Annotated in this window: 47 protein-coding genes, 1 tRNA gene and 4 pseudogenes; 24 read left to right on the top strand and 28 right to left on the bottom strand. The window is 36.1% G+C overall.

Translation table 11 applies throughout. The features are described 5' to 3' along the window. The first annotated feature begins 80 nt into the window (after positions 1-80). From ACO1D1_RS03870 to ACO1D1_RS03850, 5 genes and pseudogenes are all read left to right on the top strand, one after another. Positions 81-275, top strand: a complete 195-nt coding sequence (locus ACO1D1_RS03870) for a hypothetical protein (protein ID WP_149872886.1) — start codon at positions 81-83, stop codon at positions 273-275. Beyond that, positions 272-625: an IS66 family insertion sequence element accessory protein TnpB gene (gene tnpB, locus ACO1D1_RS03865; protein ID WP_223821044.1), complete on the top strand. Its 354-nt coding sequence runs from the start codon at positions 272-274 to the stop codon at positions 623-625. The genes ACO1D1_RS03870 and tnpB overlap by 4 nt, the downstream gene beginning before the upstream one ends. A 90-nt stretch (positions 626-715) precedes the next feature. Next, entirely contained in the window at positions 716-2,317 is a 1,602-nt protein-coding gene (tnpC, locus tag ACO1D1_RS03860) for an IS66 family transposase (RefSeq protein ID WP_423335020.1), read from the top strand. 1,207 nt (positions 2,318-3,524) lie between these two features. Further along, entirely contained in the window at positions 3,525-3,713 is a 189-nt protein-coding gene (locus ACO1D1_RS03855) for a helix-turn-helix transcriptional regulator (protein WP_423335017.1), read from the top strand. Between the two features lie 150 nt (positions 3,714-3,863). Continuing rightward, positions 3,864-4,997: pseudogene (locus tag ACO1D1_RS03850) on the top strand (tyrosine-type recombinase/integrase). A gap of 130 nt (positions 4,998-5,127) precedes the next feature. Here the strand turns inward: ACO1D1_RS03850 and ACO1D1_RS03845 are convergent. Continuing rightward, positions 5,128-5,224: transfer RNA gene (locus ACO1D1_RS03845), tRNA-Sec, on the bottom strand. 422 nt (positions 5,225-5,646) lie between these two features. On the opposite strand from ACO1D1_RS03845, the gene ACO1D1_RS03840 reads away from it, so the two are divergent. The 4 genes from ACO1D1_RS03840 (at position 5,647) to ACO1D1_RS03825 (ending at position 7,777) form a co-directional block, all read left to right on the top strand. Continuing rightward, entirely contained in the window at positions 5,647-5,874 is a 228-nt protein-coding gene (locus ACO1D1_RS03840; protein WP_423335016.1) for a hypothetical protein, read from the top strand. Between the two features lie 624 nt (positions 5,875-6,498). After that, positions 6,499-6,912 carry a replication/maintenance protein RepL gene (locus ACO1D1_RS03835; protein WP_423335015.1) on the top strand — a complete coding sequence of 138 codons (414 nt, stop codon included), beginning with the start codon at positions 6,499-6,501 and terminating at the stop codon, positions 6,910-6,912. Positions 6,913-7,046: 134 nt separating this feature from the next. Then, entirely contained in the window at positions 7,047-7,187 is a 141-nt protein-coding gene (locus ACO1D1_RS03830; protein WP_423335014.1) for a hypothetical protein, read from the top strand. 5 nt (positions 7,188-7,192) lie between these two features. Beyond that, entirely contained in the window at positions 7,193-7,777 is a 585-nt protein-coding gene (locus ACO1D1_RS03825; protein ID WP_423335019.1) for a M48 family metallopeptidase, read from the top strand. On the opposite strand, the gene ACO1D1_RS03820 is transcribed toward ACO1D1_RS03825, so the two are convergent. The 5 genes from ACO1D1_RS03820 to ACO1D1_RS03800 form a co-directional block, all read right to left on the bottom strand. Continuing rightward, entirely contained in the window at positions 7,769-8,476 is a 708-nt protein-coding gene (locus ACO1D1_RS03820) for a hypothetical protein (protein ID WP_423335013.1), read from the bottom strand. The genes ACO1D1_RS03825 and ACO1D1_RS03820 overlap by 9 nt on opposite strands. Positions 8,477-8,558: 82 nt before the next feature. Then, the gene (locus tag ACO1D1_RS03815) at positions 8,559-11,495 is read right to left on the bottom strand and encodes a type I restriction endonuclease subunit R (protein WP_423335012.1); all 2,937 of its coding nucleotides are present in this window, start codon (positions 11,493-11,495) and stop codon (positions 8,559-8,561) included. Beyond that, positions 11,492-12,724: a restriction endonuclease subunit S gene (locus ACO1D1_RS03810; RefSeq protein WP_423335011.1), complete on the bottom strand. Its 1,233-nt coding sequence runs from the start codon at positions 12,722-12,724 to the stop codon at positions 11,492-11,494. The genes ACO1D1_RS03815 and ACO1D1_RS03810 overlap by 4 nt, the downstream gene beginning before the upstream one ends. After that, entirely contained in the window at positions 12,717-14,198 is a 1,482-nt protein-coding gene (locus ACO1D1_RS03805; protein ID WP_423335010.1) for a type I restriction-modification system subunit M, read from the bottom strand. The genes ACO1D1_RS03810 and ACO1D1_RS03805 overlap by 8 nt, the downstream gene beginning before the upstream one ends. A gap of 146 nt (positions 14,199-14,344) precedes the next feature. After that, the gene (locus tag ACO1D1_RS03800) at positions 14,345-15,871 is read right to left on the bottom strand and encodes a KAP family P-loop NTPase fold protein (RefSeq protein WP_423335009.1); all 1,527 of its coding nucleotides are present in this window, start codon (positions 15,869-15,871) and stop codon (positions 14,345-14,347) included. Between the two features lie 241 nt (positions 15,872-16,112). On the opposite strand from ACO1D1_RS03800, the pseudogene ACO1D1_RS03795 reads away from it, so the two are divergent. After that, positions 16,113-16,676 (top strand): annotated as a pseudogene (locus ACO1D1_RS03795) (recombinase family protein). A 44-nt stretch (positions 16,677-16,720) separates the two neighbouring features. On the opposite strand, the gene ACO1D1_RS03790 reads toward ACO1D1_RS03795, so the two are convergent. Further along, positions 16,721-16,960 (bottom strand): hypothetical protein, encoded by a 240-nt coding sequence (locus tag ACO1D1_RS03790; protein WP_423335008.1) that lies wholly within the window; start codon positions 16,958-16,960, stop codon positions 16,721-16,723. 131 nt (positions 16,961-17,091) lie between these two features. On the opposite strand from ACO1D1_RS03790, the pseudogene ACO1D1_RS03785 reads away from it, so the two are divergent. Beyond that, positions 17,092-17,369 (top strand): annotated as a pseudogene (locus tag ACO1D1_RS03785) (recombinase family protein); the annotation flags it as partial. Between the two features lie 74 nt (positions 17,370-17,443). On the opposite strand, the gene ACO1D1_RS03780 reads toward ACO1D1_RS03785, so the two are convergent. The 6 genes from ACO1D1_RS03780 to ACO1D1_RS03755 form a co-directional block, all read right to left on the bottom strand. Continuing rightward, the gene (locus ACO1D1_RS03780; RefSeq protein ID WP_423335007.1) at positions 17,444-17,641 is read right to left on the bottom strand and encodes a hypothetical protein; all 198 of its coding nucleotides are present in this window, start codon (positions 17,639-17,641) and stop codon (positions 17,444-17,446) included. A gap of 59 nt (positions 17,642-17,700) precedes the next feature. Beyond that, positions 17,701-17,865 (bottom strand): hypothetical protein, encoded by a 165-nt coding sequence (locus ACO1D1_RS03775; RefSeq protein WP_423335006.1) that lies wholly within the window; start codon positions 17,863-17,865, stop codon positions 17,701-17,703. Positions 17,866-17,930: 65 nt separating this feature from the next. Further along, positions 17,931-18,572 carry a uracil-DNA glycosylase gene (locus ACO1D1_RS03770; RefSeq protein WP_423335005.1) on the bottom strand — a complete coding sequence of 214 codons (642 nt, stop codon included), beginning with the start codon at positions 18,570-18,572 and terminating at the stop codon, positions 17,931-17,933. 199 nt (positions 18,573-18,771) lie between these two features. Continuing rightward, positions 18,772-19,446 carry a nuclease-related domain-containing protein gene (locus tag ACO1D1_RS03765; RefSeq protein ID WP_423335004.1) on the bottom strand — a complete coding sequence of 225 codons (675 nt, stop codon included), beginning with the start codon at positions 19,444-19,446 and terminating at the stop codon, positions 18,772-18,774. A gap of 445 nt (positions 19,447-19,891) precedes the next feature. Then, positions 19,892-20,092 carry a hypothetical protein gene (locus ACO1D1_RS03760; protein ID WP_423335003.1) on the bottom strand — a complete coding sequence of 67 codons (201 nt, stop codon included), beginning with the start codon at positions 20,090-20,092 and terminating at the stop codon, positions 19,892-19,894. Then, positions 20,059-20,217, bottom strand: a complete 159-nt coding sequence (locus ACO1D1_RS03755) for a hypothetical protein (protein ID WP_423335018.1) — start codon at positions 20,215-20,217, stop codon at positions 20,059-20,061. Before ACO1D1_RS03755 ends, ACO1D1_RS03760 begins: the two co-directional genes overlap by 34 nt. Positions 20,218-20,493: 276 nt before the next feature. Between ACO1D1_RS03755 and ACO1D1_RS03750 the strand changes: the two genes are divergently transcribed. The 3 genes from ACO1D1_RS03750 to ACO1D1_RS03740 are packed head-to-tail and all read left to right on the top strand — an operon-like array spanning position 20,494 to position 24,122. Continuing rightward, a complete protein-coding gene (locus ACO1D1_RS03750) occupies positions 20,494-21,621 on the top strand; it encodes a tyrosine-type recombinase/integrase (protein WP_144463744.1) in 1,128 nt (375 codons plus the stop codon). A 10-nt stretch (positions 21,622-21,631) separates the two neighbouring features. Next, positions 21,632-23,740: a tyrosine-type recombinase/integrase gene (locus ACO1D1_RS03745; protein WP_423335002.1), complete on the top strand. Its 2,109-nt coding sequence runs from the start codon at positions 21,632-21,634 to the stop codon at positions 23,738-23,740. 1 nt (position 23,741) lies between these two features. Next, positions 23,742-24,122: a DUF6262 family protein gene (locus ACO1D1_RS03740; protein WP_144462697.1), complete on the top strand. Its 381-nt coding sequence runs from the start codon at positions 23,742-23,744 to the stop codon at positions 24,120-24,122. A gap of 44 nt (positions 24,123-24,166) precedes the next feature. Here ACO1D1_RS03740 and ACO1D1_RS03735 read toward each other — a convergent pair whose 3' ends face one another. Further along, positions 24,167-25,027, bottom strand: a complete 861-nt coding sequence (locus ACO1D1_RS03735) for an RNA ligase family protein (RefSeq protein WP_144462695.1) — start codon at positions 25,025-25,027, stop codon at positions 24,167-24,169. Between the two features lie 239 nt (positions 25,028-25,266). Between ACO1D1_RS03735 and ACO1D1_RS03730 the strand changes: the two genes are divergently transcribed. From ACO1D1_RS03730 to merA, 6 genes are all read left to right on the top strand, one after another. Further along, the gene (locus ACO1D1_RS03730; protein ID WP_144462693.1) at positions 25,267-25,995 is read left to right on the top strand and encodes an alkylmercury lyase family protein; all 729 of its coding nucleotides are present in this window, start codon (positions 25,267-25,269) and stop codon (positions 25,993-25,995) included. Between the two features lie 78 nt (positions 25,996-26,073). Further along, positions 26,074-26,472, top strand: coding sequence for a mercury resistance transcriptional regulator MerR1 (gene merR1 / locus ACO1D1_RS03725; RefSeq protein ID WP_144462691.1), 399 nt, complete (start codon positions 26,074-26,076; stop codon positions 26,470-26,472). Between the two features lie 14 nt (positions 26,473-26,486). Continuing rightward, positions 26,487-26,756, top strand: coding sequence for a hypothetical protein (locus ACO1D1_RS03720; protein ID WP_144462689.1), 270 nt, complete (start codon positions 26,487-26,489; stop codon positions 26,754-26,756). Next, entirely contained in the window at positions 26,753-27,043 is a 291-nt protein-coding gene (gene merT / locus ACO1D1_RS03715) for a mercuric transport protein MerT (protein ID WP_423335001.1), read from the top strand. The genes ACO1D1_RS03720 and merT overlap by 4 nt, the downstream gene beginning before the upstream one ends. Before the next feature lie 15 nt (positions 27,044-27,058). After that, complete coding sequence (gene merP / locus ACO1D1_RS03710; protein ID WP_144462685.1) at positions 27,059-27,406, top strand: mercury resistance system substrate-binding protein MerP; 348 nt, start codon at positions 27,059-27,061, stop codon at positions 27,404-27,406. A gap of 14 nt (positions 27,407-27,420) precedes the next feature. Then, positions 27,421-29,319, top strand: a complete 1,899-nt coding sequence (gene merA, locus ACO1D1_RS03705) for a mercury(II) reductase (RefSeq protein WP_423335000.1) — start codon at positions 27,421-27,423, stop codon at positions 29,317-29,319. A gap of 132 nt (positions 29,320-29,451) precedes the next feature. Here merA and ACO1D1_RS03700 read toward each other — a convergent pair. The 7 genes and pseudogenes from ACO1D1_RS03700 to ACO1D1_RS03670 all read right to left on the bottom strand — a co-directional run. After that, positions 29,452-29,658: pseudogene (locus tag ACO1D1_RS03700) on the bottom strand (ATP-dependent DNA ligase); the annotation flags it as partial. A gap of 211 nt (positions 29,659-29,869) precedes the next feature. Beyond that, positions 29,870-30,241, bottom strand: a complete 372-nt coding sequence (locus ACO1D1_RS03695; protein WP_423334999.1) for a hypothetical protein — start codon at positions 30,239-30,241, stop codon at positions 29,870-29,872. A 304-nt stretch (positions 30,242-30,545) separates the two neighbouring features. Then, positions 30,546-30,878, bottom strand: coding sequence for a hypothetical protein (locus ACO1D1_RS03690; protein ID WP_423334998.1), 333 nt, complete (start codon positions 30,876-30,878; stop codon positions 30,546-30,548). A 101-nt stretch (positions 30,879-30,979) separates the two neighbouring features. Continuing rightward, on the bottom strand, positions 30,980-31,366 hold the full coding sequence (locus ACO1D1_RS03685) for a hypothetical protein (protein ID WP_423334997.1): 387 nt from the start codon (positions 31,364-31,366) through the stop codon (positions 30,980-30,982). 18 nt (positions 31,367-31,384) lie between these two features. Beyond that, positions 31,385-32,647, bottom strand: a complete 1,263-nt coding sequence (locus tag ACO1D1_RS03680; RefSeq protein ID WP_423334996.1) for a replicative DNA helicase — start codon at positions 32,645-32,647, stop codon at positions 31,385-31,387. Beyond that, positions 32,647-33,642 carry a DnaD domain protein gene (locus tag ACO1D1_RS03675; RefSeq protein WP_423334995.1) on the bottom strand — a complete coding sequence of 332 codons (996 nt, stop codon included), beginning with the start codon at positions 33,640-33,642 and terminating at the stop codon, positions 32,647-32,649. The genes ACO1D1_RS03680 and ACO1D1_RS03675 overlap by 1 nt, the downstream gene beginning before the upstream one ends. 478 nt (positions 33,643-34,120) lie before the next feature. Continuing rightward, positions 34,121-34,852 (bottom strand): hypothetical protein, encoded by a 732-nt coding sequence (locus ACO1D1_RS03670; RefSeq protein WP_423334994.1) that lies wholly within the window; start codon positions 34,850-34,852, stop codon positions 34,121-34,123. A 222-nt stretch (positions 34,853-35,074) separates the two neighbouring features. Between ACO1D1_RS03670 and trmL the strand changes: the two genes are divergently transcribed. Then, on the top strand, positions 35,075-35,545 hold the full coding sequence (gene trmL / locus ACO1D1_RS03665) for a tRNA (uridine(34)/cytosine(34)/5-carboxymethylaminomethyluridine(34)-2'-O)-methyltransferase TrmL (RefSeq protein WP_423334993.1): 471 nt from the start codon (positions 35,075-35,077) through the stop codon (positions 35,543-35,545). 42 nt (positions 35,546-35,587) lie between these two features. Here trmL and ACO1D1_RS03660 read toward each other — a convergent pair whose 3' ends face one another. Next, entirely contained in the window at positions 35,588-35,881 is a 294-nt protein-coding gene (locus tag ACO1D1_RS03660) for a 3-isopropylmalate dehydrogenase (protein ID WP_423334992.1), read from the bottom strand. Between the two features lie 124 nt (positions 35,882-36,005). Then, positions 36,006-36,473 carry a UPF0158 family protein gene (locus tag ACO1D1_RS03655; protein ID WP_423334991.1) on the bottom strand — a complete coding sequence of 156 codons (468 nt, stop codon included), beginning with the start codon at positions 36,471-36,473 and terminating at the stop codon, positions 36,006-36,008. Between the two features lie 612 nt (positions 36,474-37,085). On the opposite strand from ACO1D1_RS03655, the gene ACO1D1_RS03650 reads away from it, so the two are divergent. Next, positions 37,086-37,502 (top strand): hypothetical protein, encoded by a 417-nt coding sequence (locus ACO1D1_RS03650; RefSeq protein WP_423334990.1) that lies wholly within the window; start codon positions 37,086-37,088, stop codon positions 37,500-37,502. 267 nt (positions 37,503-37,769) lie between these two features. Then, the gene (locus ACO1D1_RS03645; RefSeq protein WP_423334989.1) at positions 37,770-39,005 is read left to right on the top strand and encodes an IS110 family transposase; all 1,236 of its coding nucleotides are present in this window, start codon (positions 37,770-37,772) and stop codon (positions 39,003-39,005) included. 208 nt (positions 39,006-39,213) lie between these two features. Here ACO1D1_RS03645 and ACO1D1_RS03640 read toward each other — a convergent pair whose 3' ends face one another. The 4 genes from ACO1D1_RS03640 to ACO1D1_RS03625 all read right to left on the bottom strand — a co-directional run bounded on the left by ACO1D1_RS03640 (position 39,214) and on the right by ACO1D1_RS03625 (position 41,623). Then, positions 39,214-39,801: a hypothetical protein gene (locus ACO1D1_RS03640; RefSeq protein ID WP_423334988.1), complete on the bottom strand. Its 588-nt coding sequence runs from the start codon at positions 39,799-39,801 to the stop codon at positions 39,214-39,216. Between the two features lie 156 nt (positions 39,802-39,957). After that, positions 39,958-40,392 (bottom strand): hypothetical protein, encoded by a 435-nt coding sequence (locus ACO1D1_RS03635; RefSeq protein WP_423334987.1) that lies wholly within the window; start codon positions 40,390-40,392, stop codon positions 39,958-39,960. Positions 40,393-40,430: 38 nt separating this feature from the next. Next, the gene (locus ACO1D1_RS03630) at positions 40,431-40,898 is read right to left on the bottom strand and encodes a hypothetical protein (protein ID WP_423334986.1); all 468 of its coding nucleotides are present in this window, start codon (positions 40,896-40,898) and stop codon (positions 40,431-40,433) included. 143 nt (positions 40,899-41,041) lie between these two features. Continuing rightward, the gene (locus tag ACO1D1_RS03625; RefSeq protein WP_423334985.1) at positions 41,042-41,623 is read right to left on the bottom strand and encodes a HEAT repeat domain-containing protein; all 582 of its coding nucleotides are present in this window, start codon (positions 41,621-41,623) and stop codon (positions 41,042-41,044) included. Between the two features lie 180 nt (positions 41,624-41,803). On the opposite strand from ACO1D1_RS03625, the gene ACO1D1_RS03620 reads away from it, so the two are divergent. Further along, positions 41,804-43,078 carry an IS110 family transposase gene (locus ACO1D1_RS03620; protein WP_423334984.1) on the top strand — a complete coding sequence of 425 codons (1,275 nt, stop codon included), beginning with the start codon at positions 41,804-41,806 and terminating at the stop codon, positions 43,076-43,078. 692 nt (positions 43,079-43,770) lie between these two features. On the opposite strand, the gene ACO1D1_RS03615 is transcribed toward ACO1D1_RS03620, so the two are convergent. Further along, positions 43,771-44,283 (bottom strand): hypothetical protein, encoded by a 513-nt coding sequence (locus ACO1D1_RS03615; RefSeq protein WP_423334983.1) that lies wholly within the window; start codon positions 44,281-44,283, stop codon positions 43,771-43,773. Positions 44,284-44,379 lie beyond the last annotated feature (96 nt).

Raw genomic sequence — 44,379 nt, 5'->3', positions numbered from 1 at the left:
CCGTATTCAAACAACGCATATAAAAACAGCAGCACCGCCTGGTATGATCAACGTATCAATTTAAGGAGGTGCTTTTTCATATGCCGCAGCAAAAACTCACAATCGTCCCCGTTACATTACATTCCGAAAACAAAAATACTTCTGCACCAAATCCAGTAGTGATTTCTCCAAATCCTACTTGCACGATCAAAACCGGCAACGCCGAAATCTCCTTCTTCAACGGCGTAGATGAGCACATCATCCAAACGGTTATGAGGGAGTTGAAAAATCCGTGAAACACGATTTTACTAGCGTAAAAAATATTTACATCATTTGCGGTAAAACTGATATGAGAAAAGGTATTGACGGACTAGCCACATTAATTCAAGATTCCTTTGAATTGGATCCATACGGGGATTCCATTTTCTTGTTTTCAGGATGGAGTAAAGATCGCTATAAATGCTTATATTTCGACGGTGATGGCTTCGCCATGCTATATAAACGTTTGGATAACGGAAAACTCCAATGGCCAAAGGATGAAAACGAAGTACGGAATCTCTCTCAAAAGGAGCTCAGGTGGCTCCTCGAGGGGTTATCTATCCAGCAGCCAAAGGCGATTCAGCAGTCACCAAAAGGTGCCTTCTAAATTCGTTAAAGCCCTTCATTTTATCTTTATTCCACTGTTCGAACTCGTTATAATAAAAGAAGTGAATCCGAACGAAAAGTGGTGAATGATGTGGCGAATACTTCTTCTACGAATGAAAATCAATTTGATAGAGTAATTCGATTGCTCGAAGAGCAGTTGGCTCATTCGAATCAACAAAACCAGGAGCTATCCAAAAAATTGGATCAATCGTTGAAACAGAACGAAGCGTTAACGCAACAACTTCGGCACTTAACAAAACTCTTATATGGTTCTAAAACTGAAAAATCAAGATATAACGCACCAGAAGGGCAATCGTCATTATTTGATGATGACCCGTCTTTTAGCGAATCTGAGCACACAGAAGAACAAAGCCAACAGACCATTTCTTATACTGTTGTTCGAACTATTAAAAAGAAAAAACGAAATGATTCATTACGAGATGATATAGAAGTTGAAGCATTTCACTATCATCCAGAAAATATACAATGTGACTGTTGCCAGGGACAAATGATTGAAATTGGAAGTACAATCGTGCGCGAAGAAGCAGAATTTATTCCCGCAAAAATGAAGAAAGTCCAACACATAGAACATGCTTATGAATGTAAAAATTGTAAAGGTGATTCATTTCAAAAAGCCCAAATTAAACGTGGTAAGGCACCGCAGCCTTCCATTCAACGTAGCATCGCAAGCCCTAGCGTGCTTGCCAAAGTCATCTATGATAAATTTGCGCAATACCTCCCCCTTTACCGCCAGGTTAAGGAATGGGATCGTTACGGCCTGAATACCAACGATAAGAATCTTTCGAATTGGGTCATTCGTGCATCACACGATTGGCTATTGCCTATTTATGAAAGAATGAAAGATTTGATGATGAATAAATCGCTTTTACATATTGATGAAACATATGGACAAATACTCCACCGTTCCGATGGTAAATCGGGTCAAACCAATGCTTATAATTGGGTGTCTCGAAGTGTTCCTTGCCAAGGACCACCAATAACTCTCTTTCATAGTGCATTATCGCGAGCCCGATCCGTCCTTGAAGGATTCATTGAAGGCTTTTCAGGAACGATTATTTGCGATGGTTATTCTGCCTATGGCAAGTTGGAAGGCGTTACTTTCGCAAATTGTTGGGCCCACGTTCGCCGTTATTGGCTGAAGGCGGACAGCAAAAATGGCCGTATAGGTGTGAGCTTTTGTGACGATTTATACCGTCTTGAAAGGAAATTTAAACATTTGTCTCCGAGTAAGCGAAGAAAAAAACGCCAGAAATATTCGAAGCCAATTGTAGATAAATTCCTTGAATGGGTTGAAACGTCACCATTCTATGGAAAAAATGCGCTGGCGAAAGCAGCTGAATATACATTGAACAGGGCAAATGGACTTAGAGCATACCTGAACGACGGGCGCGTTGAAATCGATAATAATCCCGCTGAAAACGCCATCCGCCCTAACGTCGTGGGGAGAAAAAACTGGCTTTTCTCAGTCAGTGAAGCCGGCGCAAAAGCGAACGCCATTTGTCTCAGTATCGCAGAAACTGCCAAAAGTAACGGTGTAGATTTCTACGAATACTTGAAGAAACTTTTGACGGATCTGCCCAATCTTGGCATCCATCAAAAACCTGAAATTTTAGATCAATACATGCCCTGGTCAAAAGTGATTCAGGCCGAATGTGGGCAAAAATTGAAATAAGCCGTAAATTCGATTGAAAAAAATCGGGATTTACGGCTATTCGTGATGCGTACCGAAAGGTGCGCTTATTTTTTATAATTCGGGCTTACTATTAACTTAATCTGATAAGACTTTATTAATTAAAAAACGCTAAAAGCATTTGTATTATAAAAGCTTGATTATTGCCAGTTTAAAAAAACAAAAAGACTATTCCCTTGCGGATAGTCTTTTTGTTAGTAGATAGTAACTGAATAAATAGTTCCTGTGGTGTTGGTACAGTGTTAGCGATTTTGGGGAACCTTCCAGCGCCCACACTTTGTTTATTAAATTCCTTCAAAGACGAGTACATCCTAAAGTAAAAATGCTTAATTACCGCTTTGGTATGATCCTTGTTTCTAACTAAATCTTGCATGAATAGATGTCGCTGTTTGGAAGAATAGTTTAGTAATGTTTACCTAACCTACTATACAAGGTTCTCCACTACTAATGCTAAACACATCCTCCATAACCTGTTACGTTTCTAGAAACCCATCACATATAAATTACAAGATACTTTTTTACTTTAAGTAGATTCTTAAAAAAAGTTATTTGTTGCACAGTATAAGTCTCCTACGTAATATAAGATTACTCAACAATCTGGCCCGTTTATTAAACACAAGATAAACACACTCTTTAACGGAACTGTTTCTTTTCTATAGTACGATTTTGCAGCTTATTCAACGTAAGTAAAGATACCAAAATTGCCAGCTTTTATCTTTGTAGAAGTCTAATCTTACCTGTTGAAATAATTTCCTCAACCTTTCAATACAAATCGGACCCACAAAGACTATAATTTAAGTCCTTGGTTCTTATCAATGTTTAGCTGATAATGTAAATAAGCACAAATAAAAACCTGTAAAATCACAAGCATGCCAGCATTCTGTCTTTTGCAGTTTTTTCATTCACAATAATCATTATTTTTTTGGATTTTTATCCTACCCCCACACTAATTTTCCAATCCTCTTTTTTATTACTATATTAGTATAAGTCAACTATTGAGGGTTATTACTCTCTCAATTATCAAGTACCAAAAATTACCACTTCAAGATTTTCTATACCTACCGATAACAAAGTATAATTGATTGTTGATTTCAACGATACACATGTGGCAGCAATCATTGCTATTAAACTTAGCAATTCTAAATGAACATTATTTCAAATTTATCAGCAAAGGAGTTGAATCTACTTTATGAAAAACTTAGAAAGCTACCCAGAGGTACTTGATGTTTCGCATATTCAACAAATTTTGGGGATTGGCAGAGTTCAGGCATACCAACTGGTGTCATCGAACCAGTTTCACTATGTTCGAGTCGGAAAGCGGCGCATTAAAATATTTAAAGAAGTCTTTCTTAAATGGCTAGCCGGTCAAGAATCATAATATTGTAATGATTTTTAATTTAAAAGGTTTATATATTAAATTTCGGGCCAAGTTAATAGTTACCGATTATGACTTTGGAATATTGTATAATCTAATAGTCGGTAACTATAACTTTTACATTAATACAATGACAGGAGTGGAAGTTTAGTTATGCGTGGAACAGTAAAAAAAGATGGAGGATCGTGGTTCGTTCTTTTTGATCTCGGAAAAGATCCTCAAACAGGTAAAAGAAAACAGAAGAAAAAAAGAGGCTTTAAAACAAAGAAGGAGGCAGAAAAATACCTTAATGAACAGCTAAATTCGCTTGATAAAGGCACATATTTTGAAGCTAAAGACATCTTTTTTGGGGAGTATCTGGATTATTGGCTTGAGAACTATGCAAAACCCAATAAAGCTGCAAGAACATTAGAAGGCTATCATTATATGATTACACAACATCTTAAACCGTCATTAGGAAATATTAAGATTTCAAAGCTGCATCCCTCACATTTACAAGAATATTACTCTCAAAAATTAGTAAACGGAAAAATTGATGGCGAAGGTCTTTCCCCTCAATCAGTAAAACATCATCATAGACTGATTCATAAAGTATTAAAGGATGCTGTTAAATGGCAATTCTTAGCCAGAAATGTGGCAGAGGCAGTAACTCCACCAAAAACTAAAAAAGTTGAAATGCTCACGTGGAATAACGATCAGGTTAAAGTCTTTTTGGAGATTGCCAAAACTTCCTCATACTATCCCGTCTACAAAACAGCTATCTATACAGGAATGAGGCGAGGTGAGGTATTAGGTTTACGTTGGCAGGATGTTGATTTTGATAATCTTGTAATTTCTGTTAGACAATCCTTACAAGAAGTAAAAGGAGTTGGATTAACATTATAAGAACCGAAATCTGGAAAAGGCAGGTCTATTACCATCTCCACAACCCTTGCCAAAGAATTGAAAAAATTATACAAGCAGCGATTGACGGATAAGCTTTTACTTGGTCAGTTATATCAGGACTTAGATTTAGTTTTTACTCATGTAAATGGCAAACCACTTCAACCTACCGAAATGGCGAGAAATTATCGTAAAATGGTTAATAAAAGCGGTTTACCCTATATCCGTTTTCATGATTTAAGGCATACACACGCTACTTTATTGCTACAACAAGGAGTTCATCCTAAGGTTGTTTCCGAAAGACTAGGTCATTCAACAATCGGCATAACGATGGACACATATACTCACGTGTTACCAAATATGCAAAAAGAAGCCGCCCATCAATTCGAGCAGCTGTTTAAATAACCTATGTAAATGATGAAAAAACCCATGATACCAAAATGTGACCAAAGATAATATTTTCAGTTGTTGGCCAACAACTTTACCTTTCAATCACCTTCATTAAAAAACCTCATAAACCCTTATAAGTCAAGGTTGGCGGGACTGCGTGGGAATCGAACCCACCAGACCTGGCACGCAGGTCTCAAGCAGTTTTGAAGACTGTGGAGGGCACCAGCACCCCAATCAGCCCTCTGCAAATCCCTTTATATCAACGTTTCCAGCGTGTTCCTCGCCAGTCTTTTTGCGAAGTTCTCGCCAGTTTCACTCTTAATCACGACAGTCTAATTATCGTATAATAATTTTTATTTATCAAGGGATTTTCGGTAATAAAATTCTAAATAACTCTGTTCATCAACATGCTCTAATACCCTTAAAATCCTTTCTACCGCATACGCCTTATCCGTTAAATCGTCAGCGATTAGCTCTCAGCAAGATCGAGCAGCTGTGTTTTAATTTTTGCAATCGTTAATTTTGCTTCTAGCAATTCGTTCACAAATATCCCTCTTTTCTTTATTCCTGTTTCCGGACTATTAACAGTTTGACCAATCGATAATGTTCACAGAACTGTAAAGAGGGGAAACGCTTTTGCCAAATTTCTTTCTAAAAGGGGGAGATGTATCTGGCGAATTTAATCACCGTACGGAGATCACAAGACGAAATAAAAAGGCTGCAGCATTATGTAAATTTAGCAGAGGGTTATGAAGCAAATACTTTAGAAAAGTTCATTGTTAAGGAATACGCCTACACAAATTCCATTGTTGAAATCACTAGGACAATGAACCGACGAGAATTCATGATTAATGGAGAACCGATAAAAGGAATACGTTACTGCAATAATTAATGGGAAAGCTTCAGATGAACTTCACCGAATACTGAAATCGGGTTTCCTAAAAAGAACTAAGCACAGTAGACACAAATAATAAAAAAGACCTTTCCGGAACTTTGGAAGGGTCAAAATGAAAATAAGTAAAACCGCGTTGAACACTTATTGGCAGTTATTACTTTGGCTCCCTGATTATTTAGGGGGCTTATTTTTTTTATTTAATATTAGTACTAACAACACAATAATTATCATGACACTAATTTGCAACCAATATTGATAAAAAACATTAATCATTGTCTTCCCAAACATAGTGAATGAATTAGGAAAAAAAGCTATTAACAGTGCTAATGTTAGACTGATCCACCATGTCTGTTGTTGAATCCATTTTACCATTATGTTCATCTCCTTCTAAGTAAAATTTGCTCAAACGCACGATAAGCGTTCCTATGTACAAGTTTACCCACACCTATATATTAAGGGAACGGATAAAAAAGCGAAAAATAGCCAACAAACTATTGGTATAACAACATTTCTATATGGACAACTATATTAAAAAAGTTGTAAAATAGGCATATTAAGGTTGTATATAATACAATAAAAAAGCAAAAAGTTGTTATATATACTATAAAATGAGGTGAAATAATGGCAAGAAGAAGGGAAAATCATTATTTTTGGGGATCATTTGTCCTGGAATGGTTTCATCACTTACGTGACAGCAATTTTGTAGCTTCTGACTACAGAGTGTTATTCTACCTATGTGAAGAAATGAAAGGTGACGATAACACAGCATACATAAAACAGAAGGAAATAGCCGCGAAGTTACATATGGATAAAGGAAATGTATCAAAGTCCATTACACGATTGCGTGAAAAACAGTTCATTGTAAAAGTACAAAACGGTTATATGATAAATCCACATCTATTTTATGTCGGTAAAAGAAAAGATGGGCGTGAAAGTTTGAGAGAAACCTTTGATGAAACACTTGAGGAAAATGGAGTAAAAACTATTTTTTATTTGAACGAAGACGAACATGCATTAGAGGTTAATGAAGAATAAAAATGAATTGTATTCAATACTAAAACCTTTCCCTGGATTCCTTTACTTGCATAACCTTCTATTACCGAGAGTTTGACCAAGTTTTTTCATGATTATAAAATAGGTATGTAAACGACGGGAGGAAATTTCACATCATGCTAAGCTATCGGTTCGGAAACACAACGATTGATTATACCGTTCAATACATAAAAGGAAAGAAAGATGTTTCACTTTCTGTCTGCCTAAAAGAAGGCGTTAAGCTCATTGCCCAGAAGGGCTCGGTTCCGGAAAGTTAGAAGAAATACTTCACAAAAAAGCTCCCTGGATATTAAAGAAAAAATTTGAATTTGATGAAGTTACGGTAGCACCGCCGCCAAAGGAGTATGTGAGCGGAGAAAAATTCGCATATCTTGGGCGGCATTATCGGCTAAAGGTCCATAAAAACGAAACATTGAATAAACCAACCTTATACTTTAAACAAGGACGATTTATCGCAAATATTCCGGCCAATATGACTGATGAAGAAAAAGTCAATAAATTGTGCGACCTGTTTAAAGAATGGTACATCAATCAAGGAAAAAGGAAGGTCGAGGAAAGGTTAAGGGTCTATTTCCCCAAAATGGAACTAGAGCCTACAAAAATAGCCTTTAAGGAGCAACAAAAACGCTGGGGCACTTGCACAAAAGAAGGAGCCATTTATCTAAATTGGCGGATTTTGATGGCTCCAATGTCGGTTGTTGACTATGTCCTTGTACATGAATTAGCTCATATAAAATATCCAGATCACTCTGCAGATTATTGGCGTTTTGTTCGGTCGATACTCCCGGATTATGAACATAGAAAAGAATGGTTACGCATAAACGGTCAAGTATTAACTTTAAATTAGCTTTTGTTTTTCTTTGTTGTTAACTATAATTTGAATCAAAGTATCAACAGCAACAAAAGTAACAAAAACTTCTTTGATTACAGTTAATAATTCAGTTGGAATAAACCTAACTATTTCTCCACCCGAAAAATAATCAAAGTTATAAATAACGTATATGCATATCATTAAGAAATAACTCATAGGCCGGGTATAATACGGTGAAGAAAATTTATGGAGTATTTCTCTTGCAAAAACAGTGTTAAAAGTTTCTACAAAAAATGCCATAACCTTATTTCCCTTGTACGCGAATATCAAAACCGAAATTAAACTTACTATATAAATAATGCCTTCTACAGATTGGGATATAAATGGGTATGTATTTGAAACATTCAAAATGATTAATGAGGGTATAAAGTAAAACGCCAAAAACATCATTGCAGATAGTATCGGTGCTGCAAAGTATTGAATAATAAATATTACTATGATGGGTATCGATAAAACTTTTTTAAAAATAATTGATAATATTTTATATTTTTCTATTAGTTTATTAAATATTACATATATACCCATGTAAAACATAAAGTACGCCACTAGGAAAAATAGGATTTTTTCACTTATGCTCTCTGAACCCTGGAAAATATTTACCATCCAAATCCCAAATATAATAAATATACCTCCAAAAACATTAGAAGACATTTGATTGCTTTTTACCTTTTCCATAATAATCCTTTCTTAACAAAGAGCAAAAACTAAGAAAAGCCTTCGTAGTAATCAAAGACTTTTCTTTGCTTTTTGTTATACCTCATTTCTTATAATGTACCTCGGCTAGATCCATCAACTGTTGCGTCAATCCTTCAATTTTATCCTTGGGGCACTTGGTTGCACGCAGCTGTCGCTTTATTCGTTTTCGCATTTCCCTCTTTACGTCCTCTTTTTCTGTCCATTCGATTACGGCTTGTTCTTGTATATCCTCTGTAATGATATGTGTTAACTCCTTTAAGGCTTCCTTATCCTCTTCATCTGGCAGCTGCTGCTCAAGCATTTGGAAAAACGGATATTGCTCTCTGGTAAAACCATGTTCCTGGCTTTTCTGAGCAGTGTTCCGCATTTCTTGAACCATCTCTCTATATTCCGCTAATAGCTCTTCAATGGTCACTTGGCGGTCCTTACGCCTTTTAATTAGCTCTTCTAAGCGTTCCTTTAGTGAAGTATAAAGAACAGGGTTTTCATCAATTTTAACTTTGATTTCATGGCGAATGGCGTGTTCCATTTCCGCCGCTTTAGCTTCGGGTGAAGTCGCTTCCTCTAGCCGTTTATCAAACTTATTGGATAATATGTCAATTGGTTCATGGATCACTTCGATATTCGTTGCAAATAAATATTCTTCAATAAGCTCCTTTACCTTTTGACCACAATCGGAAATGTCCAAACTATCTTCCCTATAACGAGATTTTGCTAGTTGCCGTACTTTACCAAGGAATTTCAAGTCTTCCAAATAAGGACTTGCCTTCGGGTTCGGTAAAATCATATCCATGCTTTCGGAAAACTTCTTAAAAGCGGTATCAAACTCATTGCGGACGTCTTCCGGCTCTAGAATTTGAATGCAACCCTCCAAATCATCTTTTCGGACATAATCAAAAAACCGCATAGCTCTCCGGTGCCGGGACTGCAAACGAGGAATCTCTGAATCAACACTTTGCAAAGCACCTTTAATATCATGTTCAGCAAAGATACCCAAAGCTTGTTCTAAGAAGCGTGATACCCCATAATAATCAACAATTAAACCATATGTCTTTTTATCATAGGTACGGTTCGTTCTGGCGATTGCTTGTAGGAGGTTATGCTCTTTTAACGGTTTATCAAGGTACATTACTTGTTCTATTGGAGCGTCAAAGCCCGTTAGCAGCTTGTCACAAACAATGATAAAGCTTAGCGAATCCTCACTCATGGGCTTTTTAAAGCGTTCAATTACCCGCTTTTCCTCATCTTTAGTTAAATGATGTCTTCTCATTCGCTCCTCATCGTTATGACCGCCGGAAATAATAACCTTAGATTCATAATCGCTCAATTCATCAAATAGCTCTTTATATGTAACTGCCGCTTCCCTAGTAACAGCAACAACCTGGGCTTTAAACCCATTAGGCTTAATATGAGTTTCATAATGTTCAATCATATCAAGAACAATGCGTTTAATCCGCTTAGGGGAAGAAATTAGGGCTTCTTCCGTTGCATACCTTTTTTTGATTCGCTCCTTATCTTCGTCGCTGTATTCCCGGAATTTTCGGTCAAATAAATCGTCTAAAGAATCCCCTTGAACGTGTAAGTCGACCATACGTGCTTCATAAAAAATTGGAACAGTAGCACCATCTTCAACTGCTTGTTCAATCGTGTATTTATCTATGTATGTTCCGAATGTTCGGATAGTGCTCTTATCTTCTTTATCAATTGGCGTCCCTGTAAAACCTAGATAACAAGCATTAGGCATGGCTGTACGCATATTCATTGCTAAGCCACTATATTGCGTTCGGTGACTTTCATCTACCATGACAAAAACATTTTCTGATTTAGTTAATTCCGGGTACCCGTTCTTTTCTGCGTCTTCCTGGAACTTCTGTACCAGTGTCATAACTGTTGTTCCAGGGCCTTGTTGGAGTATGTCCTTTAACTTAGCCACAGAAGCGGCCTGTTGTGGATTTGGAAAGCCACACCGACGGAAAGTATTCGTAATCTGGTCGTCTAAGTCTTTACGGTCGGTTACAACAACTATGGTCGGATTCTTTAATTCCTTGATACGGCGTAATTTAACGGCTAAGAAAACCATTGTAAGCGACTTTCCGCTGCCTTGAGTGTGCCAGACAACGCCGCCACGGTGCCGGGAATCTTCAGCGTGTAAAATTCGATTAATCGCTTTGTTGACCGCCCTATACTGTTGGTAACGGGCTAGTTTTTTAATGATACGTCCCTCAACAGGCTCATAAACAATGAAATTCTGAATTAGGTCAAGCAAATTTTCCTTTGGAAAGATACCTGCCGCAAGTATGTCTTGTGGCGTCGGATTATCTCTTATTTCCGCTACTGTTCTTGGGTACGGATCTTTCCATTCTCCATAATGCTGCACCCTTGCCCCGATTGTACCAGCTTTTGCACGGTCATTACTTGTAGCTATAAGAATTTGATTGAAGTGAAATAACTGCTCACATTGGTCTTGATAGCGTAGCAGTTGCTTTACACCTTGCCCAATTTGTTCGTCAGGTGAGAGTGTTGGACTTTTACATTCGATAACTGTCAATGGAAGCCCGTTAACAAAAATGATAATGTCCGGGCGTATGGTACCTCTTGCATTTGATATTGTAAATTGGTCCACTACCAAAAAATCATTAATTTCCGGGCGTTCAAAGTCAATCAATTTGACAGTCTGGTTCTTCTTCCCTTTCCCCAGGTCTTGTTGTATGGAAATCATGTTGATTAGGTTTTCATGAAACTGTTGGTTAGCCTCCATCAAACTTGTCGCTTGAATATAGGTAACTGACCGGACAATTTTGTTGAGGTTATTCTCTGAAATCCACGGGTTAAGTTTTTGAATTGCATTGATTAGTCGTCCTTTTAATATGACTTCCCCTTGTGTTTCACGTTCCGAATCAAGAGCTAGGCCATGAATATGTTCATAGCCCATTTCTTTTAATTGTATTATGAAGCGATTTTCAACTAACGTTTTTTCGTTCCACTCACTCGTCGTCATGAGGTAATCACCTCTTCGCTATCAACTTTTACCCGCATTCTTCCACTTAGTAAGTTCTTCATTAAATCTTTTCTTAGTATATTTAATTTTGCAAGCTTTGACCTCTCATTAGAAAGCTTGTCATCAAAAGTTAGAAGTATTTTAGAGATTTTTTCCATTTCTTCTTTTTTAGGTAGCGGTACTAATAATGGTTTTAATGTTTGCAAATTAATATTTCTTTGGGCACTTTCTGTTGCTATGCTATTTAAATAGTTCCTTTGAGTTCTTAAATAAAACTCCAAAAAATTATTATCAATTTCTTTATTTGCGATTATACCAACCACACTATCCGGAAAACAAACATCATAACTTGCAATAGCTGTTTCACCAATATTTGCAGCAATAGTTATCATTATTGTTCCTTTAGGGAAAATTTTGCTAACCGTTAACCCTAACCTATTTAAAGTTTGAGAGTGAGATTTCAAATAGCCTTTTGCCTTAGTTATATCACCTGTTTGGACAAAAGGAATTGTCCCGCCATAAAATTTAGGATCGTTTCTTGGTCTATGAGAGAATCTACCTCTTTCAACCTGAGCAATCTCCTCAAGTCTAACAACTTCCCATACCTTCGGAATATCACCTATATCAGTTTTCTTAAACTCCGAATGACCAATTCCTTTTGTAAAAAGCTGCTGCATTAACCCTCTATTTACTTTTTCTGATTTTTCTATGATTGCTTTAGTTTTCTCAATTGCGTCATCAACTGATATAAGGATTTCTGTTATTTTTTCTTGTTCAAAAATTGAAGGTAAATATATAGGTAATGCCCTTAGTTGTTCTAGTCTTATTCCTTTTACAGTAGTTCCTGTTCCCATTTTCTCAATTTTATTAGCCATTCCTAAATAAGAATATAAAAGATATTCTGGGGTAACCTTATCTAGTTTTGGAAATAGTGCTTTTAAATCTTGGTTAATTGCAACATCTACTAAATTTATAAAAGCTTTACCAAGTCCCATTCTGGTTGAAACAATTACATTACCTTTTGTAATTAAATTTGCCGAACTATTCGTTATAGCATCTTCTGTTATATGTTCTTGAGAATCTGAGAGTTTGTGGTGAGTTAAATCTTTTACGGTAACCCATGGAATGTCTCCCTCATAATATTCCTCGATTTTTCTTGAGGGTGTCCCCCCACCAACTATTTTTTCAACTACGTCACCTAATGGAATGATATCCTTTGGATTATTCACAGTACCCCAACTCCTTCAAGTACCCATACAACTTATCTTCAATAACACTACGTTCGTCATCTAGCTTTTTGAGTTCGGCAACAACTTGGGCAACATCAATCTGCTCTTCTTCTTCAGTTGTATCAATATAACGAGATATATTTAGGTTAAAGTCATTTTCTTTGATTTCGTTTAGTGTTACAGGACGGCAATACTTCTTAACTTCCTCCCATTCATCATAGGCAGATACAATCTTTTTAATATCTTGGTCACGAAGGGTATTTTGGTTTTTTCCTTCTAGATAATCTTCTGCACCATTTAGGAAGAACACCTTGCCTTTTTTACCTTCTTCCTTGGCCCGATTCAAAATTAAAATACACGCCGGTATACTGGTTCCGTAGAAAAGGTTTGACGGTAACCCCATAACTGCCTCAATCAAATCTTCTTCGAGTAATCCTTGGCGAATATTTCCCTCTGCACCACCACGGAAAAGAACACCGTGCGGCATTACTACCCCGGCCTTACCTTCATGATTCAAAGTCGCAACCATATGTTGAACAAAGGCAAAGTCACCTTTATCCTTTGGAGGAATACCGAAACGGAAACGGCCATATTCGTCGCTTTCTGCTTCTTCTCTTCCCCAATTGCTTAGACTGAACGGTGGGTTGGCAATTACACGATCATTTAAGATTAATTCGCCATCTTCCAGAAGCTTCGGCTCACGTATTGTATCGCCCTTTTCAATTCGGTGGTCACTTAATCCATGTAGCAGTAAATTCATTTTACAAATTGCCCAGGTATTTAGGTTCCGCTCTTGTCCATGGAGAGTTAAGTTTCTTGGGTTGCCACCCTTTGCTTTGATATAATCGACCGACTGAATTAACATACCGCCTGAGCCAGCAGTTGGGTCACAAATACGCATTCCTTCATCTGGTTTAATGAGCTTTACAATCAATTCAACGACTTTGTTAGGTGTATAGAACTCTCCACCCTTTTTCCCAGCGTCGTCTGCAAATTGTTTAATAAGGTATTCATAGGCACGTCCCAGCATATCTGGTTCTAAGAGATTTGCGTTGCTAAGATCTATTGCAGAAAAATGATTTATCAGTTGCAGTAACAAGCGGTCCGGCAGCTTTTCCTTATCATTAAAATCGATAGTTGCTAATACGCCCTGCAGCGACACATTTTCTTCTTCTAGAGCCTCGAATGCTTTGTTAATGGCGTCCCCTATGTCTTGCGTTTGAGCCTGAATATGGCTCCATCTGGCTCGTTCCGGAACGAAAAATTGGTGTTCATCACGGTCGAACCAGCCATAATCGTCCCCTTCTTCATCTTCAATGCGTTTAGCAGTTTCAACAAAGACGTCATTTAGGCGTTTCAAAAATAATAAACCAAATATGTAATTTTTGTAGTCAGATGAATCAATGGAACCTCTTAGAATATTTGCTGATTCCCATAGATGGCTCTCTAACTGTGGTAATGTTAATTTTGGCATGTCAAACTCCCTTTATAGCAAAATAATAGTAATTTTTCCTCATACTTAATATAACTTATACATGCCCTTAATGTCTCAGAAAATGTAAAAAGCACCCTGTAAACGAGTGCCTGTCACGAATCATTTAAACTGAGCAAAATAATAAACTAAAAATATAGATTTGCCATCTTAAGACCTTGGAAAAGCTTAAACTCACATCCTTCAAAGAAGTCCGGACATTTAAAATATTTTTCCAAAATAAAATCCAAAAACAAATAGATGATTTTGTTTTCAGTTACTCTATACTGATTGATATATATGGTTAAATTCTCCTCCAAGTCGTCTGCATTCTGGGAACTTAATAAAGGCAAATTGACTTCGTTAATATCAGTTGGGATCATCCAAAACAAAAAGTTCATTAAATCATTTTCCCTTTCCATAGGTAATAATTTATGAAAAAGACTTCCGTCAATTGTTAAGTAAGGTATCTTCCTAACCTCCCTACTTAAAAATAACCCAATTGGTTCGGAATGATTTGATTTCTTGTGGATAATTTGTTCAGAATTTTTGAAATGAACCTTGGCCAATTTTGCAAACTTTGATTCGTAGTCATAAATTTCGTTAAAGATTTCTTTATAAAACTCATAAATTATTGTAATAAATAAAGTAAATGTCATTTGTACAGAGGTATGCTTTAATAAATCCAAAGGTAATAATGAAAATGCATTTCCCGGTGATGTACTTGCCATATTACATAAGAATATGTATCTATTAAATACCTTCTTTATCTTCCTTGGGTTCGTAAAGTTAATACGCTCTAAAAATTCACAAAGACCATCTGGTGATAACGTTGGAGTAGATCCGTAAACGGTTATTTTTGAGTAAAAATCATTAACTAAATTGTCTAGAGATTTGGTCCCCGGCATGTTAAAAGTAATATCAAATATCTTTTCTAAGTATTCTTCCGATTTTATTTTATTTTGATACTTAATATTTATTGCATTATTAACCGCAACTTTATCTACTCCACAAAAATAAACAATATTTTCTGATTCTATAAAAAAATGTTTTATTGATGAAAGTAGGTCAAGAATATGATTTGGTTCACACCGGTCTAGATCATCAATAAAAACTAGAAGTTTCTTGTTTGTTTTTTCATAATACTTATCTAGAACTTTTTTGTATAATTCATTAAACTCTTTAACCTCAGTGTAATACGAGTGTTTTTTTATTTCATCTTCCATCTCTTTAATTGTATCTTTTCCGGCTTGACCTAAACCCCAATTAATACCTAAGAATGATACTCTAGTATTTAACAGAAGGTTTTTACTAAATGACAAAAGTGTTTTACCCACTAATTTGACATCTTCAATTAGCTGATCAAGTGGACCGTACTTTCTTTCAATTTCATCAATTATAGCTTCAAATAAAGACAATGCTAGATTTGTGTCTTTTTCATACTTCCAAGCCTCAAAAAAAACCACATTATAGTTTTTGACTGATGACATAATATATTTCATTACCGAAGTTTTACCGCTACCCCAGTCACCATATAAGGCTATCATATTGTTTTCTTTAAAGAAGTCCATGTTATCTTCTAACATATTTTTTATCGTCTCTGCCTTTTCTGCAGTTCCGAATAAATCAAGATTATCTAACAACTCATACGGCTTATTATTATAAATCCTTTGCATAATTCTTCCCCAATCAAATTAAATTCAAGTTCCCTATTGATATATTACCATATTTATACATATCTTTAAGTAATAACAAAAAAATTTTTATTTTAGGTTTATCCAAAAGTTATAAGTTTTGGACAAGCAAAAAAACAAACAATGTTGTTGCTGTTTTTGCTCTTTCTATTGTCTAGAAGTTAGTCTAAAATTAAAAGTACAAAATATATTAGACTTTTAGACACGAACGAGGGAAAACAACATGGCAATCATTGGATATGCATGAGTATCGACGAAAGACCAAGACTTGGAACTGCAAATTGACAAATTAACTGAATACGGCTGCGAGAGAATTTTTATGGAAAAGCAAAGTGGAGCGAAAAGTGACCGTGAGGAACTTGCGAAGGCATTGGACTATTTAAGAGAAGGTGACAAGTTGGTCGTTTATAAGCTCAATCGGCTGACAAGGAGCACCTTTGATTTACATAAAATCGCAAAAGAATTGCAGAACCGGGAAATATACCTTGTTTTCATCAAGGAACAAATTGATTTTTCAACCCCAGCCGGAAAGCTTATGTTCACTATGTTGGGTGCTATCGCTGAATTTGAACGTGATCTAATCGCAGATAGAACGGCAGAAGGACGTGAAAGAGCGAAGGCCCAGGGGAAACACATAGGACGTATCGGGAAGGCTGAGAAAGATGTTAAGAAGGCTCTGAAGTTGTATGTTGAAAGAGAAGCTAATGGTTTGAGTGTTAATGATATTGTCAAAATGACAGGCGTTCCTAGGTCTACAATTTATGCAAAAGCCAAGGAGCTAGGTTAAAAATAATAAAGCGAATCCTAAGCAAAAGGGTTCGCTTTTTTAATTTATTTTTTACACCACTCCCAATCCAATGCTTGTAAACTGCTTACATTTGCCACAACCCAACCTTCACCAATAAACATTAGCATTATCCTGACCATATCCCTATAATCGAGAGTTTGGAAGTTCTTTGATTTAGGAATAATAACATATTTAAATAACGTTTCAGCTTTAACACAACCGTCTTCCTCTAGCCTTTTCTGAACTGCTTCTCTTATCACACTAATCATGTCTAGATTATACATTTCTTTCCCCCGTTAAGTTTTCTATATTCTAAATTAACAAAGTTAGTTTAACATAATTATCCATTATTGATAAACAAAAATGTTCTATCTAATTTTAGGCTGCAATAGTACTATTATAAAACTTTTGAGTTTCCTCCCTTGTTGGGAAGCTCATGTTTACGATGCTTGGCACAATCGCCGAATTTGAACGTGACCTAATAGCTGATAAAACGGCAGAAGGGCGTGAGAAAGCGAAAGCCCATGGGAAAGGAAACATATGGGGCGTATTGGGAAGGCTGAGAAGGACGTTAAAAAGGCTTTGAAGCTTTATGCCGAACGGGAATCAAACGGATTGAGCGTAAACGATATTGTTAAAATGACAGGCGTTCCTCGGTCAACTATCTATGCTAAGGCAAAGGAACAGGTTTAAAAAGATTCAAGAAATGGGGCTTGGAATTTACTCCAAGCCTTTGTAAATCAATGGGTGAATCAATTATATTCTTCCTAATCATTATATAGTTTCACTAATTTGTAACTCCGTATTACATATTCATTAGTTTCAAATTCATTTCTTTTAATATATGATTCTGCATCATCTAATGAGGTAAATTCAAATGCCAATTCTAATTCTTTTGTAATATGCTTACCGTCCTTATGTAAAAATCCATCATATAATTCAATTACAAAAAATCTTTTATCCATACTAAATTGCCACCTCCATATAAGGTAAAAACATTTATCATTTAGGGCCTTGCCATCATCTATTTCATAATTAAAGGGGCGTTAAAATCGAGTGTAATATTTAAAATACAATCCCCCAAAAAATAAGCAAAGTCTTCAGTAAAATAATATTCCTCCCTGCCATCTAAAACTTGCTGCCGGATCAAGAAAACAGAACCAAGAACCCCAAAAATCTTATCTTTCATTTAAACTTTTCCTTATAGGTTACATCTTGCCTGATAAATGTTTGTTCCTGACAAAAAACAAGTAACTAGTTTTTTGCCAATAAGGTTAATACTTCATCAAAAATTGTAATCAATTTCTCCTTTGAGATATTTTTATTTCTAATATTTCTTTGTGAAGGGTGATAACATACTTTCAATATTGGAAAGTTTACACCTAAATCATAGGAATTACCGTGAATAAATTTTATTCCAACTGTATTTGCTCCTTTTTTTCCATAAATCGCCTTTACCTTTTCAAATGCATTTTTACCTAAGGTTAGTATAACTTTTTTTTCACTCAATAGATCGAGCTCAGCTTCCAAAAAGGCCCTACAATTTGCATACTCTTCTGGCTTAGGTTTATCTTGTGGTGGAGCACATTTAACTACATTTGTTATGTACACATCACGCTTATCGGAGAACCCCTTTTCCAATAAAGAACTGAACAACAATTTTCCTGCTTCATCCCCAACAAAAGGTCTACCAGTTCGATTTGCCCCATGAGCTCCTGGAGCTAAACCAATAATGATTAATCTCGCTTTCCAATCACCAAAGCCTGGAACCGGTTTACTCCAATAATCTTGATTGTTATATTTAATATTTTGCCCCTTTCTACTAGTGCACCACTCTCTTAGCCTAGAACAGCTTTCACAACTTACTATATTTTTTTGAAGAAGTTCCCATTCCAATTCTTGTACCTCCCATGGCAAAATCTATTTTTCTGTTCAACTTTATGAGGAAAAATATTTCGACGTTGATTCTCCAAATACCTTTTTTCACAATTGAACCTGTAACAAAAAATAGACCATCATTATGACGGTCATTCAATTTAAGCTAACACCCGTTATATTAATAGATTTTTTCAACCAGTGGAGCAAGAATAAGTACTTACAATTTTCGATTAGATTGATTTCTATGTTTTTGTTTTAATTCTGGTGATGCCAATGTATATGGTTTTAACATGTCATAAAGATAATCAATTTCCTTTTTACTCAAATGCTTTGGACTATTTAATGTTTCATTCCTCATAAATATAGGCAAAACATCTCTATTAATAACAGATGTGTTTAAATTATCGTATATTACACTTTTTAGCTCACAACGTTCACTAAAAACAACGATATTAAAAACAAATTTATTTGTTAAAGCATATAACATTTCCAATACTGCCTCTAAATGTGTTTCATTTTGTTTAATTGGGTTATAAAACCTATATTTTTTACCATTCCTTAGAACTTGTGTCCAATATTGATCCTTCTCATGCCCATAAATCCAACCGCTATAATTTTTTGACTCAATTATATAAATACCTGTCTCATGAATAAATACAAGATCGATTTCGCTGATATAACCGTTTTCCCTTTCAATATAGAGATTACATAAGATTTTCGAATATCCAGGTGCATCGTGTAAATATTCATAAGTTAAATATTCGCCATATATACCATCATCAGCATTCAAATCTGTTTCTGTAAAACCTGTCTCTTTAAAATATTTACTCATTATTTCTGGCTTACCTAGACTTTTTTGTCTAAGGTATTCAAATATGTTTTGAATATCCAACCCCATACACCCTCACATCATTTCTAAATAAAGCCCCTGTTTACTTTAAGAGTAAACCTTCACAATCCCAACAACAACACTTTTTTTCCATTAATTAGTACCTTTATTCTAGCAAAAAATACACAAGGTGTCTGTCTGACATATCTTTGTTCATGATTAAAAATACTAAACTACTCCCACGATTAATTTTTTGATAATAAAAAGGACGGAACCAATGTGATTCCATCCTTGGAGGATTCTTATCATATTCATTTCCATTCCACAAATGAAGGCAATCGTAGCAACCCCGCTTTCGTTAGGTTCCTATACTTTACCCTGCATTTGATTGGTTCAATAAAAATAAACTTATCATTCTCTGAAACAACTTGTTGTCGCCGGTATAGGTGCTTCCGCTCAGCTATTGGCATAAATTCCATAATTCCGGCTGTTCTGTCGTTCTGGAAGCTTACCAGTCATCAAATTGATAATTAATCACCTTGAGCCACGCCTTGCTACGTTTCCCGACCTCATAACGTGAATCCATCCGCTTTAAAACTACGCCCTCTAATCCTTGCTGCCGGACCAAATCGAAGAATGCGGAACTACGCCCCTCGATAAATTTAACCTTAGTTACTAAACTAGTATCCTGGGAGATAATTTCATCCACAGCTGCTTTCTCTCCATTAACGGAAGCCGGGTAACTGACTTCCCTTTATATTGAATCACATCAAACACAACATAACTAAGAGTACCGCTTTCAAGTAAGTTTCGTTTCGAATGGAACCGGGACATCATTGCCTCAAAATCCAGTTTGCCGCTATCGTCGGAAACTATTATTTCTCCATCCAGCACTGTTTAACTATACTATAATAATTACAGGATGGAATGTTTAATATATAACGTTTTATCCTTTCTTTTATTCATAATATACTGGATATCTATACTAAATTAATCTAGTATATTATGTTTAATATAAATATATTTTTATTTGAGGACGTAGCCCACAGCGGGAGGCGTCGTGAGGTCCTTAGACCGAACGTTAACAAAAACAGGAGGTGAACATTCTATTTGAGGGTTCAAGAAGTTATCTTAGAAGGTTTAAGCAAGCGATACATGCTAATTGATCAACATGGATTCCCGGTACTACCTGTAATGAAGTATTTAAAGTATTTGGACATAACAGACAAAAGCAGCAATACACAAAAAACTTATTGCTATGCTTTAAAGCACTATTTTGTATTTTTAGAAGACAATAACAAAGACTACAAAACTGTTTGTTTAGATGATTTAGTAGAATTTATTGGATGGTTAAGGAATCCTTATCAAAACATTAAAGTATCACCATTACAGCCAAAAAAAATCAAAAAAACCGAGAAAACAATCAATTTAACAATCACAGTAATTTTAAACTTTTACGACTACCTATACCGTACTAACAGTATTAGCAGCAATATGATTGAACCTGCTTTTAAACAAGTTTTCTCAGGGGGGAGGAACAAATTTAAAGATTTTCTATTCCACGTCAACAAAGGAAAGCCTGTTAACCGAAACATACTTAAGTTAAAAGAACCCAAAAAAAGACTTACCGTTTTACTTAAGGACGAAGTCCAACAGCTTATTGAAACAACGAAAAATATCCGGGATAAGTTGTTAATTCAATTATTATTTGAAACAGGATTACGTATCGGAGAAGTGTTGTCTTTGTTTTTGGAAGATTTTATATTTGATCATAGTAAAGGACATAGAATTCGGTTAGTTGATCGTGGGGAATTAGAAAATGGAGCAAAATTAAAAACTGGTGAAAGAGAAATTTATGTTTCTCAAGAATTAATGGATTTGTACGATGATTATTTATACGAGGTGCTAGATGAGCTAGAATTAGATACCAATTTTGTCTTCGTCAAAATTCGCGGTGCTAATGTTGGAAAACCTATGAATTACCAAGACGTTTCCTCATTATTTAAACGATTGCGAAAAAAAACTGGTATTCTCAAAATTCACCCTCATTTACTTCGTCATACACACGCAACCATGTTTTACAAACAGACCAATGACCTTAAACAAGTCCAAGAACGTTTAGGACACGCACATATTCAGACTACAGCAAATTTATATTTGCATCCTTCAGAAGAAGAAATTCGTGAGAATTGGGAAAAGGCAAAAAGTTCATTCATTATACAACCTACGGAGGCTTAAGTAAGCATACATGACAGAGCAATACATTTTTAATTACACTACATACGATTATAATAATATTTTTCGTGAGCATATTTCTAAGGTTATTCAAGAAAACTTAGTGGATGTTTCCCCCTTCAACCACATAGATGAAATCACTAACTATTTTGCAGATATGGACATCTGGAATATAAGGACCTTTGGGACAATCTCGAACTTTATCAATGATTATCAGAAGTATAACGGATTAAAAGTAAATATAAAATTTAAAACCCAAAATGAAAATATTAAAGGAGAATTAAAATATTTTTGTGTAAAAAAATTATTTTCTACTGAATGGGCTGTTGGGACTTTTATGACCGGCCCTTCTAATTACATGACAAACTTACAAACATTTATTGATGAAGAGTTTCCTAACATTAAATCAATACTATCAGTAGAATTTCCTGTCTTAAATGATAGATGGAGATCATGGTTAGAAAAAAACAATTTCAAAACAATAAAGAATAAATTAGAAGAGATATCAGACAAGGTTTATCAAATAAAATCTCCGATTTTTATGTTTTTGGGGCGATTTTATGAGGCTATTTCAGTTGTTTTCGACGATCGAGATGAATGGGAAAAAGATATTTGGGATATTAGGATATTAATAAATAGGTATGACATAGAATATAACCCAAGTAAAAATGATTATTTAGTAAACTTTTCAACAATTGATAACCCTTATTTTAGAGAAGCCGTAAAATCCTATTTCAAACAAAGAATTTTAGCGCAAAATAATTTTTCGTGGTCTACAGCAAGAACATATGTGGGTTCGATAGGAAAATTTCTTAATTATGTATCGGACAAAGAACCTACTTGGAAAGATTTAAAAATGCTTTCACGACAACATATTGAAGGGTATATTCACTGGTTAAGTGGATATGTAAAAAGTCACCATAGAAAGGATGCAAATTCCAATCGATACAAGCGTCACTCACTTACCGCTGTAAATCAATTTGTAAGAGACTTGCACTTTTATAACAACAGTCATATGACTCCTAATTTACCAGTCGATCTTTTGTTTTTGCCCGGTGATAAACCCAGGAAAGTAAAAAAATCGCATGAAACAATCGATTACATACCCGAATTTGTATTGGAACAATTATTTAAAAATATTGAATATCTACATAAAGAAGTTCAGCCAATTGTGTGGATTGCATTTAAAACAGGTTTAAGAATATCTGATGTGTTAGGTTTAAAGCAAAACTGTTTGGTTTTACTAAATGGGAAATACAGCATAGTAACAGACATAGAGAAAACATATGTAAAAGGACACATGGTTCCAATCGATGAAGAGTTGGCAAACATAATTGCAGTTTTAATAGATAATGCGAAAAAACACAGCAAAAAAGATAATAATCCTGAAGACTTTATTTTTGTTAGATATAGGGGCAAAAGGCAAGGGAAAGCATATGAACAAGGATGGGTTTCTGACCAGTTAAATCTCTTAGCTAGAAGAAAAAATATAACCGACGAACTTGGTAACCTTTTTCATTTTAAAATGCATCAATTTCGACATACCTACGCAATAAAACTGTTAAATAACGGTACCGATATTTTCACGGTGCAAGAGTTACTCGCCCACTCGTCACCGGAGATGACAATGGTATATGCTAAACTTTTGGATGAAACTAAGCGTAAAGCATATGAAAAGGCGGTTACTGACGGAGTTTTTAGTTTCGATTTAAACGGTAATATGTATGAAGTTAATAAAGACGAAGAAATACCGGAAGAAATAAAGGAAATGCTTTGGCTAAACCACAAGTTAACTGCAATTGACAATCCTTACGGATCCTGTAGAGCGAGATTAAATGGAAATTGCCCTTATGCAGAGGAACCACCTTGTTTAACATGTAATGGTGGCAGCCCATGTAAGGACCTGGCAGTAGGACTTTCAGAAATGGATGTAGCAAAATATGAAATTCACATTCAATCCACTTCTAAGATGGTTGAAGTAGCGAAACAATATGGGCGTGAAGAGATAGCACAAAAAAACCAGAAGAATTTAGATAGACTACAAGATATTTACAATACGATTAAACAAGGAAATATAATATTTGGACGAATCGAAAGAATAAAACGTAAGCAAGGGGTATAATATGGCAGAATATGACCGTAAGAAACACTTAAAGCAAATTCACGAAAGTCGAAAAGCCATTACCGTGAGTAAAGTAGATGATGCTATTAAAAGGCTCGTTAGAGCTAATCAAGGAATTAATTTTAATAGTGTAGCCAGTGAGGCCGGAGTGGCAAAGGCTACGCTATATAATAATGTGACACTACGTGAGCGAATTGAAACACTACGTCAGCAGCAGATAAAGAGCCCTTCTGCGAAGCAAGTTAAGTATGAAATAAATGAAAATAATAAAGACGCAATTATCGAATCATTAAAGCGGAAAGTTAAGCGATTAGAGCAGGAGAAGAAGGACTTACGAGACCAATTAAAAGTAGCGTATGCAGAGGTATATAAAACAATTTAGATAACCACAATAAAAGGAAACCTCCAGATCAACCGGAGGTTTCCCTAATATAAAAACTCACAAAATGAAGGCGAGCGTAGCAAACCCTTCCGTGTGAAATTACGAAATTTCACACGACATCGTAATACCGGTTCAAGCTCAACGAACTTATCGTCCTCTTTAGTAATAAGTTGTTTAGAAATGTTATAGAAAGCCTTCCGAATTTGTGGATTTGTCCCCAGTTCTATTATACCTATCGGTATAAATTTGTCCCCTTCTTGCCTGGAACACAGCCATCCAAATTCATCCTTCCGGTATCCAGTTATATAAACGTCTTCATACATCCAGTTGATCAATTTAAGCCAATGCTTACTTCTCTTACTGACATATTTACTGTTTTTATACTTACATACCATGCCTTCCAACTTCATCTGTTCAACTGCAGCAAATAAATCAGTACCCCGATCCTCAATATAGCTAATTTTCTTGTAAAAAGCATTTTCATGCATTACTTCATTCAAAATAGCCTTACGTTCTAAAAGAGGTATGGAGCGTAAGTCTGTTCCATCATAGTGCAGAATATCAAAAACGACATACTCAACCGGCAATTGCTTTTGTAATATCTTGATTTTGTCCGACTTTTTTGCAGAAAAGCGTTCCATAATCAGTTCAAAATCAATGGTTCCAGTTTCAGGGTCCACACAAACGAGCTCTCCGTCTAGGATAACGTCAGTATCTACCGGCACATCAAGTAATTCGGGAAAGCGTTGCGTTATCTCGTTCTTATGCCGGGTCCACAAGCGGGTCTGATCACCTACTTTACTAACAAGTAAGCGAATGCCGTCCATCTTAGGCTCAAAAATATAGTTTGTATCATCAAATGGCTGTTCCGTTTTTTCTAATAACATTGGTGTAATAAATGACATGAAATCACCTAATATAATTTTAATGGGTTAATAGATAAAAAGTCTATGGGAACTGTTGGGTGTTGATTTGTGCAACTTCTTTTTCATAACTGTTTTACAGTTACCACCATGTTTATATAGAGGTAAGAGCAGAAAGTCTAAATTAAATTTCAAGAAATAATTATTGACCCTGTACCATAGTACGAGGTTTAAACTATAAAAGAAAAATAACTCAAATACTCAATAAAGGAGGTAACAACATGAGCGAAAATCATATCAATGCTTCAATAAAGGACAAGGTGTTACAATCACTCGGTTTGCCAAAAGGAGGATTTGAGGAAAAAATCAGTAACCTGTCTCCTGCCGACAACCTAATTCGTACAGATATCCTTCTTTCCATGGCAGAGGGAAAAATCGTCAATATCAATAATATAACCGCAATGGAGGGACAAACCGAAATCGATATGAAATCTACTCTTCAGCGTTTGAGGGAATTGGACTTAATTCACTGGGACCACAAATCTGGAGATGTTACAGTGGCATATCCTTTCTCTGGAGTTCCCACCCCACATCGAGTCACATTGGCTGGTATGGCACCAGCTTATTCCATGTGTGCAATTGATGCTCTAGGCATTCCATCCATGTTTACGGATGCCGTGATTGAGTCTGAATGTGCATTTTGCGGTGAAAAGATCACCATCGATGTGAAAGACAACGTTCCCGTTACCAATCTTGGCACCGTTGTTGTAGGCTTGGGAACAACGGATGCTGCCAACGCATGCTGCGATTCTTCTTGTGGACCGAGTGAGCCAATGTCCATTTCCTCCAGCTGTTGTCCAGCAATACAATTTTATTGCTCTGAGGAACATTGGCAAAAAGCGAATGCAAAAAATTCAACGATGGCAAAGGACAAGCTGACTCTTTCGGAAGCCTATGAGGTTGGGGCTGCTATATTTGGCGGCATGTTATCTGGCTGTAATGCAGAGTAGAACCTCATGCAATGAAGTACAATATATATTGACCCCGTACCTAAGTACAGGGTGTATACTCTATCTGAGGTGAAATAAATGCAATTTCGTATTGGAGAACTGGCTGACAAGTGTGGCGTTAACAAGGAGACAATTAGATACTATGAGCGTTTAGGCTTAATTCCAGAGCCTGTTCGAACTGAAAATGGCTACCGTACGTATTCTCAACAAACGGTCGATCGAGTAAATTTCATAAAAAGGATGCAGGAACTGGGCTTTACCTTAAATGAAATTGACAAATTATTAGGAGTTGTCGATCGTGATGAAGCAAAGTGCAGTGATATGTATGATTTCACTGTTCTTAAGATAGAGGACATTCAACATAAAATTGAAGACCTCAAAAGAATTGAACAAATGCTGATGGACCTCAAAGAAAGATGTCCTGAAAATAAAGATATTTTTGAATGTCCCATTATTGAAACATTGATGAAAAAATAAAGAGGTGATACAACATGAAAAACACAATTAAACGTTCAGCTTGGCTTCTTGTTGCACTAATTACATGCCCGTGTCACCTCTTTTTACTCCTTCCGTTGTTCGCAGGTACAGCTCTGGGATCATATTTTATAGAATTTAATGATGTAATTTTCATAGTGATGGGCCTATTATTTGTTTTTGCTCTGTTCAGGGTTTGGAGAAAAGCTGATCCAGAAGTAAAAAATGAATCACAGAAAGAAACAGCAATGCATGATTGTTGCAGTATGGAGAGGTTTAAATCATGAAGGAAAAAGTATCACAGTTCGCTACTGTATTTTCGGCTTTTGCTATGGCTGCATGCTGCCTGGGTCCACTTATTTTCATACCTCTAGGACTAACAGGATTTGCTGGAGCATTAGCTTTTTACTCACTAAAATATCGGTTAATGTTCAGCATTGTTACCATCATACTTCTTGCTTACTCCTTTTATATGGTTTATGGGAGAAAAGGGAAAAAGAAAGAGTTCTGTCCTGGGCTTATGGATCACGACGTTTTTCGTTTTCGGCATGTTTCTTTTTTTATTTCTAGTTGAAGGTGGAATATAAAAATGAGTTATACGAGGGTACAAATAATCAGGAGTATAATGCTATTATCCCTTCTTTTACTGGTTACTGCGTGTAGCAATGAAAAAGAAGCACAAAATACTATAGATCCTCAGAAGGAACAAAAAACTACAGTTGTAACAAATAAAACAGGGACATTCACCGTTTTGGGAATGGATTGTTGTCCACCTTCTGTTGTAAAAGATGTAATGGAACAGGTAGAGGGTGTTGGTAAATCCACCATTAAAGTCAGTGGAAGCACGGCAGAAGTGACGGTTTCCTTTGATGATAAGAAGACGGATTTACAGGCAATCAAGACAGCAGTTTCAGATTTCGGGCTTGGAATCGAGTAAAGGAGGAATTTGATATGAAAAGATATCGAGTAAACGTTCAAGGAATGACATGTACCGGTTGTGAAGAGCATGTAGCAATAGCGCTTAAGAACACCGGTGCTACAGGGGTTGAAGTCGATTTTCGTCGTGGTGAAGCTATATTTGAGCTTCCTAATGATGTGGAGGTTGAATCAGCAAAAAAGGCGATTACTGACGCAAACTATCAACCGGGACAAGCAGAAGAAGTTCAAAAACCTGAAATGACCAGTAATTTAATGAGGAAGTATCGGATGAATGTTCAAGGAATGACCTGCACTGGTTGTGAACAACATGTAGCTGTCGCTCTTGAAAATATTGGTGCAAAGGGAATTAACACCGATTTTGGCCTTGGAGAAGCTGTATTTGAATTGCCGAATGATGTAAAGCTGGAAACAGCCAAAAAAGCAATTGCTGATGCAAAATATCAACCAGGAGAAGCAGAAGAAATACAAGCACAATCGCAAGAAAAGCCAGATGTAAGTTTAGGTGATGAAGGTAATTACGACTATGACTACATCATTATTGGCTCTGGTGGGGCTTCCTTTTCTTCTGCCATTGAAGCCGTAAAATATGACGCAAAAGTGGCGATCATCGAACGTGGAACAGTAGGTGGAACTTGCGTGAACATCGGCTGTGTTCCGTCAAAAACGCTGTTAAGAGCTGGTGAAATCAATCATATAGCAAGAAACAATCCATTTGTGGGATTGCACACTTCAGCCGATAATGTGGATTTGGCACCATTGATAAAGCAGAAAAATGAGCTGGTCACGAATCTTCGAAATGCAAAGTATGTGGATTTAATTGATGACTATGGCTTTGAGTTAATCAAAGGCGATGCGAAATTCGTGGACGAAAAAACCGTTGAAGTGAACGGCATGAAGTTATCTGCCAAACGATTTTTAATCGCGACAGGTGCTTCCCCAGCTATGCCAAATATTGCTGGCCTAGATGAGGTCGATTATTTAACAAGCACCACGCTTCTTGAATTAAAGAAGGTTCCAAAGCGTCTTACCGTCATCGGCTCCGGCTATATCGGCATGGAATTAGGGCAACTATTCCACAATCTTGGCTCAGAAGTCACATTGATGCAAAGAAGCACGCGTCTGTTAAAGGAATACGATCCTGAAATCTCAGAAGCCATTACACAAGCCTTAACAGAACAAGGGGTCAATTTAGTGACAGGAGCATCCTTTGAACGAATCGAACAAGATGGGGACGTTAAAAAGGTTCATGTCGAGGTTAATGGAAAGAAGCGAATCATTGAAGCAGATCAATTGCTAGTTGCCACAGGAAGAACACCGAACACCGCAACTTTGAATTTACAGGCAGCAGGCGTAAAAGTAGGCTCTCGTGGCGAAATCGTGATTGATGAGTATTCGAAAACGACGAATGCACGCATTTATGCAGCAGGAGATGTGACGCTTGGTCCTCAATTTGTTTATGTGGCAGCTTATGAAGGTGGAATGGCTGCGAAAAATGCCATCGGAGGACTGAACAAAAAGCTAAATTTAGAGGTTGTTCCTGGGGTTACGTTCACTGCTCCAGCAATTGCAACGGTTGGTTTGACGGAGCAACAGGCAAAAGAAAAAGGATATGAAGTGAAAACATCCGTCTTGCCGTTAGATGCCGTTCCAAGAGCCTTGGTTAATCGGGAAACAACAGGTGTGTTTAAACTGGTGGCGGACGAGAAAACACTAAAAGTGTTAGGGGCTCATGTTGTGGCTGAAAACGCAGGAGACGTGATTTATGCGGCAACACTGGCTGTCAAATTCGGTTTAACTGTAGAGGATCTCCGTGAAACGATGGCTCCATATTTAACAATGGCCGAAGGATTGAAGCTGGCTGCCCTTACGTTTGATAAAGATGTATCAAAATTATCTTGTTGTGCTGGTTAAAGCTCCTTTTTAGGAGCTTTTTTAATTTTACTTATTCATTTAAGTGAGTGACGTTAAACTGTTCAACATATTATTCATGACCAATATATTTAACGCCTAGTTATTATTAAGTTTTTTAAAATTTAGTCTTGATAAGACCGTTCCGTCCGGAACATCTATTGTTAAGAGTTCCGGAAATCTGGCCGTAACCTCGTTGTTATGGCGGGTATAGAGCCGGACCTGATTATTTATCTTTGAAATTATTAACCGAATGCCGTCTAACTTTAATTCGGTTAAATAGGAATCATCATCATCGAACGACTGGTCTACCTTTTGTAATAACATTGGTGAAACAAACACAAAAACCACCTCATGATAATTGTAAGGCAATGCCCTAAGTCTATCATTGGTGGTTTATTTTTATTTATAGAATATTCCGTTACCCGTATTGGTATAAAATTAAAAAAAGACTTTTGTTTGCAAGGCTACTAACCTTAAATAAACGCATCTGTTGAATAATGACACATAGAGGTATAAATTGGTTTTTCTAACCAAAAGCTCTTATTTAATACTATTCAGTAGGTACAATGGTAATTGATATATCCGATTCCAATAGATCGATTTGTAATTCCTTATGCATTGTCCATCCAAATGATTCGGTTGTCGTGATTGTATTGCACTCCATTGTAGCTTCTTTTAAATAATATAATTTATCTAATCCTAATTTTTCGTAGGCGAGTAAATTCTTTCCCTTAAAGTAAAATTTAATACCGCTATCAATCAGTAATTCGATTTTTTCAGCTGTTCCTTCGATTAGGACACTATCCTTATCCGAAACAGTTACATTGGCTTTAAAACCTGCAGTATCCATATGGTTAAACATTTCTATAAGTTCTTGGTTGTTTTGTTTTTCAAATTCATTTAGTTGTTTTTTTCTTTTCATTTTTACAATCTCCTTTGCTTTTCCTTTGTCTGTCGAGTGGATAAAATATTGTTACATTTTCCAATAAAATCAACAGATTCCTTTAATATTAGATTATACTCTTCAAAATTGTTAGTAAATATTGTTGTCATTAATGATTTCATAATAAATTTACTAAACTGAGAGTTTATCCATTTCCAATATAATGCCATCTCCCCTCCTCCCTAAATTTCAGGCAAAGTACCCCCTATGTATTCCTTTTAGTTCCCCCGGCAGATCATCCTTATCGAGCTCATCCAAGGAGAAATATATGATCTGCCCGGCTTTAAAATCCATTACTTGAGCTTGTACATGGCCCGAGTTTGTACTTGGCCTTAAATCGTTTATCTCGATCAATCGTTGCAACCAAGGTGATTAGTACGTGGGCAGGTGGCATGTTAGCTTCCTTTCCTGCATAAGCGTGGCTTTTCTGAGATTCATCCTGAATGGAATGGACCATAGATTGATAATCTTCAATTATTTCCTGTGGTTGATAAACTAATAGTGTTGCTACAACGATAATTGCCCCTTCGTCGAGTCTTTTTTCCCATGGTCCATTCCACCTTCGGTTACCCTTCCAAATTATAAAACTATTAATGTTGTTTGCATCCGAGGTCAACTGTTCCTATGCTTCACCCCTCCCGTTCATAATATCCCGCTATAGCTGGGAAACTATCAAACTCCTTCCTCATGTCCCGAAACGAAATCCCATCTTTCCCTCTACAAATCTTCCCAATCTAACGGATATTCATGACAGTTCAAAGGGAGTTGATGGTAGGTTTCGCAAAAGAATTGGATGGCCTCTTGCTCACTGGCTGCATAAATAAAGATAAATTCATTTTGGTTCCTTTTCAGTGAGTATATGCGAATCTTATGAAAACCTAATAGATTTTTTCGAATCATTTCCGCTACTAATGGATGATTAGCTTGATTAAAGTCTACTTTGGACACGTCATCTTCTAATGAAATTTTCTTTTCAGCTAGTAAATGGTAGAGATAATGAGCCAAGGAGGATTCTTCATAGATTAAACTATCACTGTACAGTTCTTTCACGATCATGTCATAGCACCTCGATTTTCTTTTTTTATCAGCCGATTGTTTCGTCATTATTGATCGAATAGACGGTTATACTAGGGACAGACTCTGTTCCTTTTGATCCTCAATGGCTCCTGTATCCTCGTTGTACTCCACTTCGATGGAACCAACTGGGCCGTTTCGGTTTTTCGAGACAATGATTTCAAGGGAACGATTCTCGGATTCCTTGTCATAATACGCTTCCCGGTATAGCATTAAAATGACATCGGCATCCTGTTCTACACTGCCCGATTCCCGAATATCAGACATCATCGGCCGTTTATTCGCTCGGGATTCTACCGATCGATTGAGCTGCGCCAAGCAGACGACAGGGCAATCAAAATCCTTCGCCATCGTTTTGAGAGATTTGGATATTTCTGTTACCTGTAAATGAGTATTCCCTCCATGCAATTGACCTGATTGAATCAGGGTCAAGTAATCAATAAAAAGGATTGGTTTCTTGTTTGGATATTGATGCATGAGCTTTCTCGTTTTCGCCCTTATTTCGGCAACCGTTTGTCCAGCCTCATCAAATAGTTGCAAATGGGTTTCATTCAGATCACCAATCACATCGAACCATTGATTCTTTTGACTTTGACTTAACATCCTTTTCGGATCCCGCATTTTTCCCCGATTAATGCCCCCTGTCGAAGCCATTAATCGAGAGGTTATCAGCTTTTCAGGCATTTCTAAGGAAAATAAAAGTGGTAAATAACCAGCCCAGCCCGCCGTCTTGGCAAAATGAAGCATCACATCGGTTTTCCCCATTGATGGCCGTGCCGCTAACACCGTCACTTCACCGCCCTGGAATCCTCCTGTCACTTCATCGAGCTTTTTGATACCCGTTGTGACACTTTCAAGAAGCAGCTGATCTTCCCACGGTGCCTCATAAATAGCTGCTAACGCTTGTTGTATGGGCGTGTGATCATCCATTTTCATTTGGTTAATTTTATCCAGTTCGCCAATGACTTTCGCAATCTCCCAATCATTCATTGCTGCAAGCGTTAAAATCCTTCTCTTTTCCCGTTCCTTCCACAGTTCAAGAATCAGCTTCTCCGTTCCATCAAATTTCTCAGGATCGGCATACGATAACAGCTCCGAAAGGTAAGATATTCCACCTAATGATTCGAGGTTTGGTAAGGTACTTAAGCTGATTAAATCAATATTCTTACCTGCTCGCTTTAACTCCACCATTCTTCGCATGATTTCTTTATGCTGTGTACTTTCTAGCTGTTCCGGTTGAACGACTGTATCCATTAGTAAGTAATCCGTCTTCATCAAGCTTCCTAGGAACACTTTTTCCGCTATACTCATCACTTTTCACCTCTTGTTAGATCGAGTTCAAAGCCTCTGGGGATATCCCTTCCGGCAGTCGTTGGAATCGTCTTTCGTACGGGCTTTTGGTTCTTCTGATACGAATCAATATCTTCTACAGTCAGTAAAGATTCGTTTTCCCAGTTTTTCAAAATCCCGATAATATAGTTCAGCTTTCGTGTGTTATTCGCACAGGCAATATTCATCGCTTTTAATATCAATTCTTTTGGCTGTAAAAAGTGAGAATCATCTAACCAAGATATCAACTGTTGTTTCCCATTCACGTTCGTAAACCCAAATCCATTGTTGTCCCAAAACTCAACAATTTCTTTGATCTCTTCTGATTGTTGATTTTTCTGGAATGAGTTCTCTATGTTTGGAAGGCTCTCACGATTTGACGGAAGAGCTTTTTGTTGTTGTTTTTGTTTTTGTTTTTCTTTTTCTTTTTGTTTTTCTTTTTGCCCACGTATCGTATCACGGGACAGGAACGTATCGTCCGTTTCTTCACATTCAGTTTGATATGTATGATTTACCTCTTGATCTCTCACTTCATTGCCGCAACACAGCCCTTCTTGTTCACAAAAAGATTGATAGAGGCTGCGAATTTCCTCTTTTACAATGGATTCTGATACATATTGAATGAGCGAGTGATCCTCCACCTCTTTTAATTCGGAGGCAATACAATCCATGACCGGTTTTCCGCCTTTCTGAAAGTTCTCTTTCCCCCAGTTCTTAATTGCGAGCTCACGTGTTTCAGGATTATAACGAATCAACTTGTGGTGCAGGATGAATCGTTCCATTAACGAATGAACACTCTCAATCGAATAGCCCAAATCAAAAGCCATTTGTTTTTTCGTAATCTTATAGATTCCAATTTGCGTCGTCTGTGGATTCGTCAACAGATACACGTAAAAGTATTTGTCCTCCGGAGTCATCTCCTCTAGAACAACCGGGTTCTTCCAAAAATCCGTACGCACCATTCTGTACCTTGCCATCTTCAATCCATTCCTTTCTTCTCCTAAATTCCCCTTCATTGTTTATTTATGGATAAAGAGGGAAAAAGGATAGGTAATTTTTATAATTATGTAAATATTTGATAAAAATTATAAATACCAGGTATCCTTTTCACTTCTACGATATCGTGATTACCAGAGTAAGGCGAACCAACCTTTTTCATTTTTGGTAGGGATTATTAACCCAAAACGTCAAAAAACGCCTTCAAAAATGAATTTTGAAGGCGTTTTTTGCAATTTCGATCAAATTTCCTATTGTTTTTACGCGATTATTACAGGTTCAACTTGAGCAGGCGGAAATTCATTCTGACTATCCATTTCCGTCTCGAAGTTCGGCGCTGTAACTCCTCCAGTTTTTTATAATCAATGGTATACCACTTGGTGTGGTCCGTTTTTAACCTATTTACAAATCCAATAAAATTATTCACCATCAACCATTTATTCTATCAATAAAATTGTATTAGTCCTTGTATGTGTGTTCGGTCATACCGTTAAATCCATTTGCATCATACACTACTGCTAGTTCGGAGACCATGTGTTCGAAGTAATCTTCCGTTCCTGGATCTGTGTTTTTTATGAAATCTTTCTTCACTTTTTCAAAGTCTTTTTCTTTTATTACAAAAATCCGCGCTTCGTATACGGTGTTTAATGTTTCCTTATACATATTGGTTATGACACTATTAAAAGTTTCTGGCGTAATATTGCCATTATCCTTTACAATCATTTGTGTGATGATATATTCTGGTTTGAACTTTTCCACATACTCGCCGATAGACATATGGATGTTTGATTCAGCTCGATATGTATCATAAAGAGATTCGTCTAGTTTGGTTGTGACAATCGTGGTTTCTCCCTCTAATCCCTCTTGTTCTAGATACCCTCTTACTGTGTTATTAATTGTTCTTCCAAACATTCTCTCTAAATATCCATCACCTCTCATTTTATTGGTTTCCCTATCCCAAACAGCAGTGAAGGTGTCGTTAGGTTGTTCTTTAGGGATCATCCAAAATTGAAATGCGTCTTTAGATCTTTTGACATGAGTAGCTTCAAAGTCTGTATCATACTTTTCTTGTAACACAGCTACGATTTCTTTTCCGTCTTCTGTAGCTTCCGAAGCGTCAGAAAGACCACAGCCTGACACTAAAACCGTTATGGATAATAATGTTGTGAATAAAATATGTTTTCTTAACATGTGTTGGTTCCTCCTATTTCCCAAATATACTTTTTGAATATTTTACCTTTATTAGTAGGCAAATTATATAGGTCTTTATTATTCAAAAAGGGTGTAAAGCGGGCGAAATGGGAGTTCATTCTTATGGCATATTTATTTTTTATATACGTAAGGCCACCACACGGAAACCCATAACAATATGTTATAATTTTTAAGGGGAAAATAAGATAGAGGTGACCATTCTTGGCAATACATGTTGTACTATATCAACCAGAAATTCCGGCTAATACTGCAAATATTGCACGTACTTGTGCCGCAACGGATACAGCCTTACACTTAATTCGCCCTCTCGGCTTTTCAACAGATGAAGAAATGATAAAACGAACAGGTTTAGATTTCTGGCATCTTGTAAATATAAAATATTATGACTCATTGGATGATTTTTTTTCAAAAAATCTAGGTGAGTTTTACTATATTCAGACATTTGGAGAAAAAACATATTCATCTTTTGATTTCAGTGATCAATCAAAGGAACATTATTTTATGTTTGGAAAAGAAACAACGGGTTTACCAAAAGATTTACTAGAAAAAAATAAAGATCACTTTTTGAGAATACCAATGAGTCTTCATATTCGTTCACTGAACCTTTCGAATACAGCTGCTATATTAGTGTATGAGGCTTTGCGCCAGCAAGGATATCCCAATTTAAAATAAAAAAATCTTCCGTCCTGGAGGATTTTTTGATTGTACAAACAATTATGTTGTTCTATTGTTATATCTTTTAATTACAGTTACTAAAATTGCAATAATAAAAACGATGATACTATTGAACAATAAATATTGTGCTAATTGCATGCCATAAAATAATGCAAAAGCATCACGAATAATAAATACTGCTAACGCACCGCCGATTGCCCCAAATAGAACTGCTGATAATAATATTGTAAATGCTGCAAAGTATAGATTTTTCTTCTTTTTGTAAGATACAAAAGCAATAATATTTGCAACGACGATAAAAACGCCCATAAGTGGTAATAAAAAATTACTCATTTAACGCCCTCCCTCTATAAACATATTTTACCATCAAAACTAAAACGTTGTTGAACTATTCAGCCCTTTAGTTCAATAATAAAAGGTGATTACCATTTATTTTAGTAATCACCTCCTGTTTACTCTATTCAATAAAGTCTATTTTATTTTCCCGGCACCATTCAATCGCAATTTGTTTATAACACTCGTCTCGGTATGAATACCATTGGTCTTCTAATCCATAATCTATAATTTTGTCCTTAAATCTTCTAAAGGCACCCTTTCCCTTAATTGCCTTAGATAAAGAATCCTGCTTTCGTTGATCACTCACTGTTCGGCAAAAGTTTTCTATTATCTCATATTCATTCACATCATATTTAGTAGGTAAACCTATATAATTTTCAAAGTTTTCCACAATATCAATTGCCAGCATTCTATTTTCACGTTCCCATTCGGGTAAATGATCAAATGGTTGTTCGTCCTCAGCAGCTCTCAGGTCCTCCGAGGTCACTATCACTATTTCACCTGTTTTAATATTTAGTGAAGAACGTGATTCTTCAAACTGTATTTCCATTTCCTCAATAATATCTTTTAGTTTAACTTTTATACTCATTATTAGATCACCTTTTTATATTTTTTACTAAAGCACCCGTTTGTTCAATAAGAAAAGGGACTGTCGATAGCCAACCCTTTGTTCCGCTCTTGTCCAGAATTAGCTTAATGGAATTCTACTCAAGTTCCAGGTTTCACAGGAAAAATAATGTTTAATACATACAATACCAAAACATAAATCCAAAGTAATTCTATTTTGGAAAGATTGCTTGTATTTAAAATAGAAAAAATAATAACGAATATTATAATCCACAGAAACCTTGGAAAATATCTTTTACGATTTCTATTGATTATCTGTAAAGGCTTTTCTAAAAAGACATTAACAATAACTACAGCTATTGAATTTAATGATGCTATCTCCCAAGAATAGTGAAACCAAAGTAAAATCCCAAATATTAAGATGAATGCCACTAAATGAGTATAAAAATTTATCTTTAAAATTTTTTTCAGTATAGCCACCTCCTTTCCAAAAAAATTTTAATACTAAATTTGTAACCGCATTCTTCATAAAAGTTACCACAAATCTTATTACACTAACCTGCATCGTTAGTTGAGGAAGAACTTATAGACACCACCAAAGGCAAATGGTATTTTCATTATAAGGGGTGTTAATATGAAAAAATTATTAGTTATTCTTTCCGTCGTTTTAATTTCTTCACCATTGTCTGCACTTTTAAGCAATCTTTATTTCCTGTTAATAATGACCGAAAACGACAAAAGGGAGTATTACCAATATTATTCATTTGGTGGGGATGTTTTTAGTATCGCACTTTATGAAATACCAATCTATATCATTGTTGGTATTCCAGTTACTTTTCTCATTGATTTCATAATAAAAAAATTTAAATTAAACCAATCTAGCAGAGTGTATTTAATTCAATTATTTATGTATATGGTAGCTGCGGGATTTTTCGGCTCATATTTATTTTTAGGAAGTCATAATATAGAAATTTTTCTAGTGGTTTTGATTGCAGTTCTTACATATTTTCATATTCTCGTCTATTTTAGAAAACTTTTCTTGTTAAACTAACCTGCATCATTCGTATTATAAGGTTAACCAGAATGCTAAATATTTCTGGTTGACCTTATTTATTTTGGTCTTATTATATCAGTAGCCAGGGTAGAACGTAACTGCCCGTGGGGCTTTGACCCCGTCAGCTAAACGGTTCGCCCCCTACTTGTAGAAACATGATTGAGGCTGGTTGGGACTTAGATCTCGTATAACAAGCGAAGCTGTGATACTGCATGGAGGATTAGGGGTTACTGGCAAATTACTAGTTTAGGAGGAGATTTTAGAATGAATCCAGTAATTGGTCTGGATGTTTCAAAAGGGGAAAGTCAAGTTCAGGCATTTTTAGATAAAGGCAAACCATATCGTAAGAGTTTTAAAGTTTCTCATACTAAAGAAGGTCTTGATTTACTTGTAGAGTTTCTGGAGGTGGTTAAGAGAGAAACTGGTAAGAAACCACCTATTGTTCTAGAAGCGACAGGACATTATCATTCCTCTGTTTTTCAATACTTGGAGGACCGTGGGTATTTATTGATAATCATTAATCCATTGATTTCTTATAAGGCTAAGAGTTCAAGTCTTCAAAAAGTAAAGACAGATGCGATAGATGCTTACCATCTCTGCGAGCTGTTTTATAAGGAGGATTTAGAGCCGTATAAGAAGCGGGGTGTGCAGCTATTAAACCTTCGAAATCTTACCAGACAGCACGAGAATATAACTGGGGTATTAATCCAAACAAAGCTACAATTCCAATCCATTCTGGACCAGGTCTTTCCTGAATATAGAGGGGTTTTTGGCGACTTATATTCAGTAGTATCACTGTTAACTCTTTCAGAGTTTCCCTCATCTGAAGATATATTAGAGGCAAGTGTTGAAACCATAGCTGACAAAATCGCTCAATTATGTAAAAGCCGTTCATACAGATGGGCTAATGAAAAAGCTATTCAGCTCAAAGCTGCCGCAGACCGAAATCCGTTTGAAAAGATTTTGTATCAGAGTCATATTTTGAGTCTTGGTATGTATATAAACATCATTCTTCAATACAAAGAGCACCTATCCAAGTTAGAGTCAGAGATAGATGCCCTCGCAAAAGAAGTTGAAGAATATAATATTATCAAATCTATCCCTGGTATCGGTGAAAAGATCGCTGCAACGATCATTTCAGAAATTGGGGAGATAGATCAATTTACTGATCCTAAAAAGCTCGTAGCTTTCGCTGGAGTTGATCCTAGTGTATTCGAATCTGGTAAGTTTACAGCCACCAAAAACAGAATCACCAAAAGAGGATCCAGTAGGCTTCGTCACGCATTATATATGGCTGTTCGTTGTGCGATTCGTGACTGTCGTAAGAGCAAAACAAGCGATGAAATTATTCCTCGAAATAGGAAATTACGAGAGTTCTATGATAAAAAACGTGAAGAAGGAAAACCCTTTAAAGTAGCTGTTATTGCTTGTGTAAATAAGCTCTTACACTGGATATTTGCCCTTTTAAAAAGCAAAACGACTTTCCAAGATATAGCGTAGATCCTAAATTAAACTAAATAGTACAAAACCTTCCAAAAGTGGACTAAAGGGAGGTTATTTGGCATGCACTTTTTTAGTATAGCATGAGATTATTATATTTTTTATTGAAAAATATTGACAAACTATTAGCTGGTTTAGCACAATAAGAAAACGGGATCGCCGCTGCCATCCCGTCCTCAATTATTGCACCCATTAGTTCAAAAAGAAATTAACTTTGTATATCCTTGTCATATGTTTCAGCGACAAACTCAAAGTCTAAATCGTCTTTATGAATAAATACACTTGTCTTAGAAGGATAACCCGTTAATGTTGAAACAATATCAATCTCAACAAGATTAAACCTTACATTGTAAGCCTCCTCAATATCCAGTCCACCAGTTAAAAAATGTTTCCCATCCCCAAATGATTTAAAAACAAACACTTTTTCCTCCAAATTGTTTTTATCCAGCTCAATCCACTCACAGTTTACCAGAGCTTTGAATATAGGATGTTTCGGAATGCATTCAATATGGTGTATCCCTTTATAGCATCTTAAAGTAAACATATACGTATGGGTTTCATTCCAATTAATATCAATCCCGTATTTAAAAGAAAAAGTATTGTAAACCATCTCATAAAATAATGGCATTACAATATCATCCCAAGAGTCATGGGCGAAAGCAGATATTGGAATTAGGTGGGGATACAAACTGACAATAGCTTGTTGGAAATTCAGTAAGATTGATGTATCGGAGATTCCTTGCAAAGACTCATCTATTTCGTGTTCAAACTCTTTTAAATGTCGATTATCAATCATAACAATCCCCCAAAAATCAGCACTTTATTATGTATTCAAGATTAGTAATAAAATATCCTTCTTGTGCTAACCTGCCAGTTAGTCGAATAAGAAAAGCTGCCAAAATGACAGCTCCGATCTTCAACTCTTGCACCAGTTAGTTGAAGAAGGAACTACTCAATACTGAACTATATTTAGCCATTGACCATCTGGACCAATGGTTATATGAGGAACTTTATAAAATTGAAATAATTTGTAAATGTCCCAATTCTTCTTGGTTAATTTGTTTAATTGTCCTGATACATCAGTCTCGGAAAAAATCAAATAATCCATTGTAGTTGACCGTAAATAAAATTCGTAAACATATCGTTTTTGGCTGTCTTTAATGTAGCCCAAATAACCGATTTCTCTTGGGAAAGAACGTGGTAAGGGGAATTTATTTACTTCAATAAAGTCATTTGAAAGTTCATTTAATAGGTCTTGTTCATATTCAGGAATAATCGCATAAATATAACAATCTTGCTTGTAAAAGCTATTCATAATGTTAATAAACTCTAGTTCATCAATTTCTTCATCGAGTAATATTTCCTGTTTTTTCGGAATGCTTCTCAAAGCAAAATCACCTCTTTTTTTCTATGGCACCCGTTAGCTTAATAAGGAAATGGGTATCGTTCTAAGGATAAAACTAAGTCCTTAAGTTCATCAATGTCTTCCCTGTTCCATTTTTCTCTTTCAAATGACCTGATTACTTTTTTTGAAACAGATAGGATTGAATCTCTAACTTCTTTAATTGAACAATTTACTGTTAGAATTACTTGGCGTTTTGCTCCCTCATCTATGCAAAAGCGTAATTCTAAATTTTCATTATCTAACTTCTTAGCTAAAACAATTGGGGTGCCGTCCATAAAATCAAACTCAAAAGTTCTTCCGAAATCAGAAACCATTAACCCTTTAATTGAATTTATCCACCAGGTTAATATAGTAACAACAAAATCAGACCATCCTTCTTCGGGAAAATAACGATGGTAGTCAATAACGAAGTATATATTCCCAGTAACGTTTTGTCGGTTTTCTAAAGTTTTCAAATCAACCTCAATTGAGACGTGTTGCTTCATCAAGATCATTCCCTGCATATTAATATACATAATAATTCTCTGCTAGTTTCGAAATAACCTCTTCAGCTAACCTGATTCGTTAGCGGAACAAGAAAAAGCGACTGCTCTTATTGAACAATCGCCCCCGTTAGCTCAATAAGTATTATTTATTCATTGCTTAGTTTTTCGAGTTTGTTTATTGCCCTTTTAGCAGTATTTCTAACCCAAGTTATTTCGTGATTAACGAATGGCTTTATATAGGGTATCAATTCAGGGTCTTTAAATCTTGAAAGGGCTGAAAGTGCGTGTCCTTGGACATCTTTATCCTCTAATAGCCCCACCAAAACAGGAATTACCTTTTTGTCTTTAAATTTGCCTAGTCCATCCACAATCATTTGTCTTGCCGTACCGTGTTTTTTATCTGTTGCAATCTCTAAAAGGTCATTTAATGAACTTTTATCGAGAATTAACGATAATGAATTGCCAATTGCCCATTTATAAGTGTTATTAGACGAGTTTTTAAATTCATTGATTAACGGACTGGAGGCAGAATTGAACCCTTTTACACCCAGACACCTTACCAAGAACTCCTTATGATTAAACTCGGTAATTTGCGATAAGTGCCGTAGTATAATCGGAATGACATCTTTATTTTTATTATCTATTTTCTTCAATTCTTCAATTGTAGAGATACTATATCCTAAATCCCTTATCTCTGAAATAAGTAGTTCTTTGTTTAAATTCTCCACTTTCGTTACCCCCAACTAAAACAATGCCTTATATAGGATTTTACCACTTCTTGTTGAACTATCCTGCTCCATTAGCATTCCTGTAGATCGTTATTTTTCGGCTTTGAAAAAAATAGGGCTCCTCAGTAATATATGAGTATAGACACCACTCTAACTCACAACTTTAGGAGGAACCCTACTATGAAGTTTAAAATGCAGAACAAACAAAATCAACTAATAGAAAGAATTTCCGTTAAACATCTTGTTGTTGGCGTGGATATTGCTCAACAATTTCACGTTGCCAGAGCCGTAAATTTCCGTGGAATTGTAGTCGGTGATCCACTTACATTTAAAAATAATGAAGAAGGTTTTGCTAGTTTACTAAAATGGATTAAAAATCTTCAAAAATTAAACCAACTAGATCAAGCAATTGTTGGGATGGAACCAACTGGACACTACTGGATTAATCTTTCAAAATGGCTTTTTAAACAACATCTTGAGGTAGTAACAGTAAATCCGCATTTAGTAAAAAGGAATAAAGAAAACCGTGATAATACTCAGTCAAAGAGTGATAAAAAAGATGCCTTAGTTATAGCTGATATGGTAAAGAACGGTTACTACTCTGAGGTTAGATACGCATCAGAAACTTTTGAAAAACTAAGGGTTCTTATGTCTAACCGTGATGTAGTGGTTAAACGACTTGTTAGTTCTATCAATCAATTAAATCGTTGGGTAGATATTGTCTTTCCAGAACTCCGTCAAGTCTTTAAAGACATTACTGCTAAAGGGGCAATCGCCACTCTTCGCCTATTTCCAACTCCCGTGGAATTGGCCACTAAGCAGCCTCATGAGATTATGATGAGTTGGAAATCCCTGATGAAGAGGCAACCTGGATTAAAAAAGGCACAACTTCTTATTCAGGTTGCCAGGAAATCTATCGGATCAAAACAGGCACTTGATGCTTATAAATTTCATTTGGAACAATTACTTGAGGAATATGATTTAGCAGTCATACAACTCGAAAGAGTTGAAAGGCAAGTTACAGATGTATTGAATAAAATCCCATATGCTAAAAAGTTGCTTACCATTAAAGGAATTAGTGAAATTTCCCTAGCGGGCATATTAGGTGAAGCTGGAGATATTAGTGGATTTTCTCATGGTAATTCGCTACTTCGACATGCAGGATTACACCTCGCTGAAGCTAGTTCTGGGAAGTGGAAAGGGCAAATTGTTTTATCAAAACGTGGAAGGTCAAGGCTACGGCGATTCCTTTACTTAGCTACAATGAGCCTTGAGATGAACAATCCAGAATTCAAAGCAATCCACACCCATAATGTTAAGGTTAAAAAAATGAAGAAAATGAAATCAATTATGAAATTGATTGGTAAGTTAGCTAGAATTTTTGTAGGAATGGCTCGAAGAAATGAATCCTATAATTCTGAAAAGCTTCAAACAATAATACCTATGGCAGCTTAGTTTGTATGGAATTTTAGAATATAACCCATTCTCAATAAGGACTATGAAAAAGTAAATCTATCGTGTAAACAAAATCGAGTATTGGCTTATTCGTAGGATTTCAAATATGTACGGAGTACCAGATTACTTAAACAAAAGGGCACAGACCCATTCCGTTAGCAAAACTGGCCTCCACCCCTTGGATAGGCATAACGAAGGAATGAAAGGGCAAATGACCCGTTGAGACATGGGAGGGAAAGCCACCAGGGGCGGCGTGGAGCATGTACATTATATGGTAAAATATGGAGTTTGATTATACTCCTCTATTTCACTATGCCTCCACGAAGCTATTAATGGATCTGACCCCCTATATTCTATCGTTACAAAATATCAAGGTACATGAAATCCTGCGAATAAGCGAGTATTCGGGAGAGAATAGTATTAAACTGAGGGAGTTTAAGTGAAAACATTCACAAACTCCACCTCTACATAATATTAAAATGTAAGTGTTATTCAAGAATTTGGCCCTTTCATGGAATAACTTTATTATCAGTTATCAGGTTCTTAATATATCTTCGTGGGGATATCAATATTGATCCAAATTGGTTCTTTCTTTTTAAACAAGAAATCCATTTGTGGCACCTCTTTTTTCAGAAATGTACATTCTTTATCTTACAACCTCCATAATGGTGGTTCAGGGAATTGTCATTAGCTTAGTACTGATTCCCTTTGATCCATTTTGCAAAAAAGACCCAATCCCGGATAGTTCCGTCATTATTCAGTATTTCAAGATATACACCGTCACCCTTGCCCACTTGCCAAATAGCTTGAGCAGTATTTACCTTTTCTGAAATACCGCTTTTCATTATGTAATCAAAAAAGACCGTTTTACCCGGTCCAAAGGTTTCAGCAACATAGGCTACTAAGTAAATATCGATGCAGCTTGCGCCAAATTCATTTGGGCTTCCGTTAAGAATATGTTGTTTAATTAAGGATTTTCTTTGTTCATCGGTTGCGAATAAGATTGCTAGTTTAATTTTGTCAATTTGATAGGCCTGATAACTCCTCTTTTCCCATTGTTTTAATTGGGCGTAATCACCTTGAACGGAATCCAATTTGTTTATCATATTTTTTAAATTACAAACCGTGGGTATGATGTGATGATGAATGCTGCGTCCGCGCAAACTGCTTGGTAATTTAATTGGTTCCTGAAGAGTATTGATCATCTTTTGCCTCCAAAAAATATTATTTCAATTTAATGTAATTCGACAAAATTTGAAATAACCCCTCCTAAGAAACAAATATTGCCGCGGATGCCGCGG

Origin of the sequence: Neobacillus sp. 19 (assembly GCF_049463095.1) — a bacterium.
Lineage (GTDB): Bacteria > Bacillota > Bacilli > Bacillales > Cytobacillaceae > Neobacillus.
This window is presented reverse-complemented; position numbering and strand designations above follow the sequence as displayed.

Excerpts from the sequence above, each read along its gene's own strand:
- ACO1D1_RS03870 (WP_149872886.1), top strand. The coding sequence starts at position 81 with ATGCCGCAGCAAAAACTCACAATCGTCCCCGTTACATTACATTCCGAA.
- ACO1D1_RS03855 (WP_423335017.1), top strand. The coding sequence starts at position 3,525 with ATGAAAAACTTAGAAAGCTACCCAGAGGTACTTGATGTTTCGCATATT.
- ACO1D1_RS03840 (WP_423335016.1), top strand. The coding sequence starts at position 5,647 with ATGTATCTGGCGAATTTAATCACCGTACGGAGATCACAAGACGAAATA.
- ACO1D1_RS03835 (WP_423335015.1), top strand. The coding sequence starts at position 6,499 with ATGGCAAGAAGAAGGGAAAATCATTATTTTTGGGGATCATTTGTCCTG.
- ACO1D1_RS03830 (WP_423335014.1), top strand. The coding sequence starts at position 7,047 with ATGCTAAGCTATCGGTTCGGAAACACAACGATTGATTATACCGTTCAA.
- ACO1D1_RS03820 (WP_423335013.1), bottom strand. The coding sequence starts at position 8,476 with ATGGAAAAGGTAAAAAGCAATCAAATGTCTTCTAATGTTTTTGGAGGT.
- ACO1D1_RS03815 (WP_423335012.1), bottom strand. The coding sequence starts at position 11,495 with ATGACGACGAGTGAGTGGAACGAAAAAACGTTAGTTGAAAATCGCTTC.
- ACO1D1_RS03805 (WP_423335010.1), bottom strand. The coding sequence starts at position 14,198 with ATGCCAAAATTAACATTACCACAGTTAGAGAGCCATCTATGGGAATCA.
- ACO1D1_RS03800 (WP_423335009.1), bottom strand. The coding sequence starts at position 15,871 with ATGCAAAGGATTTATAATAATAAGCCGTATGAGTTGTTAGATAATCTT.
- ACO1D1_RS03790 (WP_423335008.1), bottom strand. The coding sequence starts at position 16,960 with ATGTATAATCTAGACATGATTAGTGTGATAAGAGAAGCAGTTCAGAAA.
- ACO1D1_RS03780 (WP_423335007.1), bottom strand. The coding sequence starts at position 17,641 with ATGGATAAAAGATTTTTTGTAATTGAATTATATGATGGATTTTTACAT.
- ACO1D1_RS03775 (WP_423335006.1), bottom strand. The coding sequence starts at position 17,865 with ATGAAAGATAAGATTTTTGGGGTTCTTGGTTCTGTTTTCTTGATCCGG.
- ACO1D1_RS03755 (WP_423335018.1), bottom strand. The coding sequence starts at position 20,217 with ATGTCCCGGTTCCATTCGAAACGAAACTTACTTGAAAGCGGTACTCTT.
- ACO1D1_RS03745 (WP_423335002.1), top strand. The coding sequence starts at position 21,632 with ATGACAGAGCAATACATTTTTAATTACACTACATACGATTATAATAAT.
- ACO1D1_RS03740 (WP_144462697.1), top strand. The coding sequence starts at position 23,742 with ATGGCAGAATATGACCGTAAGAAACACTTAAAGCAAATTCACGAAAGT.
- ACO1D1_RS03735 (WP_144462695.1), bottom strand. The coding sequence starts at position 25,027 with ATGTCATTTATTACACCAATGTTATTAGAAAAAACGGAACAGCCATTT.
- ACO1D1_RS03730 (WP_144462693.1), top strand. The coding sequence starts at position 25,267 with ATGAGCGAAAATCATATCAATGCTTCAATAAAGGACAAGGTGTTACAA.
- merR1 (WP_144462691.1), top strand. The coding sequence starts at position 26,074 with ATGCAATTTCGTATTGGAGAACTGGCTGACAAGTGTGGCGTTAACAAG.
- ACO1D1_RS03720 (WP_144462689.1), top strand. The coding sequence starts at position 26,487 with ATGAAAAACACAATTAAACGTTCAGCTTGGCTTCTTGTTGCACTAATT.
- merT (WP_423335001.1), top strand. The coding sequence starts at position 26,753 with ATGAAGGAAAAAGTATCACAGTTCGCTACTGTATTTTCGGCTTTTGCT.
- merP (WP_144462685.1), top strand. The coding sequence starts at position 27,059 with ATGAGTTATACGAGGGTACAAATAATCAGGAGTATAATGCTATTATCC.
- merA (WP_423335000.1), top strand. The coding sequence starts at position 27,421 with ATGAAAAGATATCGAGTAAACGTTCAAGGAATGACATGTACCGGTTGT.
- ACO1D1_RS03695 (WP_423334999.1), bottom strand. The coding sequence starts at position 30,241 with ATGAAAAGAAAAAAACAACTAAATGAATTTGAAAAACAAAACAACCAA.
- ACO1D1_RS03685 (WP_423334997.1), bottom strand. The coding sequence starts at position 31,366 with ATGACGAAACAATCGGCTGATAAAAAAAGAAAATCGAGGTGCTATGAC.
- ACO1D1_RS03680 (WP_423334996.1), bottom strand. The coding sequence starts at position 32,647 with ATGAGTATAGCGGAAAAAGTGTTCCTAGGAAGCTTGATGAAGACGGAT.
- ACO1D1_RS03675 (WP_423334995.1), bottom strand. The coding sequence starts at position 33,642 with ATGGCAAGGTACAGAATGGTGCGTACGGATTTTTGGAAGAACCCGGTT.
- ACO1D1_RS03670 (WP_423334994.1), bottom strand. The coding sequence starts at position 34,852 with ATGTTAAGAAAACATATTTTATTCACAACATTATTATCCATAACGGTT.
- ACO1D1_RS03660 (WP_423334992.1), bottom strand. The coding sequence starts at position 35,881 with ATGAGTAATTTTTTATTACCACTTATGGGCGTTTTTATCGTCGTTGCA.
- ACO1D1_RS03655 (WP_423334991.1), bottom strand. The coding sequence starts at position 36,473 with ATGAGTATAAAAGTTAAACTAAAAGATATTATTGAGGAAATGGAAATA.
- ACO1D1_RS03650 (WP_423334990.1), top strand. The coding sequence starts at position 37,086 with ATGAAAAAATTATTAGTTATTCTTTCCGTCGTTTTAATTTCTTCACCA.
- ACO1D1_RS03645 (WP_423334989.1), top strand. The coding sequence starts at position 37,770 with ATGAATCCAGTAATTGGTCTGGATGTTTCAAAAGGGGAAAGTCAAGTT.
- ACO1D1_RS03640 (WP_423334988.1), bottom strand. The coding sequence starts at position 39,801 with ATGATTGATAATCGACATTTAAAAGAGTTTGAACACGAAATAGATGAG.
- ACO1D1_RS03620 (WP_423334984.1), top strand. The coding sequence starts at position 41,804 with ATGAAGTTTAAAATGCAGAACAAACAAAATCAACTAATAGAAAGAATT.
- ACO1D1_RS03615 (WP_423334983.1), bottom strand. The coding sequence starts at position 44,283 with ATGATCAATACTCTTCAGGAACCAATTAAATTACCAAGCAGTTTGCGC.